Source organism: Sinomicrobium endophyticum, from assembly GCF_052983315.1.
Genome location: NZ_JBRKIS010000039.1, coordinates 1 through 57,671 on the forward strand (window position 1 = coordinate 1; position 57,671 = coordinate 57,671).

Below are 57,671 nucleotides of genomic sequence, written 5' to 3' on the forward strand. Positions count from 1 at the left end.
CCTAAAATCCGCATGTCTATAGTAAATCATTACCCCCCGTTTTGATTTTGGTGCTTTAAGGATTAAACGTTGCTTTTTTTGTAGGTTTCCGATATCTTTTTAAATGTTGGGGCATACTTCCCCTGTTAAAGTTTTTATACTTTCTCTGTGGAGGTCATTATTTTACGGAGCGTTTTTGTTTTTGCCAGCTAAGTTTTTAAGGGCATATTTCCATAAACCCTGAGGGATACTTGTCTGGAACGTTTTATCCATTTTGATGGCAGGAGGATAAACCTAAAAAGGAATTTTTTAACACGATAGCAAGGCTTTAGTGTTTTGTATTTGGAGGAAAAGCATTCCATGATATGATGGTAAAGGTTGCGGCAGATTGCTGTTAAATATAAAAAAACGGTATTCTTGCCCAAGGCGGAGAAAGGCATCCCGTCCCACCCGAAATCGTTCTTGAGGATATCAAACTGACGCTCCATGTTCCCCCTGTGATTGTAGAGCCGAACCAGTTCGGTGATATGGAGTTCAAGGTTATTGGTGAGTATGGCGCGGTATTGATAAGCATCCCCGGTAAAAGCATCGGTTTGTTTTGTAGGTTTGAACGACCGCTTGACCACCAGTCTGTATTGGACAGGTTTTTCCCCGGCCTTTTTGGCCTGTTGTTCGAATGGGGTCACTAAAACCTGTCCAATTTCCATAACGTTATTATTGGCATCCGATATGGTGTCCCAACTTTCTACTTTTTTGAAATATTTTTCCACATAACTGTTTTTACAGCCAATGTAAAAGTACCTTACCTTTTGTTGCACTAATTTCACAACATCATATTGATAGGAAGCAGCATCGGCCCTGAAGTGGTCAATTTTACGGTCTATATTAGCTTCCAACAAATGGAACAGGCGAGATAATGTATCCCACTGAAAGGACTTTGCGTCACTGTTCCCGTTCCTGTTTTCTATGTAAAGGACCTGGTTCTCATTAATGGTGCAGACCCCGGGTTGATACCCCGGGGCACGCTTATAGGTCATTTTACTATCCTTTTTTTTATTGAAAATGATGGTATTGTCATAATCCACCAGGAGTTCCTTTTGTTTAAAAACACCCAAATGTTTCAATACCTCCATGTTCAATTGCCCCAAGACCGAGTGGGTGCTGTATGTGTGAAGTACAGAACCTCTTTTGGTCTTACATTGGGCAGTGGGTTCGGATAAATTACCTATACGCCGTAGCATCGTGTCGGAACTAGGCATATTCAGGTAAGGATTGCCTTTGAAATGATGTTTAAGATGGGTTTGAAGATCCTCGATACAGTCGCCACCACATAAGTAAATGCTTAGCAATGAATACAAGACATCGCTCCAGGAATATTTGGATTGGGGCGCAAGCTCTGGCAGGTTATTATCCAATAATTTACCTATACCGGATGCCGAGAGATACTCTAAAACAAAATTTAATCCGCCAAAAGCAGAAATAGGTTTACTTTTTTGTATTTTCATCGTGGTATTTTTCTAGCAACACCAATTTAGGTGAAAATACCGAAAACCGCAAACACTTTGCTTATAAAGGTTTGCGGTTGGTTTTATAAAGTATCTTACGGATGTTAGGAACTATCGGGATCGGGACGCGAGGTATTCAAATGAACAAACCTTAGCCCATTTCGATGCAGAGCCCTTCGATATCCCGATATTATTGGGATCAGGACAGGCGTTGAGGAATTAGACCCATTTAATGCGATTAAGACCGCGTTCGTTTGTCCCATTGGTTTGGAGTACCGGAAATAATTACAGTTACCGTTTCCAACAGAACAACACTGTATTTATACTAGAGCAAATGCATTAAAAGAACTATAATTGCAACGTTTACGGGTTTAAAATTGCAGGTTGCAAGTTCCAGGTTGCATAGTCAATGTGGGGTCATCGGACGGGTTCGGAAGGCAGCCCATATATAGCAGAGAGGATGAAAAAGCTACATTAAGACAACCGTGCTATTCCCGGTATGGAAGATAAGGTTTGGGAAAATGCCCATGCCGAGTCTCTCAACGATATTTAAAGAACGAATACATCGATTTTCGAGGGAAAGATATAAGTTTTTGAAAGTAGCAAGAAAAAGGAAAGGCCGGTATGAAACTTGGAACCTGCAACCTGGAACCTGGAACTTGTAACTTGTAACTTGTAACTTATAACTTATAACAAAGAAACAATACCTCCAGCCTTAAAACTCCTCAACGCCGAACTCTAATACTGCTACCGCTACGGATTACCGATCCTCTCCTAATATGACGCGTTTGCCCTAGTATTTATACCTTTATTATTCCCAAGTTCAAAGTTTTCGATTATTTTTGTATTATAAGCCAGGAGTAATTGAAAGAGAGATGCTGAAACAACAGTTACAGTTTAAATTATCGCAGAAACTATCGCCTCAGCAGATACAGCTGATGAAGCTGATACAATTGCCCACACAGGCTTTTGAACAGCGGCTGAAACAGGAGATAGAGGAAAATCCGGCCCTGGAAAGCGGTAAAGAGGAAGAGGCTAGTTATGAGGACGACATAAACGATTCTTATGATGACATTTATGAAGACGGCAATGAAAAAATAGAAGCCGAGGATATTAACGTAGATGAATATCTCAGTGACGATGAAATCCCGGATTACAGGCTGCATGCAAATAACTACAGTTCGGATGATGAAGAAAAGACCGTTCCTTACGCTGCGGGTACTTCTTTTCATCAACACCTGATAAACCAGCTGAACACGTATTCTCTGAACGACAGTCAATGGGACATCGCCGAATTCCTTGTAGGCAGTGTGGATGAAAGCGGCTATCTGCGGCGCTCCGTCGAAGAAATCATGGACGATCTGGCTTTTACTCAGAATATATATACGGACGAAACCACCATTGAAAAAATACTGCAAATAGTACATCATCTGGACCCGGCCGGAGTAGGCGCCAGGGACCTGAAAGAGTGCCTGCTTATCCAATTGCGGAGAAAAGAATCCGCACCTTCGGTAGATCTGGCTATTGACATACTGGAAAAGTCTTTTGAACAGTTTACGAAAAAACACTATAAAAAACTCCTCCAGAGGCATCATATCGAAGAAGAGGAACTCAAAGACGCCATCCACGAAATCGAAAAATTAAATCCGAAGCCCGGGAGTTCCTATTCCGGGAACAACCGTATGGTAGAACACGTCGTGCCTGATTTTGCCATACGTATTGTAGACGGTGAACTGGAACTTTCCCTGAACGGAAGAAATGCTCCGCAACTGCACGTTTCCAAAGAATACAGCAATATGCTTCAGGGTTACAAGGATTCCAAAGAAAAATCCAGGTCACAGAAAGACGCCGTGCAGTTCATCAAACAAAAACTCGATGCGGCAAAATGGTTTATAGACGCCATAAAACAACGCCAGGAAACCCTGTTTGTTACTATGAATGCCATAATGCATTACCAGTCGGAATATTTCCTGACCGGGGATGAGCGCAAACTGAAACCCATGATCCTCAAAGACATTGCGGACAGTATAGGGATGGACGTTTCTACGGTTTCCAGGGTTGCCAACAGCAAATATGCAGATACTCCCTACGGAACCATACTGATCAAGGACTTTTTCTCGGAAGCAATGAAAAACGAGCAGGGTGAAGATGTCTCCACAAGAGAGATCAAAAAAATACTCGAAAACATCATCGAAGAAGAAGATAAAAAAACACCGCTTACGGACGATAAACTAGCTGTACTTCTCAAAGAAAAAGGTTATCCTATTGCACGAAGGACCATAGCTAAATACCGGGAGCAGCTCGATATACCCGTAGCGAGACTGCGAAAACAGATATAAAAAAACAAAAACGGGCACAACCGGGCGCCCCGAGGATCTATGTATTTGTCAAAACTATTCAGCTATCTGCTCCATCCTGTTTTTATGCCATTTGCGGGCACAATGGCTTATTATCTCATATCCCCGGTGTATTTCCCTGACGAAGCCCGTAAAAGCGTTGTAATCCCCGTGCTCATCCTTACCCTGGTCGTCCCGGTAGTACTGTACTTCCTGTTAAAAAACCTCGGATGGGTCCGCTCTCCGGAGTTATCGGAAGTGGAGGAACGCAAAATACCGCTCTACGCCGCCATTCCCATTATTTTTATCATTACCCGGCATATCACACCTACCACTTATTCCGCCGAATTACATTACTTCTTTACAGGAATACTGGTGACCCTGCTTCTCTGCCTGAGCTTAGTACTGTTAAGGATAAAAGCAAGTATCCACATGATGGGTATTACCGGACTAACAACTTTTATTCTCGGACTAAGTCTGCACTACCGCCTGAACATGACTTTTTTACTCGCCTCGCTGATCCTTTTTACCGGCATTGTTGCTTCTTCAAGATTGTATCTGAAAGCACATAACATAAGAGAAATTACTTTAGGAATACTGCTGGGCACCGTACCACAGGCCATTATATTTCCGTACTGGTTATAAGGCATAAAAGATAATGCCCACTTTTAATGAATTCATATCGATGCTCTCCCCGGTTTCCATTGCAGTACCGTCTTTAAAAATATTTTTCAAACCGTAATAAGCATAAAAATTCCAGGTGTTATACCCTACACTGAGATGGAGACCGGCCCGGAACCTGGATATATCCTTATTGGAAAACTTTTTCCGTTCGTCTCCCATAAACTTATAACCGTCGGCAAATACGTACCCCAGCTTTACTCCGGCATATATCCTCCAGAACCTGTATGTGGCTGCCGTAGAGGTACGCCACCGCAACTCTATCGGCATTTCCAGTAAATGTTCATCCATCCTGTTACGGCTGTAATCTACAGAGTCCGGCACTACACGATAATTCATCAGCCCATTCTCTTTCCGCACCTGAAGATTGTGAAAATGGGCATTATAGGCATACCCTATTCCAACCCCAAAAGCGATGTTTCTACGACTGTTAAGGGGCATATCTTTAATTATCCCAAGCTGTATACCCCTGGACAGGTTGTTCTGTTTTACATCGGACGGCCTGTTTAAAAGTATATTATAAGTAACCCCGATATATACCTGATCTTCTTTATACTTATGATCTACCGAAGCACTGTCCGGAACCAGTGTATTCAAGTCCGGATCATCCTGGGCATGTACCCTAGCGGCGCAAAAAAACAGAACCAGCCACACTATGTATAACAAGGCTTTCATACATCTCTATTTTAAACAAATATACTTCATTTACGTATTTTATATCCATCTCTGCCAAAACCATTTCCATAAAAAAACCGGCTCGTAAAATACGGCCGGTTCTCTCAAAATATAAGTTCAAGAAATAAGGATTATTCTAGATTCCTCATTGCATCTCCTTCTTTGGTTGTATAATTTACTTTCAAAGCATTAACTTTCCTCAACTCCTGTTTAATATCGGATACAAGCCCCATATTGGTTTCTATATCCACTTTCAGAGCTGTTGTCATCAAGGGTTGAAGTTCCTGCCTCATTTTGGCTCTTTCCGCCAGAATGTAAGGTGCTACCTCGTCTACACCTGCAAATTTATCGTTCAACTGTATCCTTGCCTGCGAACCGTATTTGGATTGATACCTGGAATGTGGTTTCCCGGCGTATACATATACCACCCTGTCTCTTTTGTCCAGCTTTTGCACCTGGTCTGCAATAGGCAGGGTATTATCTACCATCAGTGAATCATCCTTCATCACGGTAACGGTCATAAAGAAAAACAGTAGCATAAATACGATATCCGGCAGAGACGCGGTGGAAACGGCTGGCAATTCGCCATCTTTCTTCTTTGTGAATTTAGCCATAATAGTATTTTTAATTTTTCTTTGGTTCCGCTTCGGATAAAAACTGCGGATACATTTTCTGTATTCGTTCTACCCTGGGTTTCAGTTTATCCTTCTGATCATCTGAAGTTTTCGGGTCATTATAGGCATCCTGCATTGCCGTAAAATCTGTTTTATACAGACGTTGCGACTCACGATTTCGCAGCACATTGTAAGCAGCTACCAATTCGTTTTGCACAGCGATATACGTACTATACTTGGTTTCCCTGTCGTTCTGAATAGAAATTATCGCTTTTTCCGGGTGCACGGAAGACTTCGGATCTTTAGCCCCCTGACAATAGTCACAAGACTCTCCCTTATCGTTCAATCCTCCACCGTTATCGATAAAATCTACTGCAACTTTACGAAGATCCTCAAGCTTTGTAAGCTGATCGTTAACCATCAACTGGTTACTCTTATTGATAAGCACCTGCAGCAAGTTTCTCTCCTTAATAACAACATCTTCATCTGGCGGCTCCAGAGGTGGGAGCTTACGATCCAGCCCGGAATCCGTCTCAATGGTGGTTGTCACCAGGAAGAAGATAAGGAGCAGGAACGCAATGTCTGCCATGGAACCAGCATTTACTTCCGGTATACTTCTTCTTGCCATAATTACTTCATTAATATTTTTTTCACGCTTGAGGATATCATTGCAACAATTGCAACAACAGCAAGTATGTAAAAGGCTATGAGTCCGCCCCCAACTAATCTGGAGGTTTCGGCAGTAGCCAACACACTACCATCCGACGACATTACTTCGCTTCCGGAAGCCAGCGCATAGCTAACTACCAGAATGACAACGAAAGCCACCAGGGAAATGAGCATTTCTTTCAGTTTGTGGTGCGAAAACAAGCCTTTCACACTGAATATTACCGTAATAAGAACAGCTATTCCGAACAACACATAAGAGACGATAAACATCAGGTTTACGTTCGAATTCGCTGCTGCTTCTTCTACCGGCACATCCCCGCTGGGTAACATAAACCACAGGATGGCGCCGATTATACCAGCAATAATTAATAATATCTTATATATTTTCATAACTACTTTTTAATCCGGTTTTACTTTTTGTGGGCTACCAACAAATCGATAAGTGTAATGGAAGCTTCTTCCATATCATTTACTATACTATCGATTTTAGCAATGATGTAGTTGTAGAATATTTGCAGGATAATTGCCACAATAAGACCAAATACCGTAGTCAAAAGTGCCACCTGGATATCTGCTGCAATCAAAGATGCATCCAATCCTCCGGCCGCACTAATTTTGTCAAATGCCTGGATCATACCGATTACCGTACCCATGAACCCAAGCATCGGGGCTACAGCGATAAACAAAGAAACCCAAGATACGTTCTTTTCCAACTGTCCCATTTGCACTCCTCCGTAAGCCACAACAGCCTTTTCAGCAGCTTCCGCTCCTTCATCAGCTCTTTCCAGCCCCTGGTAAAATATAGAGGCAACGGGTCCTTTTGTGTTTCTGCACACTTCTTTTGCAGCTTCTACTCCACCGGAAGCCAGTGCATCTTCTACCCTGGAAGTAAGTTTTCTGGTATTGGTAGTAGAGAGGTTAAGGAATATGATCCTTTCAATAGCAACTGCAAGTCCGAGAATCAAACACAGCAACACAATTCCCATAAATCCGGCACCACCTTTTATAAAATATTCTTTCAATACCTGATGAAAAGGTTTGCTTTCTTCACTTGAAGCAGCGGCATCGTCTTGAACGAAAGCGGCAGCGTCGTCTACAGGAGCAACTATTTCTGAAATATTTTCAGATACAACAGGAGCAAGATCCTTCGCTTCTGCCGTTGTTGCGTTAAGAGCCATCAATCCGGCAACAGCCAGAACAGAGAATAATCTTTTCATTTCTTTTAAACTTAAATTTTGTTAGTTAATAGGGTTAAAGATATAAAATTTTTACAATTAATGAATTTGTAATAAAGAAGGAGAAACTCTTCCGATTCCATCCTTCCGAGTTCCGTTACCGGAAAACTAATAATTTTTTTAAGAACTATGCAACATTTCCGGTAATTACATTCCATTCAAAAACATATTTGCCGGTTTTTGTGACACAAATGCGTTCGCCAACACATTTGTTAAACTTGCAGAGAGGAAGGGATTCGAACCCTCGATACGCTTGTGACGTATACACACTTTCCAGGCGTGCGCCTTCGACCACTCGGCCACCTCTCTGTTTTAAAGAATTACTTCTTACTTATGATTTTCTTCGGGGTGCCAAATAACGAATTTTTTTTTAGTTGATAAAATTTATCTTGTTATTTTTAATCTAATTCCCCTCTTAAGGGTGTTTCGAACACAGTTTTAAATGCTTTTTTGTTGATTTTACTCCCCAAAAGGTACATAAGCTTAGCAATCGCGGCCTCTGTAGTGATGTTTTTTCCGTTGATAACACCCATTTTCCTAAGGTGTGTACTGGTCTCGTACTTCCCCATCAGCACACTTCCTCCCGAACACTGTGTCACATTGACCATAAATATTCCTTTTTTCACCGCTTTTTCCACTAAGGTCCGAAACCATTCTTCCGTCGGAGCATTCCCTGCGCCATAAGTTTCCATAATAACCGCTTTCAGTCCCGGAGTTTCAAAAATCCGCGAGAGCACGGCTCCGTTTATCCCCGGAAAAAGTCTTATTACCGCTATATTATTGTCCAGCTCTTTATGTACCTGAAGCTTTTTTCTCCTGTTTGGCACCAAAAGATGCTCCTCATTAATTTTAAGATGTACTCCGCTTTCTGCCAGTGGCGGATAATTGAGCGAGGCAAATGCCTCAAAGTGCTCCGCATTTAATTTCGTTGTACGGTTGGCCCTGTACAGTTTATATTCAAAATACAGGCACACTTCGGCTATCTTCGGTTTTCCTTTTTCCCGGAGTGCGGCTATTTGTATAGACGTTATCAGGTTTTCTTTGGCATCGGTACGCAAATCCCCTATAGGTAATTGCGATCCGGTGAGAATTACCGGTTTTGTCAGATTTTCAAGCATAAAACTCAATGCCGCCCCGGTATAACTCATGGTATCGCTGCCGTGCAATACTACAAAACCATCAAAAGCCTCGTAATTATCCTCTATAATCCCGGCTATCTGTTTCCAGTATTCCGGATTCATATTAGAAGAATCGATCGGATCATCGAACGAAACCGTTTTTATATTACAATCGAGATGCGAGAGTTCGGGAATTCTTTTTGACAGTTTATCGAAATTAAAGGCCCGTAACGCTCCGGTTTCATAATCTTTTATCATTCCGATGGTACCTCCCGTGTATATAAGGAGTATATCAGATCTCTTGCCCATAACCGAAAAACCGTTTTGTAATTTCTGCCTCTATATCTTTTGGTGTAAAATAGAACAATCCCACTTCATACGTATAAGAGGTAACGCTCTTTTTTGCCATATATTTCATTGTGTCCTGTAACTGGTAATATTATCGGTCATACACCACCCGGTTGACCACAGGGTTGGCATACATGGAAAGAAAATTCTTCCTGGCCACTTCATTCTCTTTACCCACTCTCCTTTCCAGTCTTCTTTCAAACTGGCGTTTTTCTTTTTCATTATACTTATCCGCAAACTGTTCGGTTCCATGCAACAGGTCGTATGCCAGGTAATTGGTGGGCCACAGGCGATAGTTTTTATGGATCTGCTCGTCGATCCGGTCCGCCAGCATCTGAAACTGCTTGTTCACTGGTTCGCCACTGTTTCGTATCTTATCCAGCTCCGTATCCAGCACCTCCCCTACATGTATACAAATACGCTTCTTTTGTCCCAATGCACCTTTAAGTATGGAGTTAAAGTCTTCGTTACTGGTTTTTACATATTCCATATCGTAATGCCTTGCCAGGAGTTCCGGCATTTTCAAAAGGTCGGTAGGGTCGTATTCATAAGATATGGAAACGGGAGCTATGCGCAGTTTTTTAAAATAATCCATGATCTCCTTTTCATCACCGGCCAGCGCCAGCATCTTCAACACTCCTTGCTGTGTACGGTCATTACCGTCTTTTGTACGTCCTTCTCTCTGGGCGATCCACACAGACCTGTTTTCTTCCTCTAGCAAATGTTTTATATAACCGGAAACTTTCCTGGAACTTTGGAGCATTTCCCGGGGTGTAAGCCCCCTCTGGATAAGAAAATTCCTGACGAGTTTGGACAAGGCCAGCAGAAACGGTTTGTGTACCAGGTTGTCCCCTATTGCCGATGCGGTCATTACCAGGTTGTTTTCCATCAGGGCCACATTGAGCAAAGAAGTATCCATTATTATATCACGGTGATTGGATATAAAAAGATAGGAAGTATCGGGTTTTAATTTTTCAAACCCCGTAGTAAAGAGCCCTTCCGAACTTTTTTCCAGAACATTGCGAACGCTTTGATATATTACTTTTGCCTGGAAGTCACTTACGGAATGGCAGGAATCCAGCACTCCTTCTATTTCTTCCTGCGTCTTGTCCGGGAAAGTAAAATAGAGCAATGCCCGGATCATAGGATGATCCTTGTACTCTTTAAGAGCTCCGTTTACTTCACTGTCCAGATAAGGACGAATTTCTTTATAATTATCCAATGATTAATTCTTTAAATACAGAACAGGACTCCCTCCACAACGACAAGACAATGAAATACAGCGATATCAACTTCATGACAAACAACTGTTCGGAACCGGTAACAAATTTAAGCACATCGGGCAAATGAACAAAAATTTATTGACTTAACCGTCTGAGAGATATTTAAAATTTACATGTCACGGTTTCTAAAGCATTTACTTCAGACTCCAAAAACATCACTTGCGTTCTTCGTGGTAATTTTTGCGATCTCTTCTTCGGAAAGCCCGTAAATATCGCTCAGTTTCCGCAGAACGTTAATAACATACGCACTTTCGTTACGTTTGCCGCGATAAGGCACAGGTGCCAGGTAAGGTGCATCTGTTTCCAGGACGATATTCCGGATATTCACTTCTTCCAGAAAACGATCTATTTTTCCGTTCTTAAAGGTTACCACTCCTCCGACACCCAATTTCATATTATAGGATATCGCACGTTCGGCCTGCTCCCTGTTTCCGGTAAAGCAGTGAAAAATACCAAAGAGCCCCTCTCCTTTTTCTTCTTCCAGTATTTCAAAAACCTCATCAAAGGCATCCCTGCAATGTATAACAATGGGTAACCGGTGCTTTTTGGCAAGCTTTATCTGATACCGAAAGGCTTCCTGTTGTAATTGAAGGTAACTTTTGTCCCAATAGAGGTCCACCCCTATTTCTCCCACTGCGTAAAATTTGTGTGTATGCAGCATATATTCTACATGGGCCAGTTCTTCCTTATAGTTCTCCTTTACATGCGTGGGATGCAGTCCCGTCATCAGGAAAATATGGTCCGGGTAATCTTTTTCCAGTTGCAGCATTCCCTCCGTATACGTGGAGTCTATAGCAGGCACAAAAAAGCGTTTAACCCCCGCATCGAGGGCTCGTTGTATCATCTCGTTGCGATCCTCGTCATAAGCTTCGCTATATAAATGTGTGTGCGTATCTGTTACCATCATGAGGCAAAAATAAAAACATTAAAGCTATCTTTGCACAAATTTTTAAAAAGACCCGTCTCACAACAATAAAGGGAACGGAAAAAAAATCACAGATCGCCCCGTACTTTAAATCGAAAAAACAGCGTATGAAAAGTTTAAAGACTTTCCTCGGCGAAAAAGGATTCGTTAAGGTTCCACTGGTGTTAACCAACACGAATCACTTTGAAATACAAGCCAAGATAAACGGTGTTGAAGGGCGCTTTATACTGGACACCGGGGCGTCCAGCACATGTGTAGGGGTAGATTGTGCCGAACATTTCAACTTAAACACAGAAGATTCACAGATAAAAGCAGCCGGAGCCGGGGCTAACAATATGGAGACACGGATGTCCAAACGGAATATACTTACCATTGGTCCGTGGAGCAAAGACAAGGTAAAGCTGGTGCTGTTCAATCTCTCTCATGTCAACGAAGCCCTGATACAACACGATTCTCTTCCCGTACACGGCATCATTGGTGCGGACATACTGAAAAAGGCCAAAGCCATTATCGATTATGGTAAAAAATGTGTTTATCTCAAGAGTAACCGACACGGCATATAGTTACCGGATAGACAAATAGCAAAAAATAGTTATCTTTGAATTGCCCCTTACTTACTGTACGTTTCCAAGTACCAAACAACTAACATGTCATTACACATAATATGTTTGTGTGGATGGCCTTTAATCAAACTACCCCATGAATACTGTTTTAATGCCAGAGAATAGCACAAAAATCCTCACGGAAACTACGGCTTTGTTAAAAAGGCTCAAGGAGCTCATCGGAATCCGGACCGATGTTGAACTTTCGGAGGTCCTGGGTATAAAACCCAATACACTTTCTACCTGGAAAAAAAGGAACACCCTGGATTATAAAAAGGTACTCACTGCATGTTACAATTATCGCCTGGACATAAACAAACTGTTTTTCAGCCAAAAAGCGCTTTCTCTTTTGGAGACCGATAGCAAAAAAGGCTTTCTGGTGGTTCCCAGGGAAGTGTATTACCCCTATGTAAACAATTTGAGAGATCCGCTTTTTATCAATTCGCTTCCGAGATTTGATTTCCCGTTTATTTCGGGGAAGAAAATCCGGGCATTCCAGATTATCGGTTCCGGTATGTCTCCAAGACTGGAAGACGGTGATTTTGTGGTAGGGGAATACGTAAAAAACACGAATTCCATTGTCAGCGGACATATTTATGTGCTGATAAGTAAAATCAAGGGTATCTTCATCAACCGGGTGGAACCCGATCCCAATTTCCCCGGGTTTCTACACCTTATCAATGATAAAAAACTGATTTCTCCTCAAATGCGAATGGCAACAGACGAGATTGTAGAACTGTGGAAGGTGACCTCGGTATTTTCCCTGGATTTCATAGAAGAAGAACAAAACGACGAAGAAGTACCAGCTCCATAAAAATATAGTATTTCTATCGTTTATTCCAGACGTTTTTCGATATACTTCGAATTGAGAAGGCGCAGGGCTCCCATATAGTTAATATGAAAGGGCACCATATCGCCTACCCTGATATTGTGATTATTCTTACCTACATCCAGAACTATCATATCAGAGCTTCCCCCTTCGAGATGATATTCTTCATAAAGAGGTTTTATGCTTTTTATTTCGATATCAAGTATACCGATGTCCACCAAAATCCGTATACTGGTTTCCGAATAGTCTTCTATTTCAAAAACCGGCGTTTCCCCAGCTACATTGGAACCTACATACCCGGTGGGATTGGTTGGTTTTTCCATAACTTCCAGTACTTCCGCATACAGCATAAAGACATCTTGTTTCATTCCCTCCATGGGGGAATCCTCCAATAGATCATTACCGAAAAACAGGGTTTCTCCTACACGAAAATGGTTAACCCCTTCCGGAACGAGGTTTTTGAGCAATAATGGCAGAGTTACCGAGGTTCCGAGCGATACCCACGGAATCTTTTTATTGAACTTCGCTTCTATAAGTTGTTCGTATAAACTCAACTGGATGAGCTTATCATGCGAAGGCATAATTCCGTTGAGACAGTTCAGGTTAGCGCCAATTCCCATTACTTCCACCGCTTCCAGGTCGAACACTTTCGCGTAAAAATCTACAAAATCCTCTCTCATTACTCCTTCGCGGAGGTCTCCCATCTCTATCATAATAACTATCTGGTGTACTTTACCCATCTTTCCTGCATACCGGTCTATCATTTTTATAGTTTCAAACTGGGTATTGAAGCTTACATCTGCCACTTCTATCAATTTTTCTATACTCCGGGTTGGCGGTGGTTTTATATACCCGGTTTTTATTTTCGGGTTAATTTTTTTTACCATGGCCAGGTTACTGAGACGGGAATCGAAGATACAGTCGGGATGAAGTTTTATAACTTCTTCCAGGAAAAGTTTATTACCACACAAGAGCTTGGTCACCACTCCCCAATCTTTGTTATGGCTTCCAAAGAGATCCTCCAGGAAGAGGAAATTGTATTTTAAAGCACGTGTATTCAGTTTCAGATATGCCATTTCACTTACGGTTAACTGCCAGGAACACCAGCCCGGAGGATAAAATCCCTATAATGATCGGGTCAAAACCAAAGGGGACAGGAATAGTAAATATACTAAAAATCAACGTACTGCACCCACCTACCAACATGGAAGCGAGGGCTGCGGCAGATTTTACCGTCCGAGCGAAAAGCATGCCAAGGACAGGGACAAAAAGTCCGGAAACCATGAATGCATAGGAACTAAGCATCAGGGTAAGTACATTTTCCATCTGCGAAGCGATAAGAATAGCCAGGATTCCTATGACCAGGGTTATGCCCTGTGATATCCGGATCACTTTACTATCGGTACTTTTCAGGCCCAGAATATCGGTGACAAAATTCCCCGAAGCTGCCATCAGGCAACTGTCTGCCGTAGACATTATTGCCGAAAAATAGGCGGACATCATCAGCCCGGTTAATCCTACGGGCAGAATGGAACGCAAGAGCAACGGCAAGCCCATTTCCGGATCGGTTTCTGCCATGGCCTCTCCCGTAGCATAATCGAATTCGACAAACATTCCCGCGTCGGCAGCCACCCGTGCAAAGAGACCGAGCAACACTCCCATAAAAGCCATTACCGGGTATTCGAACAGACCGGCAATATACCAGGCTTTCTTTGCCGTTTTTTCGTCTTTACAGGAAAATATCCGTTGGTACAGGGTCATCCCAATAAACCAGATGGGGACAATAGTTACCAGCCAGTTGATAAATTGTACCCAGCTCAGGTTGAAAAAACTGAAAAATTCACCGGGTAAACTTTCGCGTATCGCCGACATCCCGCCAAGTTTTATGTAAGCCATCGGTATTCCTATACATATAAGTCCTCCCATAAGGAGCATCCACTGGAAGGTATCGGTATAAATAACCGCCTTAATTCCTCCTGCAACAGTATATGCCACAGCCACTATTCCCATAATTATAAGAGCATTGTCCATACTTAAAGCCGGGAATGTTCCGGTAGCCAGTTTGGCCCCGGCCAAAAGCTGGGAAGAGGTAAAACCGAGATAACCGACGAAAGAGATAATACCAGCCAGAAAAGCTACATTTTTACCGTAAAATCTTTGCAATAGTTGAGGGAAGGTCAGTAATTTGTGCAGGTGTCCCATTTTTATCACTTTCGGAATGAGGAATACTGCTGCCAGCCACGCCCCTACCAAACCAGTAAAGAGCATCCACGAACCGGATATCCCCATTACAAACCCAAGGCCTCCCAGGCCAATGGAAAAACCTCCTCCTACATCTGTGGCAACCACAGAGAGTCCCACATGCACACTACTCATATTACGCCCACCTACATAATAGTCCTCATTGTTCTCATTTTTGAGATAGTAATACCACCCCACGATCATAACTCCTATGATGTAGGCAACAAAAATAACAACGTCAATAAAGCTCATGCCCTATTTTTTGGTGAAGCGCATTTCAAGGTATTTATTTACAAATCCCAGTTTTTCGTATAGATGTCTGGCCGGATTGTCAGGCTCAACGTGAAGGGCAATACTGCCATCGGCAAGCTCCATAGCTTTTTGCATGAGCTCTTTCCCGACGCCTTCTCCTCTTTTATCTTTATGCGTAGCAATATACACCAGTATGTTTTCGGGAATATACCCTTTCATTCCCGTACTGTTTATTACTGTTGCGGCGACAATCTCTTTATTCTCTTTGGCTACAAGGACAAACCCTCCCATAGAAGGTATAACATCTCTCATCGCATAATCAACAGCAGCGAGAATGTCCTTTTTCTCATCTCCGTAATTTTCGAGATGCGTATGCAAAAAATCCGCCACCTCTTGTTTTTGGTCATCAGACAGTTTTTGATTGGGATTATAAATAACAAATGTCATAGTACAGAAATACTTTTGGATTGTAGATAAAATTGTAACAGAATAAAAAACTCCCGCTTTTGTCCCATTGCGGGACAGGCTTCCGAAAAGATATTAGAGCTTGTTTAAATTGGTTTGATTAAAGTGAAAAATACCCTTGCGGCGTCTGGTTCATTTGCTAAAATAACCCACAGGATTATTTTATACGCCCCACCCTGTTTCATATGAAAGCTTTTTTGATCCCGATGACTATCGGGAGCATAGCCGTAGCTATGGGGCAAAAAGGCATTTTTAACCTCCCGATATTATCGGGATGAAACCAGTTTAAACAAACTCTTATAACAATATTAGGGTGGTGATATGATCTTAAAGAACTTCTTTAAGGAAGCAAAGTCCGTTAAAGTTCCCAAAATACGATTCCTATAATTAGATTTGACTTTTTTTTGCATTGTCACGTAAAGATACGGAATAATAGAGAAAATATTTTTTTCCTATTAAAAAATCACCAATAATATATGATTTCATGAACTTGCCCTATAGCCACAGGTCCTGCGAGCAGTTACTCCCGGAGAGTTATTGATATTATCCTCCCCACAGGAAGTTCCTTTTTCTTCTTTGGAGGTAGTGTAGGGGGAAATACAATAACAACATTACCCCCAACCAGATGAAATACACCGACCCCAGGCTGTATCCGTAATCTTTTAACGGACTGTCACTCCCGTAGGAGGCAGGTATAATGATCATATCTTTCCAGTCCTTACCTCGCATACCAAGTACAAAGGCTGCCGAAAAATGAATAAAAAATGTACTGAAAAGATAACAAAACACAGGCATTTTACCAAAAATGGTAAAAAAGGTGACCAGTCGATTGTTTTTTATCTTATCCACAGCAAACAAGAAAAGGCATATAGGCCCCAGGGTTATCAACAGAAAATCGAGAGAGGCCGGGTATTTGGTAAGATGAAAAAAGGACATTACAGTGCGGATCGATCCCTTTTGAAAAACCCAGGAATTGGGGTCCCCATACACATGAATACTTCGCAACAGCAAAAAAAGAACAACTGCCCCCATACCGAGGTAAAATAACCACTTTCTCCTTCTTTTACAACAATATCCTTCCGAATATAAAGGCCCCGACACATACCCAAGTATCATAACGCCCAACCAGGGAAGCACCGTGTAATTTATGACAAAAACCCTTTCCCCGATAAGGAAGATCTTATGTTGATGAAGAACATACCAAATAACGGATAAAAGTGTAGTGCCTTCCATTCGGATACCGTCCAGAACATGATGCATCCCGATTATAACAACACTTATTAAGATGAGCCATTTTACCGGAAGGTATATCAAAAAGGAGAGAATGATCATGCAAAGGCCAAGACCGCCAAAAATAAACAGTCCCACCGTGCGATAGTAAATATCGAAGGTCCAGGAAAAATTGTCCAGCACCAGTTCCAGCACAAGAAAGCCTGCTCCCAGAAAAAGTAAATGGCGGAAAAGCCGGTCCCCGGATCTTTTCCTACCGGCCAGGTAGACCGAAATCCCCGTAACCAAATATACTGCCGGGGCAAAATAATGAGAAACAAACCTGGTAAAAAATAAAAAAGGGGCGGCTTCCGGACCATACGGATCGGTATTCCAGAAATGGAAAAATAATCTCGTATGGTCCAGGATCGCCAGGGACATTACCACCCCAATCAACAGGTTAAGCGGTCTTGTAGTTCCGGATTCTTTGGGGACAATCATGTGTTGCGGGTATATTTAGAACATAAAACTTATACCCGCAATAAAGTTCAGGGGTTTCTGCGGCCTGAAATAAAACCCGTCGCTGATCCAGTATTCCTCATCCAGCAGGTTATCCAGTTTCAGGCTAATACGATATTTGGATTGCGTGTAAAACAGGGTAGCGTTAAGCTTGGTGTAGGATGGCAAGGTATATTCATTGGCGCTATCGGCATACACATCCGAAACGATCTGACCTCCCGCACCGACACCAAAGCCTTGTAACGAACCCTGAAGTACGGTATAACTGGCCCAGAAATTGGTCACCTGTTCCGGGGCTCCAACCGTCCTCTTACCAATAATACCAGCATCTCCCTCCGTATATTCGTTATCGTTATAGCTATATCCCGCTACCAGGTGAAACCCGGGAAAGGGGTTGGCTATCACTTCCGCCTCCACTCCTTTGCTCCGCTGTTTTCCTCCCTGTACCCGGAAAGGTTGCGGACCGTCTAAATTCTCTACCTCTCTCATTTCCGTATACAGGGCATCACTTACCTGTATGTCATAATAACTCGCGGTAGCGCTCAGCTTATTTCCAAAAAGATTTACTTTAACCCCACTTTCCCATTGGTTAGCCTGTTGCGGTTTAAAATCAGAGCTGTTTCCATCGGGGTATATTACGTTGTCCAGGTTTTTAAATCCGTTCATGTAATTCGCAAAAACCGACACTTTTTCTTTTACCGGCTGGAAAACCAGGCCGAATTTGGGCGAAAAAGCCAGTTGATCAAAATCATCGGGGCCGGACCAGGCATTCTTTTTTACGAATCTGTCAGCACGAAGACTACCCATCACCATCAACCGGTCGGTAACATCCAGTATATCGGAAACATAAGCGCTGTAAGAATGTTGCTTTATCAGGACAGAAGATATGGAGAGGTCCCCTATTAAGTTGTCTAAGGTATTCCTATTGACTTCCGGCGCGGGTGAGTGGATATCTACTTTATCTATGGGTATTCCCCGGTAACGAACATCGCGGTAATCTGCCATATAATCCAGTCCCAGAAGAAGCCTGTTCCTCATATTGCCCAGTTTAAAATCGCCTGTGAAATTTTGTTGTAACTGCGTTCGGCTTCCCTTATCCGGAACATATACTCCTATGGTACGTGAAACCGTGTCATTCGCAGTCCATGAATTAATAAAATTATAAAGGTTGTCATATGCCCCGTTCCCCCAGGCGAATTTGGTCTGGGAAGTCCAGTTTTCCGATATTTCATAATCAGCCTGTATGAGGATATTATTAGAACTTCGATTGCTGGCCAGGGAATTGTTTATCAGGGAACGGTCATAATCGAGCCCCAGATCTTTCACGTTTTTGGCATCCAGGTCTCCGGTGATGTTCCACCCGGCATAGGACGTCCCTTTAATCACCTGAAAATCGGCTTCTACGGTAAAGGTTAATTTGTCCGAATACCTGTAAACCAGGCTGGGAGCAAAGAGATAGGTATTCGCATAGCCCTGGTCCTGGAAGAAATTTTCCCGTTGTACCGCAGTATTGGCACGGAATAAGACCGATTTGTCTTCGGTGAGTGGCGCATTTACATCCGCTGTGAGACGACTCAGGTCCCAGCTGCCATGCTGGTAAGAAACTTCTCCTCCAAATTCTTCGTAAGGTCTTTTGGTAACATAGTTGACCACCCCTCCGAAAGAAGTCAGAGTCCCTCCGAACAAGGTCGAAGACGGCCCTTTAATGGTCTCTACCCGCTCTACCATGGCCAGGTCTACGGTGGTCCGCAGGGAGGTTGCCATCCCGTTCCTGAAATTATCGGTGGTCAGAAATCCGCGGGAGAAAAAGGCCGGCATTCCCGCACCGGTTTTGGCAGGGGCTGCTCCGGGTATATTGATAAATGCCTCTTCCAGAGTAAGGGCCATCTGTTCCCGGATGAGCTCTTTGTCCACCACATTATATACCTGGGGGTTTTCCATATATTCCAGGGGCATACGGGCCACGTATTCACTTGCTTTTCGGGACAGTTTCCTGTATTTGTCCCCCACCAGCAACACTTCGTTCAGGGCCTGGGTATATTCTTCCAGCACAAGGCCGACTTCCAGTACCTCCCCTTCCCCCAAGACCACTTCTTTCGGGTTTGACGTACTGTTGAAATAGCTTGCCAGGAGTGTGTAAGTTCCCGCAGGAATTCCTTTTAATGTGTATTTGCCGTTTTCGTCGGCCTGTGTTTGCTTTCCACCGGAAATACCTACTGTAGCAAAGGGAATAACCTCTCCGTCGGGAGTGGATACCGTCCCTTCTATCTGCCCGGTATCCTGCAAGGGACAGCTATATCCGTCTACCGTGCAAAAGTACAGGGCTATGATACATACACAGGATTTCACAAAAGTGTTACCAGGTAAGGTTAGAAATGATCTCATAGTTTCTTACATTAATTTTGTTTGGTTTTAGTTTTTGTCCATAGCACAAGTGTGGTTAAGCGTTCTTGGTATTTATCTTCTTAAAGTGAGCCACGGGGTTGGCTACTTTTCCGATGTACTGTACCTTAAAAGGATTTGTCCTGTTTCGCAATTGCCTGTTGTTCCGCAATTGCAGGCGATTCAGGGCATCGGGACTGATCTCGGCGGTAAAAAGATCGTATTTCCGGGTTTTTTCCGCCAGTTGCGGATGTGCCAGGTAATAGTTGTGTATACATTCTGCAACCTGCTTCCAGAACCTTTCCTCCGGGTATCCGGTATGCTCCAGGAGTATGGCCGCTATAAACCGGAAAATAGAATCGAACAACTGGGTAAACAGAGGAAGTGTTCTTTCCTCATCCGAAACGTCTACAGCGATACGCCTTATCTCTTCCGGAAGGTTTTCCCCGTTGTTCATTACGGACACTTCTTCTCCCAGATCCTTCATAATGGCCCGTACCGGGACATGGTTTTCCAAGACCAGGATAAGGTTTTCCCCGTGGGGCATAAAAACCAGATCATAGCTGTAAAAACAATGCAGCAGGGGACTCATATAGCAGTGGAGATAGTTCTTTAGCCAGTTGTCCGTGTCCAGGCCGGAAGCCCGGATGAGTTCCGGGAGCAAAGCCACACCCGCCGTATCCACGTGTAACAGGGCGGCCATAGTCATCAACCGCTGGTCCTCCTTTAGCTTGGACAGAGGGCTTTCCCGCCACAGGCAGGAAAGCATTTTTTTGTAGGGACTGTCTTCCTTAGTTGCTCTTTCCGAGTTTCTGTTGGTATATCCTACGCCGGCAATTTCCCGGAGTACACAAAAACCGGTTTCCTTGAAGTAGTCGTCCTTTTCCACCAGTTCCTCTACCCATTTGCTTATCGGCGGATTGGTACGCATAAAATAGGGCGACAGGCCCCGCACATACCCCATATTCAATATGGAAAGTGCGGTTTTTACATAGAATTTATCCGGGTTGTTGATATTAAAAAAGGTACGGATAGATTGTTGGGGGAGATACCTGTCCCTCCCTTGGCCGAGATATACGAGTCGGCAAGAGGCAATATCCGGAGCAAAGACAATGGCCAGTTTATTGTACCACTGCCAGGGATGTACCTGCATAAAAATATAATCGTCCGGGTCCAATCCTTTTTTTACGAGTAATTTCCGGAACAATCCCAGCAACTCCTCCCCGAGTTCCTGTACCAGGAGTTCCTCGTAGGTCAAAGGTGCTATACTGGTAAACGCCGCCCTTTCCCGGTGTCCCGCCACCCAGATCAGCGAAAAGGGTTCTGCAGCTTCGGGAGCGTAGTTTCGGTAGTCGGCCTCGTCAAAACCTATACGGCCATTGTTGGCAATAAAACGGGGATGCCCGGTCATGGCCCGCTCTATCTCCTGGTAACCGGCATGGACGAGATCTTCGGAACTCACCGGGTTCTGCATGTGCATATACGCGCTTCCGCAAAGTGTACTGCTCACTTCTTCCATATACACGGGCAACGATTCTTCGTCTATTCCCATCGCTTCCCTGAACTCTATGACAAAACGAAGAGAATCGAGCTTGTCCGGTTGCCCCCCGGTATATTTTTCGAGGGAGTCCTTGTCTATAAGCCAATGATTCAGGTATCCCTGCTTTGCCCGGAAACAATATTGTACATTATACTGTCCGGCCTTTAAAACATAATGGCCCCAGCCTTCGCTTTCATGCTGTTGTTCCGGGATAACGATCCCTTCATGGGCAAACTCCGAAATGGCTTTGCACAGGTGCAGACGGTTAACTTTGGCCCATACGGCCGGTGTAATGTGGGAAACGGCTTTCCCCGGGGACAAAAATTCTTGTATCATGGTTAAGTTCTTGTTGAAAAATTAAACGGTACTTGTCCTGAATGCTGCAAGAGGGTTTTTCAGAGTTCCTGCAAACTGTTGTTTCTTAAAGGGATCGGTATTATCCATCATTTTTTGGTTATCCCGTATTTGCAGCCGGTTCAGACAGGTCTTTACCATTTCGGGAGCAAACAGGTCGCAGGCACGGTACTTTTCCTCCCGTTCGGGGAATCTTTGCTCGTATTCCTGTACACATGCCGCTACCAACTCCCAGAACCGATCTTCCTCATAATCGCAATGCTCCACGAGGATCTGCCCCAGAAAGCGGAAAAAACAATCGAATATCTGTGTAAAAATAGAAAGGACCTTTAACGCTTCGGGAACCTGAATGCCCACCCGCTTTACCTCTCCGGGCAATGTATCCTGCCAGTTAACGGCCGCAACTTCTTCTCCTATATCTTTCAGTATCACTTTAACAGGCGCGTTGTTTTCCAGTACCAGTATGATATTCTCTCCATGGGGCATAAAGCGAATGTCATAGGTGTAAAAACAGTGCAGAAGCGGGCTCAGGTAACAGGACAGGTAGTTCTTCAGCCAATCGGAAACACTTAACCCGGACGCGTCTATGAGTTCCGGCAACAGGGCAGTTCCGTACATGTCTACATGCAGCAGGGAGGCCATGGTCATGAGGCGTTGATGCGGCTCTGTCTTCTTCGCAGGACTCTCCCGCCAAAGAGCAGACAACATTTTTTTGTAAGCGCTGTCCGATCGCAGAGCATCTTCATAATACGTATTGGTATAGCCTGCCGTAGCCACTTCCTTTAGTATGGTAAAACCTTTTTCTTCCAGGTAATCGTCCTTTTCTACAATATTCGCCACCCATTCGTTTATGGCCGGTGTAGTACGCATAAAGTAGGGAGACAATCCCCGCATAAAACCCATGTTGAGAATGGACAATGCGGTCTTGACATAGTGTTTTTCCGGATGGCTGACATTAAAAAATGTCCGGATGGATTGCTGCGGAAGGTATTTGTCCGGGCCATAGTCCAGGCAGACAAGATATTTCGCGGCTATATCAGCTGCAAAAATATGCGACAGCTTGTTGAACCACTGCCAGGGATGTACGGGTATAAAGAAATATTGTTCCGGATCGAGGCCTTCCCGTATCAATATTTCATCAAACTTTGTCCTGGTCTCCCTACCGAGTTCTTCCAGCATCAGTTTTTCATAATCCAGGTCTTGTACCGAAGTAAATTCCAGTTTATCCTTGTGACCGGCAAGCCATATCAGTGAAAGAGGAGCGGCAGACTCGGGAGCATATTTCCGGTAATCGTCCGCATCAAAACCGATACGACCGTTGTTGGCAACAAAACAGGGATGGCCCGCTATCATGGCATGTTCCACTTCCTGATATCCGGCCCGGGTAAGCTCCTTTGCCGTAGGCCCCTGCAAAGAGTGCACATAGCAACCGCCGTAAAGGGTACTCGCTACCTCTTCCAGGTATGCAGGCAGGACCTTATCATCAAAACCCAGCACATCCTTAAACTCCGTGATAAACTCGATGGAATCCAGAGGAGCTTCCTTTCCATCTATCCTTTTTTCCATGGAATCGGGAGCGATATACCATTGGTCCAGGCTCAGTATCCTGGCACGGAAGTGGTATTCTACAGCAAAGTCCCCGGCATGGAGCCGGTATATACCCCAGCCATCTTCCGAACCTAACTGCTCAGGTTCCAAAAGACATTCATGGGCGAATTCCGAAATTATCTTTCTCAAGTGCAACCGGTTAACCCTATCCCATATGGCGGGTTGCAGGTGGTTCACAGTTTCTTCGGGGCGGAGGGTATTCCTCATATTTCCATATTTTTTTGTTTAAATCTATTTTTATTTAGTCTAAATATATACATTTGCATCAGCAAAAATAATATTATTTAGACTAAATAGCAATAATAATTTAGCTTTTTGTTTCCGGTACGGAAAATCCCGGAAAACCTTCAGATCGGATACCATCAGACCTTATAAGGCATATATCCGCATTCTCTGGTTTCCTAAAAATATATCCGTTCCAGTGCCCTAAATCTGTATTGTATAACCAACATTAAAGCTATGATAGAAAAAAAATCCTATCCTGAACTTTCCGGGCCCGATGTTCTTGCCACCGGGCTCTATCCTGAAACTTTTAAAGACATCTTTTGCAAAGATTCCTCGGCATCCTATACCGAAGCGATAGACCAGGCCAAACAGGCAGTGCTGGATTTTCTGCGCCAAAAACAGAAGCCTTTCAGCGGGGTTACACCGGCTGAACTCCACGCAGAATTTTCAGGGATAGATATGGATACGCCCCTGGAGGATTGCGACCAGCTTCTGAAGGAAGTGCAACGACTTTATACGGACCATGCCATTGCCTTTCACCTACCCCACTACATTGCTCATCTCAACTGCCCCGTGGTGATTCCCGCACTTGCGGCAGAAGTCCTCATAAGCGCCATCAATTCGTCGCTCGACACCTGGGACCAAAGCGCAGGCGGTACTCTCATGGAACAAAAACTCATACAGTGGACCACCGGGCAGATAGGGTTCGGTCCGGATGCCGATGGGGTATTCACCTCGGGTGGAACACAAAGTAATCTCACCGGCCTTTTGCTGGCCCGTGACCATTATGCCCGCAAAAAACTCCGTCATTCGGTCAAACGATCCGGGAACCCGCCACAGGCATCAAGGTTTCGTATTTTTGTCTCGGAAAAGGCACACTTCAGCAACCTGAAGAACGCCTCCCTTCTCGGTTTGGGCGAACAAGCCGTTGTAGAGGTTCCCACAGACCACCGTTTCCGTATGGATCCCGGGGCACTGGAAGAAGCCTTGTTACAAGAAATAGGCGCAGGCAATATTCCCATTGCCATTGTAGCCACGGCCGGGACTACCGATTTCGGGAATATAGACCCCCTGGAACAGATCGGAGAGATCGCATCGCGGTACGACCTGTGGTTTCACGTGGACGCCGCTTACGGTAGCTGTTTGCTGCTTACTTCCCAGTACAGGCATCTCTTAAACGGCATAGAACTCGCAGACTCTGTTACCATAGACTACCACAAATCCTTCTTTCAGCCTGTGAGCAGCAGTGCCGTAGTGGTGCGGGACAAAAATGACCTGCACATCATTAAGCACCACGCCGATTATCTGAACCCTGAAGATCAGGACTACGAAGAGTTCCCGGCACAGGTCAACAAATCCGTTTCCCAGACCACACGCCGTTTTGACGCCCTGAAACTCTGGTTCACCCTTCGCCTGCTCGGTAAGGAAAAGCTCGGGGGTTACATAGATACCATTATCCATACTACCAAACAAGCCGCCCGGATCATTGAAAAGGACCCGGAACTGGAACTGCTAACCCATTCGGATATAAGTGTACTGCTTTTCCGGTACACTCCCGAACATCGCTACATTCGTGATATCTGCAAATTAAACCAGTATATTAAAAATAAAGCGTTCGGAGAAGGAAAGGCCCTGGTAGCGGGCACCAGGGTTGACGGAAAGTTCCATCTCAAGTTCACCCTGCTAAACCCGATCACTACGGAAAAGGATATCCGAAGCATACTGGACATCCTCAAAACCTGTGGTGCAGCATATAAAGAGGAAGAACCGTATCCCGAACCCGTTGCCGTCGGGCATTCCAGCCTTTAGTTTACGGACAGATCGAACTTTGGAGACACGTATAACAACTGATCTTATTCTCCCGGCTCCGCACTTAAACTTAAATACCGTACGAAACAAACACGTCATGCAAAACAAAGACAAATACGACATTATTGGCATAGGCACAGGCCCATTCAATCTGGGACTCGCCGCATTACTGCACCCCGTAAAGGACATATCCGGCATGTTCCTGGACCAGGCAGAGGGTTTTAACTGGCATCCCGGCATGTTACTGGAGGATTCCAGGTTACAAGTGCCCTTTCTGGCAGACCTGGTAACCCTGGCAGACCCCACCAGTGAGTTCAGTTTTCTGAATTATGCCAAACAAAACAAAAAGATATATCCCTTCTATATCCGGGAAAACTTCTTTCTGCTCCGCAATGAATACAACCAGTATTGCCAGTGGGTAGCAAAGCGGTTACCCAACGTCCGGTTTGGCACCAGGGTCCGGGAAGTGCGGTTCAATGCTTCGGAAGAATGTTACGAAGTGATATCGCAATGCACAAAAACAGGTGAAGTAAAAAGCTGTCTGGCCAAAAAACTGGTTCTCGGTACGGGCACGGTTCCGTTTGTTCCGAAAGGTTGTGAAGGTATCCGCGATAAAGCTATCCACTCCTCCGTATACCTGGACCACAAGCACGAATTACAAGACAAAAGGTCCATTACCGTATTGGGAAGCGGCCAAAGCGCTGCCGAAATATACTACGACCTGCTCCAGGAAACAGACCGCTACGGATACGAACTGCACTGGATAACCCGCTCCCCGCGATTTTTCCCCCTGGAATACAGCAAACTGACACTGGAAATGACGTCCCCGGACTACGTCGATTATTTCTATGACCTCCCCTACGAAAAGAAACAAAAACTGCTATCCCGCCAAAAGCACCTGTACAAAGGCATCAATACCGACCTCATCAACGATATATATGACCTGCTATATACCAAGCGCCTGGCCTCCCCGCTAAAAACATCCCTGATGACCAATGCCGAATGCCGGAACGCCACGTATACGAAAAACCAGTTTACACTGGAACTCTACCATACAGAACAGGAAAAGGAATACCTTTTTGCCACCGAAGGACTTGTACTGGCTACAGGCTACACCTACCGCGTGCCGGAATTCCTGGAGCCCGTTTCCAGCCGCATTCAGTGGAACCGTGAGGGGAAATACGATGTAGGCAGGAACTATACCATAGACCGCGACCATAACGAAATATACGTTCAGAATGCGGAATTGCACACTCACGGTTTCGTGACCCCGGACCTGGGAATGGGCGCCTACCGTAACTCAAGGATTATCAACAGCATTGCCGGCCGGCAAGTATACCCGGCAGAAGAGCGGATCGCCTTTCAACAGTTCGGGGCAGACAGTATAAACATTCTTCGTACAGAAAAACCCACCCTGCCATAAATCGTAAAGGCATGCTCTTAAAAATTCAATCCCTGTTCAGTTTATTTAAAACAGCTATCCGGGGCACGGAAAAGAACTTCACTTCCGGCAACGTGGCCCGGGCTACTTTTTTATTGTCTTTTCCTTCTATGATGGAACTGGGACTGGAATCCCTGTTTGTCATAGTAGACCTCTTTTTTATAAGCAGCCTGGGAGAAGGCGCCGTTACCATATCGGGTATCACCAATTCAGTGATCATCCTGTTCCATTCGGTGGCCGTGGGTCTTGGTATTGCGGCAACAGCTCTGATCTCCAGGAGAATCGGGGAAAAGAAAGGGAAAGAAGCCGGCTCCGCAGCAGTCCAGGCCATTTATTCGGGCATATTCATTGCACTTTTATTCAGTATAGCCGGAATGATCTTTCACAAAAACATACTGAAGTTTGCCGGGGCATCGGACAATCTGATCCTGGAAGGAAGTACCTATACGAAGATCATGTTTGGCAGTGTGTTGTTCATGATCTTGAGGGTATTGATAAACGCCATATTCCGGGGGGCCGGCCAGGCCGTGATGGCCATGCGTTCCCTTTTACTTTGCAATGCTATTAACGCTGTATTGTGCGCTGTCCTGATCTTTGGCCCCGGTCCGGTCCCCGCCCTGGGACTTCCGGGAGCAGCATGGGCAACCGGGTTTGCCAATCTCTCGGCAGTCTTATATCAATACTGGTATCTGCGGAAAGACAAAAGCATACTTTCTTTTGAAAAACAACAGTTGAAACCCGTTATAGCGGTCATGAAAAAGTTATGGCGCCTTGGTGCAGCAGGAACGGCCCAGTACCTGGTGCCCGCATCAAGCCGGTTTTTTATGATCGCCGTGGTATCGCTACTGGGAGAGAACGCTCTGGCAGGTTATGTCATTGCCAATCGCATTATCCTGTTTACCGCCCTGCCGGCCTGGGGGATCGCCAATGCGGCTGGGGTGCTTACCGGTCAGAATCTCGGAGCAGGCCAGCCGGAAAGGGCAGCACGATCCGTCTGGATGACCGGAATATTTAACATGACCTTTTTAAGTGCCGTTGCCCTCACGCTCTTACTGTTCACAAACCCGGTTGTATCCCTGTTTACCGATGAGCCGTTAGTGGCGCAGCATACGGCCCTGTATCTCCGGTATATGACCATCGCGTATTTATTCTTTGGATATACTATGGTAATATCCAGGTCGCTGAACGCGGCAGGGCAGATCAACACAGTAACTCTTTTGTACGTACTCACATTCTATATCGTGCAACTTCCTGTGGCCTATATCCTGGCCATTCTCTTTGACCTTGGGGCACAGGGTATCTTCAGTGCTATTGTAGCCTCGGAAATTGTATTGGCTTTATGTTGTATAGCCGTGTTCCGGACAGAAAAGTGGAAATACATAAAAATATAAACTGTAATGGAGTATATGAAAAATTCAATATCAGACATGCCATGTATATTTAAAAAAACCGTTCCGGGCCTCGGGGAATTTTCCCTGCGCCCTTTTGAACCGGAACAGGATTGTGAAGACCTTCATCAATGGGTCAACCACAGCCGTGCAAAATACTGGCAAATGCTGAACACAAGTATAGAAGAAGTAAAAAATGCTTATTACCAATTGGTACAGAGTGACCATACCGAGGTTTTTACCGGGTATTTTAACGGACAACGTAGTTTTTTACTCGAACGTTACCACCCGGGACTCACCCCCTTGAAACATCACTATGAAGTGCAGAACTCCGATCTGGGCATGCATGTTCTCGTTGCTCCTCCCGAACGTCAGATCCCGTCATTTACATGGCATGTATTCACCACTATTCTCGATTTTCTGTTTAGTGACAAAGCCATAGAAAGAATAATCGTGGAACCCGATGTAAGGAACGACAAGATACACCGGCTCAACAAACGGGCGGGGTTCGTATACCAAAAACGGATCTCCCTTCCCGAAAAGGACGCCTACCTTGCATTTTGTAACAGGGAGCAATATCTTTCCGCCCTGTATGCTTAGGGATCAACCGGTTAACCTTCACACCCGGGTTCTTTGGCTTTCTGGTGTGTCTGTCACAATAAGTTGTTAAGAATCTAACAACCGGCCAATTATCCCTCCAGGTCTCTTGGTTGTTTACCGAATTTACGGGTACTCTCCTTGGTAAGCACCTTAAAGTCGGCGGTCCTGGGGAGACTATCCAGGATATGTGTGAATTCCGGCGGAAGTCCTGTAAGCTTTCGGGTATTCATATCTATCCAGGCACCCATCATTTCACAACGGGCAAAATTTCTCCCTTTGTCGTCATAAAAGTTATGGTGAAATTCAAAAAATCTACCGTCCTCACTCATCCCGGCAAGTTCCAAAGAAACCTTTATCGGCTTCCCTGCAAAAACTTCCTTGAAATAATAGACATGTTCGTAAAACACTACGGGACCGATATGATGTTTTGCCAGTTCCTTCTGGGTAAGTCCGTTTTCAATAAGGAACGACATACGGGTATGGCTCATAAAATTGATATAAGCCGAATTGGCCAGGTGACGGTTGGCATCCATATCGCTCCACCGAATATCAAATTCTTTAAAGTACATAATTTTCGCTTTTAATCTTATGCACGCATAATATTATGGTAAATATAAGGCTTTTGTGTAACACTACCACAGCATTACAACTCCAATGGCAACCTTCCGCCACCGGCCATGAAATTCCCCATTGTTAATATTTTAAATATCACAAAAAGGTTTCTAAAATATGTTAAAAGGGACAGGCAAAATCTGTTTTATTACCTATATTAGTGGCTTAAACCATAAATAACTCAAAAGCCGGATCAAAATATCGAGTAATCCTTTTTCCGGCAGGGTATTAAACAAGATGAACAATAAATGTTACCCGGGAAACGATTTTGGGAAGAAGTACACGATAATTTCCAAACTATATCCGGGTACATGGGCAAAAATTCAGAAAAGATGAAAAAATTATTGCTGACAATGGCATTGGGCACTGCCGTCATGCTGGTAGGTTGCGGAGAGAAAAAGGAAAAGAAGGAAAAATTCAGTTACGAAAGAACCCAGACTGAAAAGAAATCCGGAAATTCGGGAGCTCAGGCCTCCAAAGTCCCGGTGGACCTGGACAACAAAGGTATCGGTCCCATTAAAGAAGTAAAATTCGGCGATATCGATAACGGTCTGGCCGCCAAAGGTGAAGAAGCTTTTAAAGTAAAATGTACGGCCTGTCACAAAACCGATCAGAAATTTATAGGGCCTGGTCTCAAGGGTATTTATGAGCGCAGAAGTCCGGAATGGGTTATGAACATGATGCTCAACCCGGATGAAATGCAGAAGGAAGATCCTATTGCCAAAGCACTGGTAGAAGAATATAACGGAACCCTGATGCTCGACCAGAACCTCTCGGAGGATGAAGCAAGGGCAATCGCAGAGTTTTTAAGAACACTCTGAGAAATTCCGGATACACATTATTCCTTATCCCTCTTCCCTCCCATGGAAAGAGGGATAATTTTTTGTAATTTAATCTCTCATTATGAACGATATCGAAATACGAAATATCGAAACCGAAATCCTTTCGGATAACTGGTACACTTTAAAGAAAGCTACTTTTGAATACCTGGACCGAAACGGAGAGTGGCAGGTACAGCACAGAGAAGTTTACGACCGTGGAAACGGAGCTGTCATCTTACTTTACAACCGGGAGAGAAAGAGTGTTGTACTAACCAGGCAATTCCGCATGCCCACCTACCTCAACGGTAATAAAAACGGTATGCTCATAGAAGCATGTGCAGGGTTGTTGGACGAAGACAGTCCGGAAGCTTGCATCAAACGGGAAGTAGAAGAAGAAACGGGTTACAGCATCCGGGAGGTACAAAAGATATTCGAAGCATACATGTCACCCGGAGCAGTAACGGAGATCATTCATTTCTTTACCGGTGAATATTCCCCGGAGATGAGGGTAAGTGAAGGCGGTGGACTCGCCAGTGAACACGAGGAAATAGAAGTGATGGAAATTCCTTTTACCGAGGCTATCGCCATGATTACGGACGGCAGAATAAAAGACGGAAAAACAATTGCTCTTATACTCTATGCCCAGGCTAACGAATTACTCACTCCCCCATAAGCCATGAAACTAAAAGAAATACATTTAAATACGGATAATTTAGAAGAAACAGCCGGTTTTTATGCTGACATTATGGGCTTACCTGTCCGTTCCGGTAATACATCCCTACACATACAGGCGGGGGAAACACTGCTCGTTTTTAATACATCGGAAAAATTAAAACCGGTATACCATATTGCTTTTGATGTTCCCAACAACAAGCTGGAAGAGGCCCATTCCCTGATGAAAGGAAAAGTAGGTATCTTATTCCTTTCAGAGGAACACAATGAAACCATGGCAGATTTCTCCAGGTGGAACGCCAAATCCTTTTACTTTCGCGATAACAATGGCAACATACTGGAATACATTACCCGGTATGACCGTAAAAAAGCATCCGATCGCGACTTTGATGGCCTGTCCATACTCAATATCAGTGAAATAGGACTGGTCACCGATGATGTACCCGGTCTTGCATCTGAAATCACGGAAAAATACGGGGTAAAAATATATCCGAAACAACCTCCGCAGGAACATTTTACCGTTATGGGAGATGAAGAAGGACTTTTTATACTGGCTGCTTCAGACAGGGATTGGTTTCCCTCCACACAAAAAGCATCGTCTTTCCCGACAAAAATAATCTTCGAGGCAGAGGGGCAGGAGCATATACTCCACAGGGAGAAAAAATAAACAGACTATCTGCCGGTAGTTCCCTTTATTGTTTCCGGCTCTTACCAACAAATGGTCTGTTTTAAGTTTTTAAAAGTTTACAGAAATTTATCTACCTCCTTATAGGCTTCGATCACAGCAAGTTCTCCCTCTCCGTTGGGCCGGGAATTTCCGTGCTCCATACCTACAACACCCTGAAATCCCTTGTCATAGATATATTTGAAGACATTTTTGTAATTGATCTCTCCGGTCGTAGGTTCGTTCCTTCCCGGATTATCCCCCACCTGGAAATAGGCGATCTCGTTCCAGCTTGCTTCTATATTAGGGATAAGGTTCCCCTCGGTTATCTGTTGATGATAGATGTCGTACAGGATCTTACAGGAAGGTGAATTCACCGCTTTACAGATCTCATAGGCCTGTGCCGACTTCTCCAGGAACAGCCCGGGGTGATTCATATAATTCAAAGGCTCCAGGACCATAGTTATACCTTGAGGTTCCAGTATCCCCGAAGCCTGTTTAAGAGACTCGACCACATTTGCCGTTTGATAGCCCGGTTCCTTCCGGAAATCCTTATACCCCGGAACTACGGTAACCCATTTGGCATTTACTCTTTTGGCAACTTCTACGGACTTTCGTATATCCGCAAGAAATTCTTCTCTTTTCCCCTCGTCTCCACTGGTGAGATTTGGTTCCGTCCAGTATATTTTATGGGCGACAAATACTCCCATTTCCATACCCAGGTCCTGCATGGTTCTGGCCATGGCTTCCTGTACATTGACAGGGCGTCCGGTCATACCGTTATCTTCAAAAGCGGTAAAGCCTTGCTCCGCCATATATTCGAGCTGGGAGATGATATCCCCCCCGGCATTGTGTTTAAACATCCCGTCGTGAGGGGCGTATTTAAGATTGAATTTATGTTTTTCCTGTGGTGTCTCTTTCGTATTCCCGGCAAAGCCGAAAGCTCCGGTGGTAGTCACCGAAGCTCCCAGGGTTGCCATAAGAGAATTCTGTACAAATTTTCTTCTTTTCACAATTGGTTGGTTTAGTCAAATGCCATCCCGCTCTTTTTACAGGTTCGGGGATGCACTTTTTTTATAAAGACCACAATTTTCCTCCGGTAGCTTCTTCCAATGGGATACAGCCCTGTTGTTTTCCGGGAATGGGGTCATAAGCGAGGACTTCCTCACCTATATATTCACTGATCTTAAATCCGGAAATGGTTTTTCCCCGTACGTCTTTTACAAAACCAAAAACCAGGGCATCTTCATTTTCCGGAGCAGCTCCATCGTCAGAATCCCTGTACTCCCATAGTTTTCTTTCGAGGTCTTTTCTCTGATCTTCTCCTACACCCAAAGTAGCAGCTATAACTTTTTCCACTTCTTCCTCTTTGACTTTAGGAAGGTCCGCAGGATCTTTAACCCCCAGTTTATTGGTAAAAGCCTTCATTCCGTCCTTTACCAGTTTCTGGTCCTCCGGGCTGTACACTTCGTTAATATATTTATCGATAAACTGCGGCACATTCAATTCCGCCGCCCCGGGAAGATCGTCGGTTTTCGGGAGGATAATATCCACCATTTTAGACAGCACACTACCTTCTTCAGGAGTGAAGAATTCCGGGATCCATTCTACTTTCGGGTCTCCCGTACAACTTTGAAGTATGCTCAACAAGGTCGGGGTAGCAGCAACAAACCCCAGAGAAAGTCCTATATTTTTTATCGCGTCTCTTCTTTGCATGGCATTTGGTTTAAATGTTCATTTTTTTCAGTTCGTTCACCGCGTGATCCGCTGCCCGGGCAGTAAGCGCCATATAGGTAAGCGAAGGGTTCACACAACTGGCAGAAGTCATAGCAGCCCCATCGGTCACATATACATTAGGTACCGCGTGTATCTGGTTATTCCCGTTTAACACGGATGTCTTAGGGTCTCTTCCCATACGTGCCGTTCCCATTTCATGGATACCGAGACCCGGAGCTCCGGGATTGTCGTAAGGGCTAATGTCTTTAAATCCGGCTGCTTCCAGCATATTTACAGCCTGCTGCTTCATATCTTTCCTCATGTTGTATTCGTTCTCCCTGAATTTAGCATCAAAAGTTACGGTTGGAAGGCCCCATTTATCCGTCTTTTCATAATCCAGGAACATCTTATTATCGTGGTGCGGCAGCATTTCTCCGAATGCAGTCATATTAATACCCCATCCACCTGGTTGAAGTATTAATTCTTTCAACTCTTTACCATATGACAGTTCTTTTACAGTACTGGTAAGATCTCCTCTTCCGCCGCCACCCTGGTAGCCATAACCACGCAGGAAGTCTTTTCTATCCGTATTTCCTCCCAGGTTCTGGAATCTCGGAATATAAAATCCGTTAGGCCTTCTGCCTTTAAAATATTTATCTTCAAAACCATCCACTTTTGCAGAAGCTCCAACCTGGAAATGGTGGTCCATCAGGTTGTGGCCGAGTTCCCCGGAATCATTCCCCATTCCTTCGGGAAAACGCTCGGATTTGGACTGCATCAGGACTGAAGTAGACCCGATAGCGGAAGCACAGACAAAGATCACTTTAGCTTTAAACTCATAGGTTTCGTTACTCTCCGCATCTATAATCCTGACTCCGGTGGCCCGTTTTTTATCTTTATCATACATAATTTCGTGTACGATAGAAAACGGTCTCAAAGTCATATTTCCGGTACGTTCGGCAGCAGGAAGTGTAGAAGAGTTACTGCTGAAATAGCCTCCGAAAGGACATCCTCTTGCACAACGGTTACGGAACTGGCAATGGCTTCTCCCATCAAACTGCCCCCCGGTTAAATGCGCTACCCGACCAATAGTCAATAATCTTCCATCGTCAAACTTGCTGGCCATAGCTTTTTTCAGGTCTTCCTCCACACAATAGAGTTCCATTGGCGGGAGGAATTGTCCGTCAGGTAATTGAGGTAAACCCAGTTTTTCACCACTCACCCCTATGTGCTTTTCCACATAATCGTACCAAGGTGCTATATCTTTATAACGGATAGGCCAGTCTACGGCTATGCCCTCCTTTAAATTCGCTTCAAAATCAATGTCACCATGCCTGTAACTCTGCCTTCCCCACATAATAGAACGTCCTCCTACGTGATATCCCCGCATCCAGTCAAAACGTTCTACCTCATTATAGGGATGTTCCAGGTCATTTACGAAGAAGTGTTTGGTATCCTGCCGGACAGTATAACCGGTCCTTGCCTGCTTTCCCTGCTTGCGAAGGTCTTCCTGCGTAGCAGCCCCTCCGTTTTCCATGTCCCATGGGTCCAGGTGCATCGTAGGATAATCTTCTATATGTTTAACCATGCGCCCCCGTTCCAGCACCAGGGTTTTTAATCCCTTCTCGCATAGTTCTTTAGCAGCCCATCCGCCGCTCACTCCGGTGCCTATTACAATAGCATCGTATTCCTCCTGCGGAGGATTATAGTACATAGTGCCCATTATTCGTAATTTGTTTTTATATTAGAGTAAGCTTCAAATATATAAATTTTATATATTTTTCGATATTTTTTTTTGGAAGATAAACACATATTACTTTTAAAACCTATTATTTTAGCAATTCTGAAATATCCCTTTAAGCAAATTAAAATCCCATCAAAGTTTTGATGGGATTTTTAGCCAGTATAAAGCCATAATCTGTTTTATTACTCTAAATTACAGAACATCTAACATGCCGGACAGCGGGACACATGACTTAATCCTGTTTTTTCGGTTGGATAATCCTCTTCTTCTCCCTGTCCTCCTCTTATTTGTTTCACATAAAGACTGGAAATAGTTCTCTTGTTTAACTTTAAATTTTCTAACTTTTTTTTCTTCATGATAATACTTTTATAGGTTAATTCTTCCAAATATATAAAATCCATACATTTTTTTGATATTTTTTTTGTTAATACAAAGCATATTACTTTTAAAACTTATTATTTTAGCAATTCTGAAATTAAAATACCCGTTACAATGAACAGACGAAATTTTATAGGGAATTCCGGTAAAGCCGGCGTAGCCTTATCGTTATTAGGACTATATGCTTGCAAGGACCCTAAAAAAGACAAAGCGGCCATGCCTTTGACAACGGAAGAGACTGCTGCTGAAATAGAAAATTCACCCTTCTTTAAATTATCCCTGGCGCAGTGGTCTATCCACAGAATGATCATGGAACAAGGCTTTGACCCGTTAGATTTTGCGAAAAAAGCAAAAGAATGGGGATTTGAGGGACTGGAATATGTAAGCCAGTTATATCGGAAAGAGCTGGAAAAGAATTCCAACTCCGTTACTGCTGTCAATAATCTGGTCAGGGAACTCAACAAACGCAGTACGGACAATGATATAAAAAACCTTATTATCATGGTAGATGCAGAAGGCAATCTCGGGGTTAAGGACAAGGCAGAACGGACCAAAGCCATAGAAACTCACCATAAATGGGTAGACGCTGCCGCTGCACTGGGTTGTCATTCCATACGGGTAAACCTTTTCGGCGAACAGGATCCCGATGCATGGAAACAATACGCTGCCGAAGGCTTGTCCGGACTTGCCGCATATGCCGCGAAATCCAATGTGAACGTACTGGTAGAAAACCACGGAGGCTTTTCCTCCAACGGCGCCCTGCTGGCACAAGTCATGCAGGAAGTAAACATGAAAAACTGCGGAACACTGCCCGATTTCGGTAATTTCTGCATAAAAAGGGAAAACGGCGAACCCTGGGGAGCGCCCTGTGTGGAAGAATACGACAAATATAAAGGAGTGGAAGAATTAATGCCCTTCGCCAAAGCAGTAAGTGCAAAATCTTACGACTTCGATGCAACCGGGAACGAAACAAGTATAGATTACATAAAAATGCTTCAAATTGTTAAAAATGCAGGTTACACCGGGTATATCGGTGTAGAATATGAAGGAGAAAGACTCGGTGAAGAGGAAGGTATTCTCGCCACTAAAAAACTGCTGATCGATGCTGCAAAACAAATTTCATAGCTCAAAGCGATCTCAGCCCTGCCGGCATATTTGTTCGTAACTCGTCTAACATCTTAAATCTCATATCTTAAATCTAACATCTAACCATCTATGAATAAAAAAACACAATTCCAGCTCTCCCTGATGATGTTCCTCGAATTTTTTATCTGGGGAGGATGGTTTGTTTCTCTTGGAACCTTTCTGGGGAACAACTTACAAGCTACCGGTGGCGAAACTGCCATGGCTTTTTCCACACAATCGTGGGGAGCGATCATCGCCCCCTTTATTATCGGACTAATTGCCGACAGATATTTTAATGCCGAAAAGATATTAGGGCTACTTCATTTAATAGGAGCCGTTTTAATGTATCAGATGGCATATGCTGCTGACTTTAGTGCCTTTTATCCGTATATTTTAGGATATATGATCCTCTACATGCCAACACTTGCTCTGGTAAACTCCGTTTCTTTTAATCAAATGAAAGACCCTGCCAAACAATTCCCTCTTGTTCGCGTTTTTGGGACTATTGGTTGGATTACAGCCGGGCTCATTATTAGCTTTGTATTTAATTGGGATTCCTCCGCAGGTATTGAACAAGGCCTCCTAAAAAATACTTTTCTTATGACTGCCGTTGCTTCAGCCATTTTGGGCTTGTTCAGCTTTACACTCCCTAAAACACCTCCTCAGGCAAAAATATCCGGAGAAAAACCTTCAATTTCAGAAATCCTCGGATTAGATGCTTTAAAACTATTGAAAAGTAAAAACTTTTTGGTTTTCTTTCTTTCTTCCGTATTGATATGTATTCCTCTTGCTTTTTATTATCAAAATGCAAACCCGTTCCTGGCAGAGGTTGGTATGGAAAACCCGACCGGAAAAATGACCATAGGCCAGGCCTCAGAAGTGTTATTTATGTTGCTGCTACCTATTTTCTTTAAACGGTTTGGTATTAAAATGACATTATTAGCAGGTATGTTGGCCTGGACAATACGTTATTTACTGTTTGCCTATGGTGATGCAGGCGAATTAGTATTTATGCTGTTGACAGGGATTGCCCTTCACGGAATTTGTTACGATTTCTTCTTTGTATCAGGGCAGATCTATACCGATTCCAAAGCCGGTGAAAAATATAAAAGTGCAGCACAAGGGCTTATTACATTGGCCACCTACGGCGTAGGTATGCTGATAGGATTTTGGGTAGCCGGAAAAATATCAGACCAATTCTTAATGGCCGACGGGTCGCACGACTGGAAATCCATATGGACATATCCGGCATTCTTTGCACTGGGAGTAATGATCTTATTCTTACTCTTCTTTAAAAACGAAAAAATAGAATATAAAGAGTAGTAAGCCATTTTGAATTGGATATATATGATAAGTAGGGTTTATGATTTACGACAACTTAAAGTGAAGTGTTCTTTATTATGATCCTAAATATTTTTGAATATACAGACGGAAATCCGGATACTCCGGATTTCCATTTCATTTTAACTCTACTCTATTTTAATTTTAAACAGAAATAACATACTAAACTAAAAAATGAGCACTAAAATCAGATTAGGAATTCTCGGAGGTGGTGGCGATTCGTTGATCGGGGTATTGCACCGTGTTGCTTCCTCCATGTACGATAGTTATCAATTAGTGGGCGGCGTATTTAACCCTGATTTTGAACAGAATATCGGCTTTGCCGAGAAAATTGGTATCCCTACCAACCGGGTGTATAAAGACTTTGACACGCTGATCGAAGAAGAACTTAAACTCCCCGAAACCGAAAGGATGCAGGTAGTTTCCATCCTGACACCCAACTTCCTTCATTTCCCAATGGCCAAAAAGCTGCTGGAGAACGGGTTTAATGTCATTTGCGAAAAACCGATGACCACTACCTATGAGGAAGCTAAAATATTGAAAGAGATCCTCGACAAGTCCAATACCATATTTGCAGTAACCTATACCTATACCGGGTATCCGATGGTCCGCCAGATGAAGGAAATGATCGCGTCGGGGGTTATCGGTACTATACAAAAGATCGATGTTCAATATTACCAGGGATGGATCAACCCTATCATTCACGATGCGGAAAAACGTGCTGCAACCTGGCGACTGGACCCGGAAAAATCAGGAATCAGTTGTTGTATAGGAGACATTGGCACACACGCTTTTGACATGATAGAATATGTTACCGGAATGGAAGTAAAAGAGATACTGGCAGACCTCAATTACGTATACGGTGACAATAAAATGGATGTAGACGGCACCGTACTTCTCCGTTTCTCCGAATTCGTCAAAGGACTAATACGCACCAGCCAGATTGCAACCGGCGAGGAGAATAACTTCATAGTAAATATCTACGGAAACAAAGGGGGATTAAAATGGGAACAGGAAAACCCGAATTACCTGTATCACCTGACCGAAGACGGGCCGTTAAAAGTATTAAAGCCCGGACATGCTTATAACAGTGTACTGTCTTTAGACGGCAGCAAATTGCCCCCGGGGCATCCGGAAGGTATTTTCGACTCCATGGGTAATATATATAAAGGGGTTGCAAGAGCTATCCGGAACGAAAAACACCACCCCGGAGAATTTCCCACTATGATTGATGGCGTTCGCGGAATGAATTTCATTGAGAAAGTAGTTGAGTCTCATAAGAAAGGGAATGTCTGGGTAAACGTATAAGTTTTGCATCCCGGGAACGCGAATGTTTTTGAAAAATTTTCTTTTTACGGAAGAGAAAGTGTATGAAAAACGTTTTTTAAAGTACCTCTCAGGTTAAATGCAGTTAAACTTGTTTAATTTTCAACATATATTTTGTACTTTTTTGGCATCCTTTTTCAGGAAAGACTTTCGATGATCCGTGAATTAGCGGCTAAAAAATAAACAGAAAAAAATGAGAAGACTAAGAATGGGTATGATCGGTGGCGGAATCGGTTCTTTTATGGGCGGTGTCCATAGAAAAGCATCTGCCATGGATGGTATGATAGAATTGGTATGCGGCGCCTTTAACAGCACTGCTGAAAAATCCAAAGAAACCGGGAGATCGCTTTACCTCCCCGAAAACAGGTGTTACGGCAGTTTTCAGGAAATGATCTTAAAGGAAAAAGAACTTCCCGAAGGGGAACGAATGGACTTCGTATCTATTGTCACCCCCAACCACCTCCATTTTGAGCCTGCAAAAATGGCCCTGGAGAATGGGTTTCACGTGGTATGTGACAAACCCATGACCCTCACGGTAGAAGAAGCAAAAACCCTGGAGAAACTGGTACGGGAAACCGGACTTCTATTTGCCCTGACCCACAACTACACTGGCAATGCCATGGTAAAACAGGCCAGGAAAATGGTAGAAAACGGCGATCTCGGAGAAATCCGGAAAATCCATATTCAGTATTTACAGGGATGGATGGCAGCCGAACTGGATGAGCAGGCCGCTATAAAACCCTGGAGGGCCGACCCGACAAAATCAGGCGTGGGAGGTTCCCTGGCAGATATTGGCACCCATGCCGAAAACCTGGTTTCTTATATCACGGGAACAGACATTACCGAAATAGCAGCCGACCTCGGAAGGATCGGCGAAGGCAGGGTTCTGGATAACGACGGAAACATCCTGTTCCGTATGAAAAACGGCGCAAAAGGCACCATGTCTATCTCACAGATAGCGGTAGGCGAAGAAAACGACCTGGCTATACGTGTATACGGCAGTAAAGGTAGTATTCAATGGAACCAGGAAGATTCTACCCGGCTCTATGTCAAATGGGTGGACAAACCGGAACAGACGTTTACCCCGGACGGAAATTCTATTTACGATGAGGTAAGAGCCGTGTCCCGGATACCCAAAGGACATCCCGAAGGATACCTGGAAGCCTTTGCCACCATTTACAGGAGTTTTGGCAAACACCTTTTGAGTGTACTGGAAAATAAACCTTTTGAAAATCCGGACTACCCTACGGTAAGTGACGGTGTAAAAGGAGTCCGGTTCATACATGCCGCAGTAGAAAGCGATAAGAACAATACTGCCTGGGTAGAGATGTAACTATGAAAATTCCCGGGAAAACACACAAATTCTATAAAAAGTTAAATTAATCATAATGAAAACAATTAAAGGCCCTGCCGTATTTCTGGCACAGTTTGTAGACAACAAAGCGCCTTTCAATTCGCTGGACGGTCTGTGTGAGTGGGCCGCCGGACTGGGTTATAAAGGCATTCAGATACCCACTCCCGAAACTTTCCTGATAGACCTGGACAAGGCGGGAAGTGCAGACGAATCGGAAGGACAGGAGTATTGCGATGAACTCAAAGAAAAAGTAGGTTCCTACGGACTGGAAATAACCGAACTCTCCACACACCTTCAGGGACAACTTGTAGCGGTGCATCCGGCTTACGATATTATGTTCGATAATTTTGCCCCGGACAAGTATAAAAACAATCCGAAAGCCAGGACAGAATGGGCCGTAGACCAGGTTAAAAAGGCCGCGGTAGCCAGTCGTAGATTAGGGCTTAAAGCACATGCCACCTTTTCCGGATCTCTCCTGTGGCACACTGCACACCCCTGGCCGCAACGTCCGCCCGGACTTGTGGAAATGGGTTTTGAAGAACTCGCAAAACGCTGGAAACCCATCCTCGATATTTACGATGAAAATGATGTGGACGTATGCTACGAAATCCACCCCGGGGAAGACCTGCACGACGGAGATACTTTTGAAAGATTTTTAAAAGCCACCGGCAATCACAAAAGGGTAAACATATTGTACGATCCCAGTCACTTTGTACTGCAGCAACTTGACTATATCTCCTATATCGACCATTATCACGAATTCATAAAAGCCTTCCACGTCAAGGATTCCGAATTTAATCCTACAGGGAAAAAAGGAGCTTTCGGAGGCTTCAATGACTGGCGGGACCGGGCTGGAAGATATCGTTCCCTGGGAGACGGGCAGGTGGATTTTAAGACCATTTTCACCAAACTCACACAATACGGATGTGACGTATGGGCCGTTATGGAATGGGAATGCTGTATAAAATCACCGGAACAGGGAGCCCGCGAAGGAGCCCCGTTCATTCAAAATCATATTATCGAAGCTACGGAAAAAGCATTTGACGATTTTGCCGGTGCAGATACGGATGATGAAAAACTAAAGAAAATACTGGGATTGTCTTAAGCAATACCCAATCCGGATTAATTAGCAAAAAAATACATTAATATGAAGAAGATAAGTTATTGTGCCCTGGCACTGGTTTTCCTGGCAGGTTGTAAAGAGACAAACAAAAAAGACACACAGGAATCCGTTTCAAAAGAAGAAACAGCCAGTGTGGAAAAGCAGGAAAAAAAGAAAGAAGGAGAATGGGAACCCCTTTTTGACGGTAAGACCTTTGCCGGATGGCATGGTTATAATTCCGATGAAATCTCTCCCGAATGGAGCATCGAAGACGGCACCCTGGTACTCAAGCCGGATAATAACAGTAAAGCCGGTGGAAAAAACCTGGTAACCGATAAAGACTATACCAACTTTAAACTTTCCCTCGAATGGAAAATTTCCGAAGGAGGAAACAGTGGTGTCTTCTGGGGTGTAAAGGAAATACCCGAATTACATGAACCATACCAAACAGGCCCGGAAGTACAGGTATTGGATAATGAAAGGCATCCTGATGCCAAAGCCGGAAAAACACATCAGGCAGGTGCCCTTTATGATATGGTCCCCCCCTCCGAAAATGTAGCCAAAGTTGCAGGTGAATGGAACACCATGGTCCTGAAGATAGACCACAACGCCAATGAGGGTAAAATATGGCTCAACGGTGTGGAAATCGTTAAGTTCCCCGTACATGGTGAAGAATGGGAGAACATGATTAAAAATTCCAAGTTTAACGGCTGGGAAGGTTTCGGTGCTTATGAAACCGGGAAAATCGGACTACAACATCATGGCAATGGAGTTTCTTTCCGGAATATAAAGATCAAGGAATTATAATGCCGGAAAAAAGAACAAAGATGAAAAAGACACATATATTCATTACCATCTGCCTCTTCGGAAGTATATACACCCGTGCACAGCAAAAGCAGGGGGAAAAAGAACCCACAAAACCGGAGGAAACGGAATTTTATGAACCCGTTCCGCCCGTAGTAACTCCTGCTACCGAAAGCAGTGCCCCGAGTGACGCAATCGTATTGTTTGACGGTAAGAACCTGGATGAGTGGATCAGCACAAAAACTTCATCCGGAGCACAATGGACGTTAAATGCGGACGGAAGCATGTCCGTAAAACCGGGAACAGGAGATATACAAACCAAAAAGAGCTTTGGTGACGTTCAACTGCACCTGGAGTGGAAATCTCCCGGGAAAATAAAAGGGGACGGACAAAACCGCGGAAACAGCGGGGTATTCCTGCAGGATCGTTATGAGATACAGGTGCTGGACAATAATGACAATGACACCTATGTAAACGGCCAGGTAGGAGCTATTTACAAACAATCTGTACCCCTTGCCAAAGCCTCTGTAAAAACAGGCGAATGGAATACGTACGATATCATATACCATGCCCCGGAATTTAACGATGCCGGAGAAAAAACCAAACCGGGAACCATTACCCTGTTACACAACGGTATCCTGGTCCAGGATCATGTAGAGATCAAAGGAACCACGGAATACATCGGATGGCCCAAAAACGAACTACATGGCAAAGGCCCTATAAAGTTACAGGACCACGGTAGCGAAGTAAGCTTCAGAAACATATGGATACGGGAATTATAATTCCGCCTTCCATTGCTATAAATCATAACGGTGTCCTGCCATCATACGGGGCGCCGTTGTTTTATATAGAACCCTGAATAATAAATCTGCTCAGGCATCATTTTCGGAAAAGTTCCGTGTTCAGCTACTTTCCCCCTATAAAGTACCCGTAAATCAACCTATATGCCATAGCTTTTTCTAAACTTTTCTATTTTACTTACCTTTGTGCAACTTTTCTTTAAAAAAACCGGATGATAAAATCTATGACAGGTTTCGGGAAGTCTGTAATACAGCTTTCCAACAAAAAAATAACGATAGAGCTGAAATCGCTCAACAGCAAGAGCCTGGATGTAAATGCCAGGGTTCCTTCTCAGTACCGGGAAAAAGAACTACAGATGCGGAGTACTATTGCCAATACCCTGGTAAGGGGCAAGGTAGACTTTAGCCTGTACGTGGAGGTCACCGGAGAAGAAACCTCATCGCAGGTCAACGAAGCCGTGGTAAACCAGTATATAAAACAATTGAAAAATATTGTTAACGGAGAAGAGATAGAGCTTCTGAAAATGGCAGTAAGGATGCCCGATGCCCTTAAAACCGAACGCAGCGATATCGACGAAAAAGAATACGAAGCCATAAACCGAGCACTGGAAGAAGCACTGGTAGAGATCAATACTTTCCGCAGTGAAGAGGGAATAGCCCTGGAAAAAGATTTTCTGCTACGCATAAACAATATCTCTTCCCTGCTGGACCAGGTAAAACAACTGGACCCGGAACGTATGGTCCAGGTTCGGGAACGTCTGGAGAAAGCGGTTGCGGATATCCGCGAAAATGTAGATCAAAACCGTTTTGAGCAGGAACTCATTTACTACCTGGAGAAATTCGATATAACCGAAGAGAAGGTGCGCCTGTCTAACCACCTGGAATACTTTCTCAGTACCATAAAATCTGACGATTCCAACGGTAGAAAACTCGGGTTTATCTCCCAGGAAATCGGAAGGGAAATAAACACCATAGGGTCCAAAGCCAATTATGCGCCCATGCAGAAACTGGTCGTGCAAATGAAAGACGAACTGGAAAAAATCAAAGAACAACTACTTAACGTATTGTAAATTTTTTCAGGAAGCATTCCCAAACCAGATTATTCAGCATGGCAAACAACAACTCTCAAAAAGGTAAACTCATTGTCTTTTCCGCCCCTTCCGGAAGTGGAAAAACTACTATAGTACGTCATCTTTTAGGCATTGAAAAGTTCAATCTGGATTTTTCCATATCGGCCACCTCCCGGGCTCCAAGAGGCAATGAGGCGGACGGAAAAGATTATTACTTTCTCAGTCTCCAGGAGTTTAAAAATCATATAAAACAGGGTGACTTTCTGGAATGGGAAGAGGTTTACCGGGATAATTTTTACGGTACCCTAAAGAGTGAAGTAGAACGTATATGGGCCAAAGGCAAACATGTTATTTTTGATATCGATGTAGCCGGCGGCTTACGTATAAAAAAGAAATTCCCGGAGCAGACCCTCGCTGTTTTTGTTAAACCCCCGAGTGTGGACGAACTGAAAATACGACTGAAAAAGCGCAAAACCGAGCCGGAAGACAAGATCAACATGCGTATAGCAAAAGCTTCGGTAGAGTTGGCCACCGCTCCCCAGTTTGACAAGATCATCAAGAATTACGACCTGGAAACTGCCCTGAAAGAAGCGGAACAGTTGGTAGACCAATTTATAAACCGGGACGATAAATAATACGAATCACTGCTTTGGAACTACACAAAAAAACCGGCCTTTATTTCGGGACATTCAATCCCATCCACATCGGACACATCATCATAGCCAATCATTTTGCCGAACACAGTGATCTGGACGAAATATGGCTCGTGGTTACCCCACACAATCCGTTCAAGAAAAAAAATTCCCTTCTCCCGGATCACCATCGTCTGGAAATGGTGTATAAGGCAACGGAAGAACTGGAAAAGCTGAAGCCATCGGATATAGAGTTCAAATTACCACAACCCAGCTATACCGTTAATACGCTGGCACATTTGCAGGAGAAGTATCCCGGACGGGAATTTTGTCTCATCATGGGCGAAGACAACCTGAAAGGCCTGCACAAATGGAAAAACCACGAAATTATACTACAAAATCATTCCGTATATGTATACCCAAGGGTAACCGCTGCACCCGAGCCTTCTCCTCTCCGCGATCATCCCCGTATCCATAAAATAGATGCCCCTGCCATAGAAATATCGTCCACGGCCATACGCAGGGATATAAAAGAGGGGAAAAATGTCACCCCCCTTCTCCATCCGGCAGTTTGGAAATATATCGATGAAATGAATTTTTACAGGTAAACTCAACAGGGCCAACGCAGTTTAAAATTCAAACACCTTTATGGTGTTTTTTTAGTTTTGGAGTTGATGAGTTCGGAGTTTTTTAGTTTTAAAATTCTTCTTTATTATCAAGTCAATTATCCCGGAGACACTCCGATATGGTTATCGGGATTAGTTCCTATAAATTTTGGACACAAATACATAGATATGTCAATAGTTATTTGAATAGTACTCGTGCATTAGTGGTAAAACAGGCTTTCGGTCTGTTGCAGCCCCATGGTTTTCCCATGTCCCTCATAAACTCCGAACTCACCAACTCCAAGACTCTTTTTTTCATCGAATTCAGACTTTCTATATATGATGTGTTCGCCCCGGTAAATACAAAGAGAGACTCTTTTTATCAATCCAGTTTTTCCGAAAGTTTCTTAAACACTTTTTTAGGCTCTTTCCCTTCGTACAGCACATTATAAACGGCATCCATAATAGGGGTCTTGATCTTTTTATCGTGCTTTTCGTTTATGATATGTGCACTTTTGGCTGCATAATACCCTTCGGCAACCATACTCATCTCCATCATCGCCGATTTTACCGTGTATCCCTTGCCTATCATATTGCCAAACATCCGGTTTCGTGAAAAAACGGAATACCCGGTAACCAGAAGGTCTCCCAGGTAAGCGGAATTGTTGATATTCCGTTTCATCTTATGCACCCGTTTTATAAAACGCCGCATTTCCCGTATGGCATTACTCATCAAAACACTCTGAAAATTATCTCCGTATCCCAGACCATGTGCTATTCCGGCAGCTATAGCATAGATATTTTTCAATACTGCTGCGTATTCCGTACCTATAATGTCATCGGATATTTTGGTTTTTATATAATCGCTCGCCAGGTTTTTGGCCAGCATTTTGGCTTTTTCCGGATCGGCACAGGCAATGGTCAGGTAAGACAATCGCTCCAGGGCAACTTCTTCCGCGTGACAAGGCCCTGTAATAACCCCGATATTTTCAAAAGGTATATCATATTCATCATGAAAATGTTCGCCTACGATAAGTCCTGTTTCGGGCACAATACCCTTTATGGCCGAAAAAATGATTTTGTCCTTTAAAGAGACCGTGAGCTTTTCCAGTTCCGAATGCAGGAAGGCAGAAGGTACGGCAAAGATAAGCACGTCCGCATAAGCGACTGCCTCATTAATATCATTGGTTAGCCGAAGCTGTTCCGGGTGGAATTCCACGGCGCTCAGGTAATTGGGGTTATGACCTTCGTGCAGAATATGTTCCTTTACAAAGGTATTGCGCATATACCAACCTATTTCCTCCAGGTTTTCCGATAGCATCTTAACAATGGCCGTGGCCCAGCTCCCTCCACCGATCACGGTAATTTTCATAGCACTCATTACAGTTTATTTCATTAATACAACAACTTATCTATTCCTTATAAAACCGGTTTTACCCCATACATTCCATCCCAATATCCGGATTTTACCGCGGAATTTCATAAATCAAAAGTAACCAAAAAACAATAGACGCCCTTTCCTCAATATTATTTAATATAATACCTTCATTATATTTCACAATAAACAAGCTCATAGATACTACTAAAAGTATCTATGAGCTTGTTGCTTGCCTTCCAAAAATTATCACTAGCTCTAATCCTTGATGAGCTTTTCAGTATACTTTTTTCCGTCTTTTGTTTGAATAATCATAAAGTATATACCCTTTGGTAATCTTTCTAAATTAACACTTGCAACTTTTCCAACTGTATCAACCTTTTCTTTATAAACCACATTACCAGTTATATCTAATAACTGCAATTGAGAATTTGATAAATCAAAATCAGTCTCAACGGACACGGCAGATGTAACAGGGTTAGGAAATAAACGATACCTATCTTTTAAATTGTTTTCGTCTTCCATACTTACGCTTCTTCTCCTCCTTCTAGGAGGGGATGTCGAAGTACCTCCATCTGAAGAATCAGAAACAAATGAAACAATCACTTCGTTACTAATGGCTACGGCTCCTTGGTCAGTAAGAATAAGCAGTCTTCGATATACGCTGCCCCCTCTTATATTCCTGCTAGGAGGGGTAAATTTAAATTTTGTTTCTCCCTCAATATCTTCCCAATAATAACTACCTCTTCCAAAACGTTGTTGCCATTGAACAACAACCCCACCGTTAAAATCTCCAAAATGCCCCGTTAATATAGCTGGACTTTCTCCTACTTTTCGTTCTTGTGAGCAACAAATTTTATTTAGTATATCTAGATAAGGCATAATTCTTATCTCATTACTTGCCTTTACAAGTCCAAGTGACCTACCTAATCTTCTGAAATACGTTATTTTATAAATTGGCCCTGGTTGGTAAAATTTAGAAGTGGCTCCTTGAATATTTGTCCATTCATCATTTACTAATTTTTGCCATTGAAAAGTGAAATTCCCTTCAATTATAGGCTGATTTCTTCCTCCGTGGTGATAGGGGTCGCGACCTGAGCCAATCTTTTCTGGAGCCGTTCCTTTTTTAACCTCCTGATTTACAGAAATACGATTGCCGGTAATTTTTGGAGTGTCAAGAATTTTTATTTTATATTTTTTGTTTATAGACGTATATCTTTTTTGTTTCCCATGAACAATTATATCTGCATCTATTAGTGCTCCATCAAAAACCTGATGATGATTTATATTTTCCCACCCAGGATGATTGTCGAGCCAGAATTTCTTATTGACAGTAACAGTCTCCCCTTGTTTTAAACAATCAGGAACATCTATCTGTGCTTGATGTACCACTCGTTTTTCTCCGGGGTTCTGTCTATACAATTTTATTATTGTTTTATTGCAATTACTCCCCTTTACTACCTTAAATTCAAAAGTGATGTTAACTGAAGATGAACTTTGAGGAGGAACATTAATTATGTTATTGGCAACAGGCACCCAATTCTCATACTTCATCTCCTTTATTTTAAAATCTTCAATGGTAACATCTTCTGACGTATTTCCTCCACCGCCAACGGGATCATCCCCTACTTTAATTGATTGATTATGACTCCTATACTTCACCCCTCCAGTTGTTTCAAACTGAGCATACAATATTCCTCCCGTCTTATTAAAATCAGAAGCACTAAGTGTAATATCCTTCGAAGTAGTATCTTTGTGCCTCCACTCCATGAGTCACCAAAAATATATTGTCCACTACCTATCATTTGTGAGTAACTACTTGAAGTTTTTTTAGTATAGAGATAAAGATTTCCTTCTACCACCTGATTAAGAGGCTTTTGTATATCTATAGAAAACTGAATTCTAGCGGTTTTAGCTCCCTCAATCTTTATGGAGTCACTTTTACTAATAGATGTTCCCGTGGAAGAATAGGTCATATTTTTAAGTTCCACTGTTATCTGTCCACAAACATTATTAGTAACTAATAATAGATAGCCTAATAGGCCTAAAATGTAATTTTTCATCATATTACTATATATTTATTTTCTCACAAAAAAAGAAAAAACATTTATACTACATGTTAAAATTGTCCTAAATATTACATGTATTTCTTACAACAAAATCTGAAATATTTGTAAACATAGGAGTTACAAATTTCAAAATTGCCATAGAAGTAAATAAAACCCACTGTGTTTTCTGATAATTTACTCAAAGTATTGCTTCGATAAAGCCAAGGGGGGGGTGTTGCTTCCCGTTCTATACAAGACAATTATTTAGAAGAAATCTCTCTGAACCCACTTTTAACTTCCCGTGAATTTCGGTAAATAGATCACGATATAGACGGGCAATGGGAGTTTGAAGTTTACCAGTCGGCAAGCAACGAGATAGAATTGTACAATCGTTATTCCAGGACTTCGTATTTCCTCATAGGTTATCAACGAAGTAATTTTGATTACGACAAGGTATTCTACGAAAACATCCACTATTTCCTCCAGGAATACGAAGCCTGGGAGAAAACATATACCGCCGGGCAGGGGGAGCCGAATATTTTTGACGAAGAGAACTTCCTGCAGTTCCTGCCCGATTCCGGGGGAAGGTTCTGGTCTTCAAAAGACCGCCCCGGCACCAATATTGATCGCGTTTTCTGGGATTATAACGGGAGATACGAGATATTTAACATCTCGGGGCAACCGGACCTCAAAGTTTTAACATTAGATTATGAATTGCCGGACAATGAACGTTTTGAACTCAGCGTTATAGATGACAGAACCATTGAATTGTACCATATTCGCACGGGTAGTATATACCAGTTCACCGGAAGAAGATTTATCCAGTACCTGAGACCGGAAAGCAATTCCGGGCAAAAAACCGAAAGTACCGGAAGAAAACGAAAAAAGATCATCGACAAGACAATACAGATAGAAAGACAAAGCGAAAGCAGAAAAATAAAGGTTAGTTGATTTTTGGTTGGTTATTTAGTTTGGAAACCGCCCTTTGCAGTACTTGTGCAAGGGCGGTTTCTTTTTGAAAACAAGTGTAAAAGTTAAGGAGTTTTTTAGTTGGGAGTTCTGAGTTGTCTCTTTTTCATCATCCCGTTTTACACCCAAAATCCGTTTTTCCGTATTGTGATGAGGATTCCCGCTATCAGCTAAAAACGTTACCAAATAACCCACTAACCAACTCCAAAACTAACAACTCACAAACTATTATGAGTCAATCCTTCTTTTTTAACAACCAAGCCTGTTCCGTTTGCCGAAAAAAGAATAATTTCATCCCGTAAAACAAATTTCCATTGCGCCGGTTTATACGATTCATAAAAAAGCATCCTGTTAAGACGGCGATCTTTATCGCTCTTCTTATCGCTTACTTTTTTTGCCTTCCCGATCCCCTGTTCCAGGACCCTTCTTCTACGGTAATAGAGGGTAAAAACGGCGAACTGCTGGGAGCGAGAATTGCTGCGGACGGACAATGGCGTTTTCCGGAAAGCGATAGTATTCCGGAAAAATTCGAACAGTGCATCCTGCATTTCGAAGACGAATATTTTTATTATCACCCGGGTTTTAGCCCCGTATCTATTGCCAAAGCTATGGTGCACAACCTGAAAGCAGGAAGAGTGATCCGTGGCGGAAGCACTATTACCCAGCAGGTCATTCGCCTTTCCCGTGACGGAAAACGGCGCACTTACTTCGAAAAAATGGTGGAAATCATACTGGCTACCCGCCTGGAGCTGCGATATTCCAAGAAAAAAATACTCCGCCTTTATGCCTCCCATGCCCCTTTCGGAAGTAATGTAGTAGGGCTGGATGTAGCGGCCTGGCGCTATTTTGGTGTACAGCCACACCAATTGTCCTGGGCAGAAAGTGCTACCCTGGCTGTTCTTCCGAATGCTCCCGGACTCATATATCCGGGAAAAAACCAGGAAACCCTCCGCAAAAAACGGAACCGCCTGTTACATAAACTTCACACAGAAAAGATAATCGATACTACTACGTACGAACTGGCCCTAACGGAACCGCTCCCTCAAAAACCGTTTCCCCTGCCACAAACTGCGCCGCATCTACTGCAATATGCCTCGAGGAAACATGCAGGAAAAAGAATACGCACTACCATTAACCACGACCTGCAACACCGGGTAAACAATATTGTAAAACGGCATTACGAGATCCTAAAACAAAACGAAGTATACAACGCCGCCGTATTGGTCATGGATGTCCGTACCCGGGAAGTGCTGGCTTATACGGGCAATTCACCTACCGATAAAAAACACCAGAAAGACGTGGATATCATCCACGCCCCCAGGAGTACAGGCAGTATAATGAAGCCTTTCCTTTATGCTGCCATGCTGGATGCCGGTGAACTATTGCCCAATACCCTGATTCCGGATGTTCCCACACAGATCTCCGGCTATTCCCCGGAAAATTTCGACCCGAAATACGATGGGGCCGTAGCAGCAGATAACGCACTGGCAAGATCCCTCAATATTCCCTTTGTGCGTATGTTACAGGAATACGGACTGGAACGTTTCAGGGATAAAATCACAAAATTTCACTTGCGGGATATAAACAAACCTGCTGATTACTACGGACTTACCCTGATACTTGGCGGTGCGGAAAGCAACCTCTGGGACCTTTGCAAAACCTATGCGTCCCTGGCATCTACCGTAAATCACTTTCGGGAAACTTCCAGCGAATATTACACCCATGAATTTACGGAACCCGTATGGATGGCCGGTGAAAAAGCCGATTTCGGGGATATTTCCCGGGAAAAAACCGTAATGGATGCCGGAAGTATCTACCTTACCTTTCAGGCTATGCAGGAGTTGAACCGACCGGAGGGAAACGAAGCCTGGCAATATTTCGATTCTTCCAAAAGGATTGCATGGAAAACAGGGACGAGTTTCGGAAACAGGGATGCCTGGGCCATAGGTGTTACCAAAGACCATGTAGTGGGAGTGTGGGCCGGAAATGCCGACGGGGAAGGAAGGCCGGGCCTGACCGGTGTTACCGCAGCAGCCCCCATGTTGTTTTCCGTATTCGACGCTTTACCTGATTCCTCTCCCTTTGCCGTACCTTTTGATGAGCTGACCGAAGCCGTGGTGTGCCGTAACAGCGGTTATCTGGCCACTCCTCTATGCCCGGAAAAAACCATATATATTCCCATAGCGGGCCAACGTACCAGGCCATGTCCGTTCCACCATCTCGTTCATCTGGACCAAAACCGGCAATACCGGGTAAATACTTCCTGTGAAACTGTAACCAATATTGTAACGGAGCCCTGGTTTACCCTTCCTCCTATCCTGGAATACTACTATAAAGTGAACCATACCAGCTATAAAGGTCTACCTCCTTTTCGTGCGGATTGTTTTTCCGAAGGCCCGGCTGTCATGGACTTCATTTACCCGGAAGAGGGACGTGCCGTCATATTGCCCAAAAACTTCGAAGGCACAACCAACCAATTGATTGTAAAAATAGCCCACTCCAAACCCGGAACCACAGTATTCTGGTACCTGGACGAACACTTTCTCGGACAAACCAGGACCTTTCACGAAATGGCCGTTCTCCCGGAAGAAGGGAAGCACCTTATAACAGTTATCGACGAATTGGGGAATGAGATCAAACGCAGGATCGAAGTCAAAAGATAGTTTTTCCACTTCCGGTTATAAATAACTAATATACAGGCTGTAATTTTACAATTCCCCCAATACTGCAATATTATTTTTGTTAAATTCTTACACTTTTTTCCCGGTTTTCCTTTTAATTTTATAAAACACTAACTAACAAATATTTTCAATCATGCCCACCATACACAACCGCAGGGAATGGCTTAAAAAAGGAATGCTTTCCATTGGAGCCGTAGCTCTTGCTCCCCACACCATGTGGAGCGAAAACGTAATTCGTTCCGGGAAAGAACACCACAAGTTCCTTTACAATTCCCGTTCTTTTAATGAGTATACACCTCCAAAACTTCCGGACCTTGACAAACTGAAGGCCAGGCTTATGTGGAATGAAAATCCTTATGGCCCATCTCCAAAGGCCGTGGAAGCCTTTCAAAAGAATGTCGCAAAAGGCAACCATTACTCCTGGAACACCTTAAATGCACTCGTCGGGAAAATCTCCGAAAAAGAAGGGGTTAAGCCAGAAAACATCATGATGGGTCCCGGATCATCCGATTTGCTGGAAAAAGTAGCATTGGTATATTTTAGAGACGGTGGCAATATCGTAACCGGGGATCCCTGTTACATGTCGCTTGTCCATGTGGCGGAATCCATGGGAGCCAGATGGAAAGCCATAAGACTTACCAAAGACAACCAGCACAACCTGGATGCCATGGAAGCGGCCATAGACGAAAACACTAAAATGGTGTACATCACCAACCCAAACAACCCTACGGCTACTATTACAGACGCAAAGAAACTTTATGATTTCTGTAGCCGCGTTTCGGAAAAAGTCCCGGTATTTATTGACGAAGCCTACCTGGAATTGTCAGCAAACGGCATGAAAGACAGTATGGCCCCCTTAGTAGCCCAAGGCAAAAACGTCTTTGTATCGCGGACCTTTTCCAAAATCCACGGCATGGCCGGGCTTCGTATAGGATATATGCTGGGAAACGAAGGCTCCCTGGAGGATATAAACAAAATCACGCGGGGAGGTATGGGCATTACCGGTCCATCCATAGCTGCAGCTTCCGCCAGCATGGACGATACGGACTTCCTCTCCGAATGCGGTGAAAAACTAGCAAACGCCAGAAAATTCACCTGTCAACTTCTGGACAGTAAAAAGATCGCCTACCTTCCTTCCCAGACCAATTTCATCATCTTCCCCATTGCTGTGGAAGGAGATGTATTCCTGGAAAAGATATATGAGGAAATGGTAGGGGTACGCGTTTTCAAATTCTGGGAAAGAGACTGGTGCCGGGTAAGCATGGGAACCCCTGAAGAAATGGATGTATTTGCACAGACCCTGGACAAAATTATCAGTTAAGGAGAAATAAGATGGAATTTGCATTACAAAAAACCATGGCATTCGCTCTTTTTATATTAACGGGCATCCTTTTAAAACAAAAATTCCAATCCCCCGGAGAGATAAACGGATTAAAGAAAATAATCCTGAATCTCGCACTTCCCGCCATGATTTTTGTAGCCCTGATTCAGGTTAAAATAGATACCGCTCTCCTGCTATCACCCGTATTTGCCATTGCTTTTAACTTTGCCCTTTTTTATGTTACTCCGTTTTTGTTGCGCTTCATCGGTATCCGCAACCGTTCGAGGATCGGCAGAACCGCCAGGATACTATTGCCCTCCCTTGCGCCGGGCTTATCCTGCTTTCCTTTTATCTCGGAATTTCTCGGTGACATTTTTCTCGCAAAAGCAGCCATGGCCGATCTGGGAAACAAGATATTTGTTCTTGTTATCCTTTATATCATTGCCATGCAATGGTATTATCAGAACAATCCGGGTGAGGTAAAAACAAGAGCTTCCCGCATCCGGGAGTTATTACTCGTACTGGTTAAAGAACCTGTAAACATGGTTATTGCCTTTGCCCTGTTATTCATAGGGATTGGTATATCCCTGGATCAATTCCCGTTCTTCCTCCGGGATGTCATAACCCGGCTGAGCGTAATTATGACACCACTTGTTCTCCTTTTTATTGGCCTGGCCGTAAAGGTAAAAAAGGAACAATTCCGTATAATTTTATCCCTCCTCCTGATGCGGGCAGGTATTGCACTGCTTCTCGTGGGAATTGGGACTGCACTGCTGAATATAGTCCTGAAAGAGAATATACTATTTGCGGTAGCATTTACACTGAGCGCATGTAGCTTCTGGCCTTTTGTTCATATTTCCGGAGTTGGCAGCATCGAACTTCGGAACGCGGGCGGGGAAAAAACTTTCGACAGTGATTTTGCTCTTGCCATACTAGCGTTTTCGTTACCTCTGTCCACGGTCCTTGTATTGGGACTGTTATCTGCCGGGGCCTATTTTTCCTCTCCTTTACACCTTATAACATTAGCCATACTTCTCTTTGGTGCCGGAATACTCCCCACACTTATAAAAAAACTAAAGTACTTCGGAAAACTTCCGTCTCCTCTTCTGCAAAAATTTGTTCCTGAAGAACAAAAAAGTTAACAAAAACTATATATCAGACACATTCACCCCTATAAAAGCTTTTCCCGCCAAACTATATGGGGGTTCGTTTTTTATTTAACAACAAATTAACTTCCCTTTGGTTCGGTATAAAACGAACCTTGTTTATATTTGCCCGGAATTTCAACATTGGAATACATATGCAGTGCGATAAATTAGAGAACGAAAAATGTAATCTGGTAGAGGAACTGGGAGTATATTTTGAAAAGAACGAAGCCTTCTCCCCGCTTTCCGCCAGAATTTTTTCCATTATGGTCCTGACAGGCGCGGGCGGAGTTACTTTCGAGGAACTTCTGGAAAAACTGGAGGCGAGTAAGAGTTCTGTCTCCACAAATTTGCAGTTGTTGCAATCCCAGGGAAAAATAACCTATTTCACCAAAACAGGTGACAGGAAACGATATTTCAAAATAGCCCCCGATCAGATGCTGGTGCGTCTCGACGAAAAAATAGAACAGTGGAAAAAGGAGAAGCAACTATTGCAGAAAGTTCATTGTTACAAAACGAAATACATGCAAAACAGTGGCGAGGATGCCGATAAAGTCGGATTAATGTTTAACGAGCATTACATCAAGTTCACGGAAGAAATGCTGAATAACCTGACACGATTAAGAGAAGATATTTCAAACACCATAAACCAATAATAATAAGTAAACTGACATGAGAGCAAAAACTATTTTAAAATACATGGTGGCGATTGCCGGAATTGTTCCATTACTCACAAGTTGTAACGGGGGGCAACCTCAGGGACAGCAGGCAATGGCGATGCCATTTCCCACAATAAAGGTTGAAAAAAAGGATGTAATGGCCTTTAAACGGTTCCCTGCCAGTATAGAAGGTGTGGTGAGCAGTAATGTACGTGCTAAAGTTTCCGGTTATATACTGGACGTACTCGTAGACGAAGGAGAAAACGTTAAAAAAGGACAAATACTATTCCGTCTCGAAACCCTGTCTCTCAGCCAGGATGCAGAAGCTGCCAAAGCACAGGTAGACGTGGCACAGGTAGAAGTAGATAAGCTTGTTCCCCTCGTGGAAAAAGGTATTATAAGCAAAATACAGTTGCAAACCGCAAAAGCCAGCCTGGCACAGGCCAAAAGCAATTACAACAGTATTACCGCCAATATAGCTTATGCAACCATTAAAAGTCCGGTAGATGGCGTTGTAGGTTCCATTCCCTTCCGTAAAGGGGCTTTGGTCAGTGGTACCGATGCTACGCCATTGACCAATGTTTCCAGCATAGACAATATTTATGCCTTCTTCTCCATGAATGAAAAAGATTTTATTTCTTTTACAAGAAGTGTGGAAGGCAAAACACTGGATGACAAAGCCAGGAATATGCCCAAAGTTAAACTGTTGCTCGCGGATGGTTCCGAATATAACGAAGAAGGGACCATAGAAACCATTACGGGGCAAATAGATCCGCAAACCGGCACCGTGAGTTTCAGGGCTATTTTCTCTAACCCCACCGGGCTGCTGAGAAACGGAAGCAGCGGAACCATACTTGTACCGGAACAATACAACGATGTATTGGTTGTACCCGCTCTATCTACTTTTGAACAACAAGGCAAAAAATTCGTCTATATCGTGGCGGACAATGATTCTATCTACTCCAGGTCTATAGAAACTGTGGCGGAAGTAGACAACTTGCTGATTATTCGCGACGGTATAAAAGAAAATGAGCAAATACTGGGCAAAGGTGTCGGGAAGGTTCGCCCGGGAATGAAGATAACTCCGCAACCTACAAGTATAGACAGCATCGTAAATTCATTTAACACCGTATTCAAATAGGAAGAAACCATGCTTAAAAAGTTTATAGAAAGACCGGTATTATCTACGGTAATATCGATCATCATCCTCATATTGGGAGTTCTGGGGCTCTACACACTGCCCGTTACGGAATATCCCGACATTGCACCTCCCACAGTACAAGTAACGGCCAGTTATCCGGGAGCTAATGCAGAAACCATTCTGGAAAGTGTTATCATCCCTATAGAAGAACAGGTGAACGGGGTGGAAGGAATGACCTACATGACCTCTACCGCGAGTAACGACGGTAGTGCTACCATCCAGGTATATTTTGAACAGGGCGTTGACCCCGATATTGCCGCGGTAAACGTACAGAACAGGGTGGCAAGGGCCAATTCGGTACTGCCTTCCGAAGTTACCCGATCCGGGGTAATTACACAAAAACGCCTGAACTCGGCATTGATGTACTTGGGGGTTTACTCCGAAAACCCGGACTATGACGACACTTTCGTACAAAACTACCTGAGTATAAATATACGTCCGGAATTACAAAGGATAAAAGGAGTTGGTGACGTATCTGTATTCGGAGCCAAGGATTACTCCATGCGTATCTGGATAGACCCGGCCAAAATGGCTTCTTACGGTCTGACGACAAACGATGTTATAAACGCTATCGGAGAGCAGAGTCTTGAGGCTGCTGCAGGATCGCTCGGCCAGAACTCCGGTGAGTCCTTCGAATATGTTATCAAATATAAAGGACGTTATAAAACAGCGGA

The 57,671-nt window shown here is 43.7% G+C and carries 51 protein-coding genes and 1 tRNA gene (1 of these 52 running past the window's edge); 28 read left to right on the forward strand and 24 right to left on the reverse strand.

Features of this window, described 5'->3' with window-relative positions; all coding sequences use genetic code 11:
- Positions 1–188 precede the first annotated feature (188 nt).
- Positions 189–1,484, reverse strand: a complete 1,296-nt coding sequence (locus ACVBDU_RS13730) for an IS1380 family transposase (protein WP_447180304.1) — start codon at positions 1,482–1,484, stop codon at positions 189–191.
- An 875-nt stretch (positions 1,485–2,359) separates the two neighbouring features.
- On the opposite strand from ACVBDU_RS13730, the gene rpoN reads away from it, so the two are divergent.
- Positions 2,360–3,823 (forward strand): RNA polymerase factor sigma-54, encoded by a 1,464-nt coding sequence (rpoN, locus tag ACVBDU_RS13735; protein ID WP_447180305.1) that lies wholly within the window; start codon positions 2,360–2,362, stop codon positions 3,821–3,823.
- 45 nt (positions 3,824–3,868) lie between these two features.
- On the forward strand, positions 3,869–4,465 hold the full coding sequence (locus tag ACVBDU_RS13740) for a hypothetical protein (protein WP_447180306.1): 597 nt from the start codon (positions 3,869–3,871) through the stop codon (positions 4,463–4,465).
- Here the strand turns inward: ACVBDU_RS13740 and ACVBDU_RS13745 are convergent.
- The 9 genes from ACVBDU_RS13745 to ACVBDU_RS13785 all read right to left on the reverse strand — a co-directional run bounded on the left by ACVBDU_RS13745 (position 4,460) and on the right by ACVBDU_RS13785 (position 11,350).
- Positions 4,460–5,176 carry a porin family protein gene (locus ACVBDU_RS13745; protein WP_447180307.1) on the reverse strand — a complete coding sequence of 239 codons (717 nt, stop codon included), beginning with the start codon at positions 5,174–5,176 and terminating at the stop codon, positions 4,460–4,462. The genes ACVBDU_RS13740 and ACVBDU_RS13745 overlap by 6 nt on opposite strands.
- Positions 5,177–5,307: 131 nt before the next feature.
- Positions 5,308–5,790, reverse strand: coding sequence for an ExbD/TolR family protein (locus tag ACVBDU_RS13750; RefSeq protein ID WP_447180308.1), 483 nt, complete (start codon positions 5,788–5,790; stop codon positions 5,308–5,310).
- A gap of 10 nt (positions 5,791–5,800) precedes the next feature.
- Positions 5,801–6,418 (reverse strand): ExbD/TolR family protein, encoded by a 618-nt coding sequence (locus ACVBDU_RS13755; protein ID WP_447180309.1) that lies wholly within the window; start codon positions 6,416–6,418, stop codon positions 5,801–5,803.
- Positions 6,419–6,420: 2 nt separating this feature from the next.
- Complete coding sequence (locus tag ACVBDU_RS13760; RefSeq protein WP_447180310.1) at positions 6,421–6,849, reverse strand: hypothetical protein; 429 nt, start codon at positions 6,847–6,849, stop codon at positions 6,421–6,423.
- Positions 6,850–6,869: 20 nt separating this feature from the next.
- The gene (locus tag ACVBDU_RS13765; protein WP_447180311.1) at positions 6,870–7,676 is read right to left on the reverse strand and encodes a MotA/TolQ/ExbB proton channel family protein; all 807 of its coding nucleotides are present in this window, start codon (positions 7,674–7,676) and stop codon (positions 6,870–6,872) included.
- A gap of 239 nt (positions 7,677–7,915) precedes the next feature.
- Positions 7,916–8,003: transfer RNA gene (locus tag ACVBDU_RS13770), tRNA-Ser, on the reverse strand.
- Between the two features lie 89 nt (positions 8,004–8,092).
- Positions 8,093–9,121, reverse strand: a complete 1,029-nt coding sequence (locus tag ACVBDU_RS13775; protein WP_447180312.1) for an asparaginase — start codon at positions 9,119–9,121, stop codon at positions 8,093–8,095.
- Positions 9,122–9,251: 130 nt separating this feature from the next.
- Complete coding sequence (locus ACVBDU_RS13780) at positions 9,252–10,382, reverse strand: 1-acyl-sn-glycerol-3-phosphate acyltransferase (RefSeq protein ID WP_447180313.1); 1,131 nt, start codon at positions 10,380–10,382, stop codon at positions 9,252–9,254.
- A 200-nt stretch (positions 10,383–10,582) separates the two neighbouring features.
- Complete coding sequence (locus ACVBDU_RS13785) at positions 10,583–11,350, reverse strand: TatD family hydrolase (protein WP_447180314.1); 768 nt, start codon at positions 11,348–11,350, stop codon at positions 10,583–10,585.
- Between the two features lie 125 nt (positions 11,351–11,475).
- Between ACVBDU_RS13785 and ACVBDU_RS13790 the strand changes: the two genes are divergently transcribed.
- Both ACVBDU_RS13790 and ACVBDU_RS13795 read left to right on the forward strand, forming a co-directional pair.
- A complete protein-coding gene (locus ACVBDU_RS13790) occupies positions 11,476–11,931 on the forward strand; it encodes a retropepsin-like aspartic protease family protein (protein ID WP_447180315.1) in 456 nt (151 codons plus the stop codon).
- Positions 11,932–12,067: 136 nt separating this feature from the next.
- On the forward strand, positions 12,068–12,784 hold the full coding sequence (locus ACVBDU_RS13795; RefSeq protein ID WP_447180316.1) for a LexA family transcriptional regulator: 717 nt from the start codon (positions 12,068–12,070) through the stop codon (positions 12,782–12,784).
- Positions 12,785–12,804: 20 nt separating this feature from the next.
- Here ACVBDU_RS13795 and ACVBDU_RS13800 read toward each other — a convergent pair whose 3' ends face one another.
- The 7 genes from ACVBDU_RS13800 to ACVBDU_RS13830 all read right to left on the reverse strand — a co-directional run bounded on the left by ACVBDU_RS13800 (position 12,805) and on the right by ACVBDU_RS13830 (position 23,576).
- The gene (locus ACVBDU_RS13800; RefSeq protein ID WP_447180317.1) at positions 12,805–13,875 is read right to left on the reverse strand and encodes an alanine racemase; all 1,071 of its coding nucleotides are present in this window, start codon (positions 13,873–13,875) and stop codon (positions 12,805–12,807) included.
- A gap of 1 nt (position 13,876) precedes the next feature.
- Positions 13,877–15,292 carry a sodium:solute symporter family protein gene (locus ACVBDU_RS13805; protein WP_447180318.1) on the reverse strand — a complete coding sequence of 472 codons (1,416 nt, stop codon included), beginning with the start codon at positions 15,290–15,292 and terminating at the stop codon, positions 13,877–13,879.
- A 3-nt stretch (positions 15,293–15,295) separates the two neighbouring features.
- Entirely contained in the window at positions 15,296–15,739 is a 444-nt protein-coding gene (locus ACVBDU_RS13810) for a GNAT family N-acetyltransferase (protein WP_447180319.1), read from the reverse strand.
- 561 nt (positions 15,740–16,300) lie between these two features.
- Entirely contained in the window at positions 16,301–17,467 is a 1,167-nt protein-coding gene (locus ACVBDU_RS13815; RefSeq protein WP_447180320.1) for an acetyltransferase domain-containing protein, read from the reverse strand.
- Between the two features lie 15 nt (positions 17,468–17,482).
- A complete protein-coding gene (locus ACVBDU_RS13820; RefSeq protein ID WP_447180321.1) occupies positions 17,483–19,870 on the reverse strand; it encodes a TonB-dependent siderophore receptor in 2,388 nt (795 codons plus the stop codon).
- A gap of 55 nt (positions 19,871–19,925) precedes the next feature.
- Positions 19,926–21,743: an IucA/IucC family protein gene (locus tag ACVBDU_RS13825; protein WP_447180322.1), complete on the reverse strand. Its 1,818-nt coding sequence runs from the start codon at positions 21,741–21,743 to the stop codon at positions 19,926–19,928.
- A 21-nt stretch (positions 21,744–21,764) separates the two neighbouring features.
- Positions 21,765–23,576 (reverse strand): IucA/IucC family protein, encoded by a 1,812-nt coding sequence (locus ACVBDU_RS13830; protein ID WP_447180323.1) that lies wholly within the window; start codon positions 23,574–23,576, stop codon positions 21,765–21,767.
- Between the two features lie 252 nt (positions 23,577–23,828).
- Between ACVBDU_RS13830 and ACVBDU_RS13835 the strand changes: the two genes are divergently transcribed.
- The 4 genes from ACVBDU_RS13835 to ACVBDU_RS13850 all read left to right on the forward strand — a co-directional run bounded on the left by ACVBDU_RS13835 (position 23,829) and on the right by ACVBDU_RS13850 (position 28,832).
- On the forward strand, positions 23,829–25,403 hold the full coding sequence (locus tag ACVBDU_RS13835) for a pyridoxal phosphate-dependent decarboxylase family protein (RefSeq protein WP_447180324.1): 1,575 nt from the start codon (positions 23,829–23,831) through the stop codon (positions 25,401–25,403).
- A 97-nt stretch (positions 25,404–25,500) separates the two neighbouring features.
- Positions 25,501–26,826 carry a lysine N(6)-hydroxylase/L-ornithine N(5)-oxygenase family protein gene (locus ACVBDU_RS13840; RefSeq protein ID WP_447180325.1) on the forward strand — a complete coding sequence of 442 codons (1,326 nt, stop codon included), beginning with the start codon at positions 25,501–25,503 and terminating at the stop codon, positions 26,824–26,826.
- 11 nt (positions 26,827–26,837) lie between these two features.
- A complete protein-coding gene (locus ACVBDU_RS13845; protein WP_447180326.1) occupies positions 26,838–28,235 on the forward strand; it encodes an MATE family efflux transporter in 1,398 nt (465 codons plus the stop codon).
- A 15-nt stretch (positions 28,236–28,250) separates the two neighbouring features.
- Positions 28,251–28,832, forward strand: coding sequence for a GNAT family N-acetyltransferase (locus ACVBDU_RS13850; protein WP_447180327.1), 582 nt, complete (start codon positions 28,251–28,253; stop codon positions 28,830–28,832).
- A gap of 89 nt (positions 28,833–28,921) precedes the next feature.
- On the opposite strand, the gene ACVBDU_RS13855 is transcribed toward ACVBDU_RS13850, so the two are convergent.
- Positions 28,922–29,401: an acyl-CoA thioesterase gene (locus ACVBDU_RS13855; protein ID WP_447180328.1), complete on the reverse strand. Its 480-nt coding sequence runs from the start codon at positions 29,399–29,401 to the stop codon at positions 28,922–28,924.
- A 375-nt stretch (positions 29,402–29,776) separates the two neighbouring features.
- On the opposite strand from ACVBDU_RS13855, the gene ACVBDU_RS13860 reads away from it, so the two are divergent.
- From ACVBDU_RS13860 to ACVBDU_RS13870, 3 genes are all read left to right on the forward strand, one after another.
- Positions 29,777–30,265, forward strand: a complete 489-nt coding sequence (locus tag ACVBDU_RS13860; protein WP_447180329.1) for a c-type cytochrome — start codon at positions 29,777–29,779, stop codon at positions 30,263–30,265.
- 82 nt (positions 30,266–30,347) lie between these two features.
- Positions 30,348–30,938 carry a GDP-mannose pyrophosphatase NudK gene (gene nudK, locus ACVBDU_RS13865; RefSeq protein WP_447180330.1) on the forward strand — a complete coding sequence of 197 codons (591 nt, stop codon included), beginning with the start codon at positions 30,348–30,350 and terminating at the stop codon, positions 30,936–30,938.
- Between the two features lie 3 nt (positions 30,939–30,941).
- Positions 30,942–31,604 (forward strand): VOC family protein, encoded by a 663-nt coding sequence (locus ACVBDU_RS13870; RefSeq protein ID WP_447180331.1) that lies wholly within the window; start codon positions 30,942–30,944, stop codon positions 31,602–31,604.
- Between the two features lie 77 nt (positions 31,605–31,681).
- Here ACVBDU_RS13870 and ACVBDU_RS13875 read toward each other — a convergent pair whose 3' ends face one another.
- The 4 genes from ACVBDU_RS13875 to ACVBDU_RS13890 all read right to left on the reverse strand — a co-directional run bounded on the left by ACVBDU_RS13875 (position 31,682) and on the right by ACVBDU_RS13890 (position 35,417).
- On the reverse strand, positions 31,682–32,614 hold the full coding sequence (locus tag ACVBDU_RS13875; protein ID WP_447180332.1) for a hydroxypyruvate isomerase family protein: 933 nt from the start codon (positions 32,612–32,614) through the stop codon (positions 31,682–31,684).
- Between the two features lie 61 nt (positions 32,615–32,675).
- The gene (locus ACVBDU_RS13880; protein ID WP_447180333.1) at positions 32,676–33,317 is read right to left on the reverse strand and encodes a gluconate 2-dehydrogenase subunit 3 family protein; all 642 of its coding nucleotides are present in this window, start codon (positions 33,315–33,317) and stop codon (positions 32,676–32,678) included.
- Between the two features lie 10 nt (positions 33,318–33,327).
- Positions 33,328–35,040: a GMC oxidoreductase gene (locus ACVBDU_RS13885; RefSeq protein ID WP_447180334.1), complete on the reverse strand. Its 1,713-nt coding sequence runs from the start codon at positions 35,038–35,040 to the stop codon at positions 33,328–33,330.
- 224 nt (positions 35,041–35,264) lie between these two features.
- A complete protein-coding gene (locus ACVBDU_RS13890) occupies positions 35,265–35,417 on the reverse strand; it encodes a hypothetical protein (protein ID WP_447180335.1) in 153 nt (50 codons plus the stop codon).
- A gap of 136 nt (positions 35,418–35,553) precedes the next feature.
- Between ACVBDU_RS13890 and ACVBDU_RS13895 the strand changes: the two genes are divergently transcribed.
- From ACVBDU_RS13895 to nadD, 10 genes are all read left to right on the forward strand, one after another.
- A complete protein-coding gene (locus ACVBDU_RS13895; protein WP_447180336.1) occupies positions 35,554–36,564 on the forward strand; it encodes a sugar phosphate isomerase/epimerase family protein in 1,011 nt (336 codons plus the stop codon).
- 90 nt (positions 36,565–36,654) lie between these two features.
- Positions 36,655–37,887 carry a nucleoside permease gene (locus ACVBDU_RS13900; protein ID WP_447180337.1) on the forward strand — a complete coding sequence of 411 codons (1,233 nt, stop codon included), beginning with the start codon at positions 36,655–36,657 and terminating at the stop codon, positions 37,885–37,887.
- Positions 37,888–38,079: 192 nt separating this feature from the next.
- Positions 38,080–39,213, forward strand: coding sequence for a Gfo/Idh/MocA family protein (locus tag ACVBDU_RS13905; RefSeq protein WP_447180338.1), 1,134 nt, complete (start codon positions 38,080–38,082; stop codon positions 39,211–39,213).
- 211 nt (positions 39,214–39,424) lie between these two features.
- Positions 39,425–40,564 carry a Gfo/Idh/MocA family protein gene (locus ACVBDU_RS13910; protein WP_447180339.1) on the forward strand — a complete coding sequence of 380 codons (1,140 nt, stop codon included), beginning with the start codon at positions 39,425–39,427 and terminating at the stop codon, positions 40,562–40,564.
- A gap of 55 nt (positions 40,565–40,619) precedes the next feature.
- Positions 40,620–41,690 (forward strand): sugar phosphate isomerase/epimerase family protein, encoded by a 1,071-nt coding sequence (locus ACVBDU_RS13915; protein WP_447180340.1) that lies wholly within the window; start codon positions 40,620–40,622, stop codon positions 41,688–41,690.
- 42 nt (positions 41,691–41,732) lie between these two features.
- The gene (locus ACVBDU_RS13920; protein ID WP_447180341.1) at positions 41,733–42,494 is read left to right on the forward strand and encodes a 3-keto-disaccharide hydrolase; all 762 of its coding nucleotides are present in this window, start codon (positions 41,733–41,735) and stop codon (positions 42,492–42,494) included.
- Between the two features lie 20 nt (positions 42,495–42,514).
- Entirely contained in the window at positions 42,515–43,273 is a 759-nt protein-coding gene (locus ACVBDU_RS13925; protein ID WP_447180342.1) for a 3-keto-disaccharide hydrolase, read from the forward strand.
- 230 nt (positions 43,274–43,503) lie between these two features.
- Complete coding sequence (locus ACVBDU_RS13930; protein WP_447180343.1) at positions 43,504–44,361, forward strand: YicC/YloC family endoribonuclease; 858 nt, start codon at positions 43,504–43,506, stop codon at positions 44,359–44,361.
- 38 nt (positions 44,362–44,399) lie between these two features.
- Entirely contained in the window at positions 44,400–44,996 is a 597-nt protein-coding gene (gmk, locus tag ACVBDU_RS13935) for a guanylate kinase (RefSeq protein WP_447180344.1), read from the forward strand.
- Between the two features lie 14 nt (positions 44,997–45,010).
- Positions 45,011–45,601 carry a nicotinate (nicotinamide) nucleotide adenylyltransferase gene (nadD, locus tag ACVBDU_RS13940; protein ID WP_447180345.1) on the forward strand — a complete coding sequence of 197 codons (591 nt, stop codon included), beginning with the start codon at positions 45,011–45,013 and terminating at the stop codon, positions 45,599–45,601.
- 379 nt (positions 45,602–45,980) lie between these two features.
- Here the strand turns inward: nadD and ACVBDU_RS13945 are convergent, their stop codons facing one another.
- On the reverse strand, positions 45,981–46,979 hold the full coding sequence (locus ACVBDU_RS13945) for an NAD(P)H-dependent glycerol-3-phosphate dehydrogenase (RefSeq protein ID WP_447180346.1): 999 nt from the start codon (positions 46,977–46,979) through the stop codon (positions 45,981–45,983).
- A 252-nt stretch (positions 46,980–47,231) separates the two neighbouring features.
- Positions 47,232–48,743 carry a T9SS type A sorting domain-containing protein gene (locus ACVBDU_RS13950; protein ID WP_447180347.1) on the reverse strand — a complete coding sequence of 504 codons (1,512 nt, stop codon included), beginning with the start codon at positions 48,741–48,743 and terminating at the stop codon, positions 47,232–47,234.
- 659 nt (positions 48,744–49,402) lie between these two features.
- Between ACVBDU_RS13950 and ACVBDU_RS13955 the strand changes: the two genes are divergently transcribed.
- The 7 genes from ACVBDU_RS13955 to ACVBDU_RS13985 all read left to right on the forward strand — a co-directional run.
- Entirely contained in the window at positions 49,403–49,972 is a 570-nt protein-coding gene (locus ACVBDU_RS13955; RefSeq protein ID WP_447180348.1) for a hypothetical protein, read from the forward strand.
- A 332-nt stretch (positions 49,973–50,304) separates the two neighbouring features.
- Positions 50,305–52,653, forward strand: coding sequence for a penicillin-binding protein 1C (gene pbpC, locus ACVBDU_RS13960; RefSeq protein WP_447180349.1), 2,349 nt, complete (start codon positions 50,305–50,307; stop codon positions 52,651–52,653).
- 151 nt (positions 52,654–52,804) lie between these two features.
- Positions 52,805–53,992 (forward strand): pyridoxal phosphate-dependent aminotransferase, encoded by a 1,188-nt coding sequence (locus tag ACVBDU_RS13965; protein WP_447180350.1) that lies wholly within the window; start codon positions 52,805–52,807, stop codon positions 53,990–53,992.
- A gap of 35 nt (positions 53,993–54,027) precedes the next feature.
- Positions 54,028–55,134, forward strand: coding sequence for an AEC family transporter (locus tag ACVBDU_RS13970; RefSeq protein ID WP_447180351.1), 1,107 nt, complete (start codon positions 54,028–54,030; stop codon positions 55,132–55,134).
- A gap of 158 nt (positions 55,135–55,292) precedes the next feature.
- Positions 55,293–55,793 carry a GbsR/MarR family transcriptional regulator gene (locus ACVBDU_RS13975; protein WP_447180352.1) on the forward strand — a complete coding sequence of 167 codons (501 nt, stop codon included), beginning with the start codon at positions 55,293–55,295 and terminating at the stop codon, positions 55,791–55,793.
- A 16-nt stretch (positions 55,794–55,809) separates the two neighbouring features.
- Entirely contained in the window at positions 55,810–56,937 is a 1,128-nt protein-coding gene (locus ACVBDU_RS13980; RefSeq protein ID WP_447180353.1) for an efflux RND transporter periplasmic adaptor subunit, read from the forward strand.
- Between the two features lie 9 nt (positions 56,938–56,946).
- Positions 56,947–57,671: the 5' end (the start) of an efflux RND transporter permease subunit gene (locus tag ACVBDU_RS13985; RefSeq protein WP_447180354.1), read on the forward strand. It continues 2,425 nt past the right edge of the window; 725 of the gene's 3,150 nt are visible here — the first part of the coding sequence; its start codon is at positions 56,947–56,949; the stop codon falls past the right edge of the window.

What these genes read in the sequence shown, in the direction of transcription:
- ACVBDU_RS13730 (WP_447180304.1), bottom strand. Translation starts at nt 1,484, where the DNA reads ATGAAAATACAAAAAAGTAAACCTATTTCTGCTTTTGGCGGATTAAAT.
- rpoN (WP_447180305.1), top strand. Translation starts at nt 2,360, where the DNA reads ATGCTGAAACAACAGTTACAGTTTAAATTATCGCAGAAACTATCGCCT.
- ACVBDU_RS13745 (WP_447180307.1), bottom strand. Translation starts at nt 5,176, where the DNA reads ATGAAAGCCTTGTTATACATAGTGTGGCTGGTTCTGTTTTTTTGCGCC.
- ACVBDU_RS13750 (WP_447180308.1), bottom strand. Translation starts at nt 5,790, where the DNA reads ATGGCTAAATTCACAAAGAAGAAAGATGGCGAATTGCCAGCCGTTTCC.
- ACVBDU_RS13755 (WP_447180309.1), bottom strand. Translation starts at nt 6,418, where the DNA reads ATGGCAAGAAGAAGTATACCGGAAGTAAATGCTGGTTCCATGGCAGAC.
- ACVBDU_RS13760 (WP_447180310.1), bottom strand. Translation starts at nt 6,849, where the DNA reads ATGAAAATATATAAGATATTATTAATTATTGCTGGTATAATCGGCGCC.
- ACVBDU_RS13765 (WP_447180311.1), bottom strand. Translation starts at nt 7,676, where the DNA reads ATGAAAAGATTATTCTCTGTTCTGGCTGTTGCCGGATTGATGGCTCTT.
- ACVBDU_RS13775 (WP_447180312.1), bottom strand. Translation starts at nt 9,121, where the DNA reads ATGGGCAAGAGATCTGATATACTCCTTATATACACGGGAGGTACCATC.
- ACVBDU_RS13785 (WP_447180314.1), bottom strand. Translation starts at nt 11,350, where the DNA reads ATGATGGTAACAGATACGCACACACATTTATATAGCGAAGCTTATGAC.
- ACVBDU_RS13790 (WP_447180315.1), top strand. Translation starts at nt 11,476, where the DNA reads ATGAAAAGTTTAAAGACTTTCCTCGGCGAAAAAGGATTCGTTAAGGTT.
- ACVBDU_RS13795 (WP_447180316.1), top strand. Translation starts at nt 12,068, where the DNA reads ATGAATACTGTTTTAATGCCAGAGAATAGCACAAAAATCCTCACGGAA.
- ACVBDU_RS13800 (WP_447180317.1), bottom strand. Translation starts at nt 13,875, where the DNA reads ATGGCATATCTGAAACTGAATACACGTGCTTTAAAATACAATTTCCTC.
- ACVBDU_RS13805 (WP_447180318.1), bottom strand. Translation starts at nt 15,292, where the DNA reads ATGAGCTTTATTGACGTTGTTATTTTTGTTGCCTACATCATAGGAGTT.
- ACVBDU_RS13810 (WP_447180319.1), bottom strand. Translation starts at nt 15,739, where the DNA reads ATGACATTTGTTATTTATAATCCCAATCAAAAACTGTCTGATGACCAA.
- ACVBDU_RS13815 (WP_447180320.1), bottom strand. Translation starts at nt 17,467, where the DNA reads ATGATTGTCCCCAAAGAATCCGGAACTACAAGACCGCTTAACCTGTTG.
- ACVBDU_RS13820 (WP_447180321.1), bottom strand. Translation starts at nt 19,870, where the DNA reads ATGAGATCATTTCTAACCTTACCTGGTAACACTTTTGTGAAATCCTGT.
- ACVBDU_RS13825 (WP_447180322.1), bottom strand. Translation starts at nt 21,743, where the DNA reads ATGATACAAGAATTTTTGTCCCCGGGGAAAGCCGTTTCCCACATTACA.
- ACVBDU_RS13830 (WP_447180323.1), bottom strand. Translation starts at nt 23,576, where the DNA reads ATGAGGAATACCCTCCGCCCCGAAGAAACTGTGAACCACCTGCAACCC.
- ACVBDU_RS13835 (WP_447180324.1), top strand. Translation starts at nt 23,829, where the DNA reads ATGATAGAAAAAAAATCCTATCCTGAACTTTCCGGGCCCGATGTTCTT.
- ACVBDU_RS13840 (WP_447180325.1), top strand. Translation starts at nt 25,501, where the DNA reads ATGCAAAACAAAGACAAATACGACATTATTGGCATAGGCACAGGCCCA.
- ACVBDU_RS13845 (WP_447180326.1), top strand. Translation starts at nt 26,838, where the DNA reads ATGCTCTTAAAAATTCAATCCCTGTTCAGTTTATTTAAAACAGCTATC.
- ACVBDU_RS13850 (WP_447180327.1), top strand. Translation starts at nt 28,251, where the DNA reads ATGAAAAATTCAATATCAGACATGCCATGTATATTTAAAAAAACCGTT.
- ACVBDU_RS13855 (WP_447180328.1), bottom strand. Translation starts at nt 29,401, where the DNA reads ATGTACTTTAAAGAATTTGATATTCGGTGGAGCGATATGGATGCCAAC.
- ACVBDU_RS13860 (WP_447180329.1), top strand. Translation starts at nt 29,777, where the DNA reads ATGAAAAAATTATTGCTGACAATGGCATTGGGCACTGCCGTCATGCTG.
- nudK (WP_447180330.1), top strand. Translation starts at nt 30,348, where the DNA reads ATGAACGATATCGAAATACGAAATATCGAAACCGAAATCCTTTCGGAT.
- ACVBDU_RS13870 (WP_447180331.1), top strand. Translation starts at nt 30,942, where the DNA reads ATGAAACTAAAAGAAATACATTTAAATACGGATAATTTAGAAGAAACA.
- ACVBDU_RS13880 (WP_447180333.1), bottom strand. Translation starts at nt 33,317, where the DNA reads ATGCAAAGAAGAGACGCGATAAAAAATATAGGACTTTCTCTGGGGTTT.
- ACVBDU_RS13885 (WP_447180334.1), bottom strand. Translation starts at nt 35,040, where the DNA reads ATGGGCACTATGTACTATAATCCTCCGCAGGAGGAATACGATGCTATT.
- ACVBDU_RS13890 (WP_447180335.1), bottom strand. Translation starts at nt 35,417, where the DNA reads ATGAAGAAAAAAAAGTTAGAAAATTTAAAGTTAAACAAGAGAACTATT.
- ACVBDU_RS13895 (WP_447180336.1), top strand. Translation starts at nt 35,554, where the DNA reads ATGAACAGACGAAATTTTATAGGGAATTCCGGTAAAGCCGGCGTAGCC.
- ACVBDU_RS13900 (WP_447180337.1), top strand. Translation starts at nt 36,655, where the DNA reads ATGAATAAAAAAACACAATTCCAGCTCTCCCTGATGATGTTCCTCGAA.
- ACVBDU_RS13905 (WP_447180338.1), top strand. Translation starts at nt 38,080, where the DNA reads ATGAGCACTAAAATCAGATTAGGAATTCTCGGAGGTGGTGGCGATTCG.
- ACVBDU_RS13910 (WP_447180339.1), top strand. Translation starts at nt 39,425, where the DNA reads ATGAGAAGACTAAGAATGGGTATGATCGGTGGCGGAATCGGTTCTTTT.
- ACVBDU_RS13915 (WP_447180340.1), top strand. Translation starts at nt 40,620, where the DNA reads ATGAAAACAATTAAAGGCCCTGCCGTATTTCTGGCACAGTTTGTAGAC.
- ACVBDU_RS13920 (WP_447180341.1), top strand. Translation starts at nt 41,733, where the DNA reads ATGAAGAAGATAAGTTATTGTGCCCTGGCACTGGTTTTCCTGGCAGGT.
- ACVBDU_RS13925 (WP_447180342.1), top strand. Translation starts at nt 42,515, where the DNA reads ATGAAAAAGACACATATATTCATTACCATCTGCCTCTTCGGAAGTATA.
- ACVBDU_RS13930 (WP_447180343.1), top strand. Translation starts at nt 43,504, where the DNA reads ATGATAAAATCTATGACAGGTTTCGGGAAGTCTGTAATACAGCTTTCC.
- gmk (WP_447180344.1), top strand. Translation starts at nt 44,400, where the DNA reads ATGGCAAACAACAACTCTCAAAAAGGTAAACTCATTGTCTTTTCCGCC.
- ACVBDU_RS13945 (WP_447180346.1), bottom strand. Translation starts at nt 46,979, where the DNA reads ATGAGTGCTATGAAAATTACCGTGATCGGTGGAGGGAGCTGGGCCACG.
- ACVBDU_RS13950 (WP_447180347.1), bottom strand. Translation starts at nt 48,743, where the DNA reads ATGGAGTGGAGGCACAAAGATACTACTTCGAAGGATATTACACTTAGT.
- ACVBDU_RS13965 (WP_447180350.1), top strand. Translation starts at nt 52,805, where the DNA reads ATGCCCACCATACACAACCGCAGGGAATGGCTTAAAAAAGGAATGCTT.
- ACVBDU_RS13970 (WP_447180351.1), top strand. Translation starts at nt 54,028, where the DNA reads ATGGCATTCGCTCTTTTTATATTAACGGGCATCCTTTTAAAACAAAAA.
- ACVBDU_RS13975 (WP_447180352.1), top strand. Translation starts at nt 55,293, where the DNA reads ATGCAGTGCGATAAATTAGAGAACGAAAAATGTAATCTGGTAGAGGAA.
- ACVBDU_RS13980 (WP_447180353.1), top strand. Translation starts at nt 55,810, where the DNA reads ATGAGAGCAAAAACTATTTTAAAATACATGGTGGCGATTGCCGGAATT.